The sequence below is a fragment of the Microbacterium sp. LEMMJ01 genome, assembly GCF_002114135.1.
GTDB lineage: Bacteria > Actinomycetota > Actinomycetes > Actinomycetales > Microbacteriaceae > Microbacterium.
In genome coordinates this window covers 54,184-94,955 of sequence record NZ_NCTV01000025.1, presented here as the reverse complement: position 1 = coordinate 94,955, position 40,772 = coordinate 54,184, and the positions used below count along the sequence as shown (strand labels likewise).

At 71.3% G+C, this 40,772-nt stretch carries 46 protein-coding genes and 1 tRNA gene (1 of these 47 running past the window's edge); 25 read left to right on the top strand and 22 right to left on the bottom strand.

Translation table 11 applies throughout. From position 1 onward, the window contains the following. On the bottom strand, nucleotides 1-431 hold a 431-nt coding region (locus tag B7W94_RS08075), incomplete at its 3' end, for a DUF6766 family protein (RefSeq protein ID WP_367379563.1). Nucleotides 432-697: 266 nt separating this feature from the next. Between B7W94_RS08075 and B7W94_RS08070 the strand changes: the two genes are divergently transcribed. Beyond that, nucleotides 698-1,207 (top strand): CinA family protein, encoded by a 510-nt coding sequence (locus B7W94_RS08070; protein WP_062633002.1) that lies wholly within the window; start codon nucleotides 698-700, stop codon nucleotides 1,205-1,207. A gap of 4 nt (nucleotides 1,208-1,211) precedes the next feature. Here B7W94_RS08070 and B7W94_RS08065 read toward each other — a convergent pair whose 3' ends face one another. The 6 genes from B7W94_RS08065 to B7W94_RS08040 are packed head-to-tail and all read right to left on the bottom strand — an operon-like array spanning nucleotide 1,212 to nucleotide 7,722. Next, complete coding sequence (locus B7W94_RS08065; protein WP_085605823.1) at nucleotides 1,212-2,300, bottom strand: alcohol dehydrogenase catalytic domain-containing protein; 1,089 nt, start codon at nucleotides 2,298-2,300, stop codon at nucleotides 1,212-1,214. Nucleotides 2,301-2,309: 9 nt separating this feature from the next. Continuing rightward, a complete protein-coding gene (locus tag B7W94_RS08060) occupies nucleotides 2,310-3,017 on the bottom strand; it encodes an HAD family hydrolase (RefSeq protein WP_085605821.1) in 708 nt (235 codons plus the stop codon). Next, a complete protein-coding gene (locus tag B7W94_RS08055; protein WP_085605819.1) occupies nucleotides 3,014-4,153 on the bottom strand; it encodes a TIGR03364 family FAD-dependent oxidoreductase in 1,140 nt (379 codons plus the stop codon). The genes B7W94_RS08060 and B7W94_RS08055 overlap by 4 nt, the downstream gene beginning before the upstream one ends. Further along, entirely contained in the window at nucleotides 4,150-5,946 is a 1,797-nt protein-coding gene (phnE, locus tag B7W94_RS08050) for a phosphonate ABC transporter, permease protein PhnE (RefSeq protein WP_085605817.1), read from the bottom strand. The genes B7W94_RS08055 and phnE overlap by 4 nt, the downstream gene beginning before the upstream one ends. Then, entirely contained in the window at nucleotides 5,943-6,770 is an 828-nt protein-coding gene (gene phnC / locus B7W94_RS08045; RefSeq protein WP_085605815.1) for a phosphonate ABC transporter ATP-binding protein, read from the bottom strand. Before phnC ends, phnE begins: the two co-directional genes overlap by 4 nt. A 28-nt stretch (nucleotides 6,771-6,798) precedes the next feature. Continuing rightward, nucleotides 6,799-7,722 (bottom strand): phosphate/phosphite/phosphonate ABC transporter substrate-binding protein, encoded by a 924-nt coding sequence (locus B7W94_RS08040; RefSeq protein ID WP_085605813.1) that lies wholly within the window; start codon nucleotides 7,720-7,722, stop codon nucleotides 6,799-6,801. A gap of 169 nt (nucleotides 7,723-7,891) precedes the next feature. Between B7W94_RS08040 and B7W94_RS08035 the strand changes: the two genes are divergently transcribed. Further along, nucleotides 7,892-8,635: a GntR family transcriptional regulator gene (locus B7W94_RS08035; RefSeq protein ID WP_085605811.1), complete on the top strand. Its 744-nt coding sequence runs from the start codon at nucleotides 7,892-7,894 to the stop codon at nucleotides 8,633-8,635. 215 nt (nucleotides 8,636-8,850) lie between these two features. Here the strand turns inward: B7W94_RS08035 and B7W94_RS08030 are convergent, their stop codons facing one another. After that, the gene (locus tag B7W94_RS08030; RefSeq protein WP_253247408.1) at nucleotides 8,851-9,921 is read right to left on the bottom strand and encodes a sensor histidine kinase; all 1,071 of its coding nucleotides are present in this window, start codon (nucleotides 9,919-9,921) and stop codon (nucleotides 8,851-8,853) included. Nucleotides 9,922-10,219: 298 nt separating this feature from the next. Here B7W94_RS08030 and B7W94_RS08025 point away from each other — a divergent pair, with 298 nt between their 5' ends. Next, nucleotides 10,220-10,873 (top strand): response regulator, encoded by a 654-nt coding sequence (locus B7W94_RS08025; protein ID WP_231729504.1) that lies wholly within the window; start codon nucleotides 10,220-10,222, stop codon nucleotides 10,871-10,873. 9 nt (nucleotides 10,874-10,882) lie between these two features. On the opposite strand, the gene B7W94_RS08020 is transcribed toward B7W94_RS08025, so the two are convergent. After that, complete coding sequence (locus B7W94_RS08020) at nucleotides 10,883-11,746, bottom strand: EamA family transporter (protein WP_062765461.1); 864 nt, start codon at nucleotides 11,744-11,746, stop codon at nucleotides 10,883-10,885. Nucleotides 11,747-11,973: 227 nt separating this feature from the next. On the opposite strand from B7W94_RS08020, the gene B7W94_RS08015 reads away from it, so the two are divergent. From B7W94_RS08015 to B7W94_RS08005, 3 genes are all read left to right on the top strand, one after another. Next, the gene (locus B7W94_RS08015; RefSeq protein ID WP_062765465.1) at nucleotides 11,974-13,257 is read left to right on the top strand and encodes a M18 family aminopeptidase; all 1,284 of its coding nucleotides are present in this window, start codon (nucleotides 11,974-11,976) and stop codon (nucleotides 13,255-13,257) included. A gap of 44 nt (nucleotides 13,258-13,301) precedes the next feature. After that, on the top strand, nucleotides 13,302-14,741 hold the full coding sequence (locus B7W94_RS08010; protein ID WP_062765468.1) for a purine-cytosine permease family protein: 1,440 nt from the start codon (nucleotides 13,302-13,304) through the stop codon (nucleotides 14,739-14,741). A gap of 107 nt (nucleotides 14,742-14,848) precedes the next feature. Continuing rightward, nucleotides 14,849-15,376: a cysteine hydrolase family protein gene (locus tag B7W94_RS08005; protein WP_085605807.1), complete on the top strand. Its 528-nt coding sequence runs from the start codon at nucleotides 14,849-14,851 to the stop codon at nucleotides 15,374-15,376. 312 nt (nucleotides 15,377-15,688) lie between these two features. On the opposite strand, the gene B7W94_RS08000 is transcribed toward B7W94_RS08005, so the two are convergent. Further along, nucleotides 15,689-16,399: an MBL fold metallo-hydrolase gene (locus tag B7W94_RS08000; protein WP_085605805.1), complete on the bottom strand. Its 711-nt coding sequence runs from the start codon at nucleotides 16,397-16,399 to the stop codon at nucleotides 15,689-15,691. Between the two features lie 78 nt (nucleotides 16,400-16,477). Here B7W94_RS08000 and B7W94_RS07995 point away from each other — a divergent pair, with 78 nt between their 5' ends. From B7W94_RS07995 to B7W94_RS07970, 6 genes are all read left to right on the top strand, one after another. Continuing rightward, the gene (locus tag B7W94_RS07995; RefSeq protein ID WP_085605804.1) at nucleotides 16,478-17,002 is read left to right on the top strand and encodes a TetR/AcrR family transcriptional regulator; all 525 of its coding nucleotides are present in this window, start codon (nucleotides 16,478-16,480) and stop codon (nucleotides 17,000-17,002) included. 51 nt (nucleotides 17,003-17,053) lie between these two features. Continuing rightward, a complete protein-coding gene (locus tag B7W94_RS07990) occupies nucleotides 17,054-18,106 on the top strand; it encodes an alpha/beta hydrolase (protein WP_253247407.1) in 1,053 nt (350 codons plus the stop codon). A gap of 275 nt (nucleotides 18,107-18,381) precedes the next feature. Then, nucleotides 18,382-19,233: a tryptophan 2,3-dioxygenase gene (locus B7W94_RS07985; RefSeq protein ID WP_025102508.1), complete on the top strand. Its 852-nt coding sequence runs from the start codon at nucleotides 18,382-18,384 to the stop codon at nucleotides 19,231-19,233. Then, complete coding sequence (locus B7W94_RS07980) at nucleotides 19,233-20,252, top strand: hypothetical protein (RefSeq protein ID WP_085605802.1); 1,020 nt, start codon at nucleotides 19,233-19,235, stop codon at nucleotides 20,250-20,252. Before B7W94_RS07985 ends, B7W94_RS07980 begins: the two co-directional genes overlap by 1 nt. 1 nt (nucleotide 20,253) lies before the next feature. Then, the gene (locus B7W94_RS07975; protein ID WP_085605800.1) at nucleotides 20,254-21,567 is read left to right on the top strand and encodes a kynureninase; all 1,314 of its coding nucleotides are present in this window, start codon (nucleotides 20,254-20,256) and stop codon (nucleotides 21,565-21,567) included. Further along, nucleotides 21,557-22,378, top strand: coding sequence for a PaaX family transcriptional regulator (locus B7W94_RS07970; RefSeq protein WP_085605798.1), 822 nt, complete (start codon nucleotides 21,557-21,559; stop codon nucleotides 22,376-22,378). The genes B7W94_RS07975 and B7W94_RS07970 overlap by 11 nt, the downstream gene beginning before the upstream one ends. On the opposite strand, the gene B7W94_RS07965 is transcribed toward B7W94_RS07970, so the two are convergent. Then, complete coding sequence (locus B7W94_RS07965) at nucleotides 22,375-22,866, bottom strand: FBP domain-containing protein (protein ID WP_025102512.1); 492 nt, start codon at nucleotides 22,864-22,866, stop codon at nucleotides 22,375-22,377. The two genes, B7W94_RS07970 and B7W94_RS07965, sit on opposite strands and share 4 nt — an antisense overlap. Before the next feature lie 292 nt (nucleotides 22,867-23,158). Here B7W94_RS07965 and B7W94_RS07960 point away from each other — a divergent pair, with 292 nt between their 5' ends. Next, nucleotides 23,159-23,506: a hypothetical protein gene (locus B7W94_RS07960; protein WP_062636841.1), complete on the top strand. Its 348-nt coding sequence runs from the start codon at nucleotides 23,159-23,161 to the stop codon at nucleotides 23,504-23,506. 21 nt (nucleotides 23,507-23,527) lie between these two features. On the opposite strand, the gene B7W94_RS07955 is transcribed toward B7W94_RS07960, so the two are convergent. Further along, nucleotides 23,528-23,929, bottom strand: a complete 402-nt coding sequence (locus tag B7W94_RS07955) for a hypothetical protein (protein ID WP_085605796.1) — start codon at nucleotides 23,927-23,929, stop codon at nucleotides 23,528-23,530. A 209-nt stretch (nucleotides 23,930-24,138) separates the two neighbouring features. Between B7W94_RS07955 and B7W94_RS07950 the strand changes: the two genes are divergently transcribed. Beyond that, entirely contained in the window at nucleotides 24,139-24,327 is a 189-nt protein-coding gene (locus tag B7W94_RS07950; protein ID WP_370670658.1) for a CsbD family protein, read from the top strand. Between the two features lie 69 nt (nucleotides 24,328-24,396). Here B7W94_RS07950 and B7W94_RS18110 read toward each other — a convergent pair whose 3' ends face one another. Next, nucleotides 24,397-24,561, bottom strand: coding sequence for a hypothetical protein (locus tag B7W94_RS18110; protein WP_172400100.1), 165 nt, complete (start codon nucleotides 24,559-24,561; stop codon nucleotides 24,397-24,399). Between the two features lie 121 nt (nucleotides 24,562-24,682). Here B7W94_RS18110 and B7W94_RS07945 point away from each other — a divergent pair, with 121 nt between their 5' ends. The 6 genes from B7W94_RS07945 (at nucleotide 24,683) to B7W94_RS07920 (ending at nucleotide 29,696) form a co-directional block, all read left to right on the top strand. After that, nucleotides 24,683-24,949, top strand: a complete 267-nt coding sequence (locus B7W94_RS07945) for a DUF7218 family protein (RefSeq protein ID WP_025102516.1) — start codon at nucleotides 24,683-24,685, stop codon at nucleotides 24,947-24,949. Nucleotides 24,950-24,954: 5 nt separating this feature from the next. After that, nucleotides 24,955-26,031, top strand: a complete 1,077-nt coding sequence (locus B7W94_RS07940; protein ID WP_085605794.1) for a carboxylate-amine ligase — start codon at nucleotides 24,955-24,957, stop codon at nucleotides 26,029-26,031. Between the two features lie 38 nt (nucleotides 26,032-26,069). After that, nucleotides 26,070-27,476, top strand: a complete 1,407-nt coding sequence (locus B7W94_RS07935; RefSeq protein WP_025102518.1) for an MFS transporter — start codon at nucleotides 26,070-26,072, stop codon at nucleotides 27,474-27,476. Beyond that, a complete protein-coding gene (locus B7W94_RS07930; protein ID WP_051582153.1) occupies nucleotides 27,473-28,342 on the top strand; it encodes an endo alpha-1,4 polygalactosaminidase in 870 nt (289 codons plus the stop codon). Before B7W94_RS07935 ends, B7W94_RS07930 begins: the two co-directional genes overlap by 4 nt. A 104-nt stretch (nucleotides 28,343-28,446) precedes the next feature. Further along, nucleotides 28,447-29,493, top strand: a complete 1,047-nt coding sequence (locus B7W94_RS07925) for an iron-containing redox enzyme family protein (RefSeq protein ID WP_025102520.1) — start codon at nucleotides 28,447-28,449, stop codon at nucleotides 29,491-29,493. Then, on the top strand, nucleotides 29,490-29,696 hold the full coding sequence (locus tag B7W94_RS07920) for a CDGSH iron-sulfur domain-containing protein (RefSeq protein ID WP_025102521.1): 207 nt from the start codon (nucleotides 29,490-29,492) through the stop codon (nucleotides 29,694-29,696). The genes B7W94_RS07925 and B7W94_RS07920 overlap by 4 nt, the downstream gene beginning before the upstream one ends. 6 nt (nucleotides 29,697-29,702) lie before the next feature. On the opposite strand, the gene B7W94_RS07915 is transcribed toward B7W94_RS07920, so the two are convergent. Then, nucleotides 29,703-30,482 carry a YggS family pyridoxal phosphate-dependent enzyme gene (locus B7W94_RS07915; protein WP_085605792.1) on the bottom strand — a complete coding sequence of 260 codons (780 nt, stop codon included), beginning with the start codon at nucleotides 30,480-30,482 and terminating at the stop codon, nucleotides 29,703-29,705. 73 nt (nucleotides 30,483-30,555) lie between these two features. On the opposite strand from B7W94_RS07915, the gene gabT reads away from it, so the two are divergent. Next, the gene (gene gabT / locus B7W94_RS07910) at nucleotides 30,556-31,899 is read left to right on the top strand and encodes a 4-aminobutyrate--2-oxoglutarate transaminase (RefSeq protein ID WP_085605790.1); all 1,344 of its coding nucleotides are present in this window, start codon (nucleotides 30,556-30,558) and stop codon (nucleotides 31,897-31,899) included. Here gabT and B7W94_RS07905 read toward each other — a convergent pair. Beyond that, nucleotides 31,883-32,563, bottom strand: a complete 681-nt coding sequence (locus B7W94_RS07905) for an HAD-IA family hydrolase (RefSeq protein ID WP_085605788.1) — start codon at nucleotides 32,561-32,563, stop codon at nucleotides 31,883-31,885. The genes gabT and B7W94_RS07905 overlap by 17 nt on opposite strands. Nucleotides 32,564-32,589: 26 nt before the next feature. Here B7W94_RS07905 and B7W94_RS07900 point away from each other — a divergent pair, with 26 nt between their 5' ends. After that, entirely contained in the window at nucleotides 32,590-33,303 is a 714-nt protein-coding gene (locus B7W94_RS07900) for a glutamine amidotransferase (protein ID WP_085605787.1), read from the top strand. Nucleotides 33,304-33,368: 65 nt separating this feature from the next. On the opposite strand, the gene B7W94_RS07895 is transcribed toward B7W94_RS07900, so the two are convergent. Continuing rightward, a complete protein-coding gene (locus B7W94_RS07895) occupies nucleotides 33,369-33,914 on the bottom strand; it encodes a carboxymuconolactone decarboxylase family protein (protein WP_085605785.1) in 546 nt (181 codons plus the stop codon). Between the two features lie 122 nt (nucleotides 33,915-34,036). On the opposite strand from B7W94_RS07895, the gene B7W94_RS07890 reads away from it, so the two are divergent. After that, complete coding sequence (locus B7W94_RS07890; RefSeq protein ID WP_085605783.1) at nucleotides 34,037-34,888, top strand: AraC family transcriptional regulator; 852 nt, start codon at nucleotides 34,037-34,039, stop codon at nucleotides 34,886-34,888. A gap of 31 nt (nucleotides 34,889-34,919) precedes the next feature. Here the strand turns inward: B7W94_RS07890 and B7W94_RS07885 are convergent. The 4 genes from B7W94_RS07885 to B7W94_RS18105 form a co-directional block, all read right to left on the bottom strand. Further along, nucleotides 34,920-34,990 (bottom strand) — tRNA-Cys (locus B7W94_RS07885). Between the two features lie 13 nt (nucleotides 34,991-35,003). Then, nucleotides 35,004-36,251 (bottom strand): aminotransferase class I/II-fold pyridoxal phosphate-dependent enzyme, encoded by a 1,248-nt coding sequence (locus B7W94_RS07880; protein WP_085605781.1) that lies wholly within the window; start codon nucleotides 36,249-36,251, stop codon nucleotides 35,004-35,006. Continuing rightward, entirely contained in the window at nucleotides 36,248-37,603 is a 1,356-nt protein-coding gene (locus B7W94_RS07875) for an aminotransferase class I/II-fold pyridoxal phosphate-dependent enzyme (protein WP_085605779.1), read from the bottom strand. Before B7W94_RS07875 ends, B7W94_RS07880 begins: the two co-directional genes overlap by 4 nt. 50 nt (nucleotides 37,604-37,653) lie before the next feature. Beyond that, nucleotides 37,654-37,803, bottom strand: coding sequence for a hypothetical protein (locus tag B7W94_RS18105; protein ID WP_172400099.1), 150 nt, complete (start codon nucleotides 37,801-37,803; stop codon nucleotides 37,654-37,656). Between the two features lie 195 nt (nucleotides 37,804-37,998). On the opposite strand from B7W94_RS18105, the gene B7W94_RS07870 reads away from it, so the two are divergent. Then, nucleotides 37,999-38,688, top strand: coding sequence for a DedA family protein (locus B7W94_RS07870; RefSeq protein WP_085605777.1), 690 nt, complete (start codon nucleotides 37,999-38,001; stop codon nucleotides 38,686-38,688). A 43-nt stretch (nucleotides 38,689-38,731) separates the two neighbouring features. Then, entirely contained in the window at nucleotides 38,732-39,517 is a 786-nt protein-coding gene (locus tag B7W94_RS07865; protein ID WP_085605775.1) for a DNA/RNA non-specific endonuclease, read from the top strand. Nucleotides 39,518-39,533: 16 nt separating this feature from the next. Here B7W94_RS07865 and B7W94_RS07860 read toward each other — a convergent pair whose 3' ends face one another. Then, entirely contained in the window at nucleotides 39,534-40,622 is a 1,089-nt protein-coding gene (locus B7W94_RS07860) for an alkene reductase (RefSeq protein ID WP_085605773.1), read from the bottom strand. Nucleotides 40,623-40,684: 62 nt separating this feature from the next. After that, nucleotides 40,685-40,772 carry the 3' portion of a MarR family winged helix-turn-helix transcriptional regulator gene (locus B7W94_RS07855; RefSeq protein ID WP_025102533.1) on the bottom strand. It continues 380 nt past the right edge of the window, so the window shows 88 of its 468 coding nt (coding positions 381-468); its start codon lies beyond the right edge, outside the window; it ends in the stop codon at nucleotides 40,685-40,687.

Sequence of the window (40,772 nt, the reverse complement as noted above, 5' to 3'; positions counted from 1 at the left end):
AGCCAGGACAGAACTAAAACTGCCCCCATCACGATCATCAGCGAGTTGCCGAACACCGCCGCTCGCCACCCGCCCGCCCGGGCCCACCGCGGAGAGTCCGGGCGGGCGTGCGCGCCGACGAGCTGATCGGCATCGCTGCCCGGCCCCTCGTCGCCGGGCTTCTTCGACTCCGGGGAGCCCTTCTGCACGAACCAGATCGTCGCGGCGATGAAGAGGAAGAACTGCAGGAACTCCGACTGCCAGTTCTCGGCGACGTCGACCGCGAAGTCGGACGACCAGAGGAAGTCTCCGAAGCCGATCGTCGGCTGCCCGTGGTCGAGGAGCTCGTCGTTGTTCCGGAGGTAGCCGGCGACGGCCTGTCCGGCCAGAGCCAGCACGAAGAGGGCGAGGAAGAAGAGGCTGAGGGCGTGGTCCTTGATCCGCGAGCGCATGTCATCGCCCTCCCAGCGGCAGGCCGATCATCACGGCGAGCCCGACGCCGATGATCCCCGCCCAGATCCAGAAGACCGCCCGCATCCCTGCGGTGTCCCGCGCATCCTTCGCCATGTCCGCCTCCTTCGTCGGTGTGACGTTCCTCGACGATGGCGCGCCGGGCGACGGCCCTCCAGGGGCTTGACGCGGGCGTCGTTGTCAATCCCCTGCGTCAGGGCGCCACGGGGTCCGTAGCGTAGGGGGAACCGACGAGAGGAGCGCCCCGATGACCGCACCGAACGAGACCCCCGACCTCGAGCACCTCGGCGAGCTCGCCCGCAGCCGAGGTCTGCGCGTGAGCGTGGCGGAGTCGCTCACCTCCGGACGCCTCGCGAACACGATCGGTGCGGGCGAAGGGGCGTCGGGGTGGTTCGCCGGCGGCATCGTCGCGTACTTCACGGAGGTCAAGGAGAGGGTGCTGGGGCTGACCCCGGGGACCGACCCGACGTCCGCCGCCTGCGCCGAGCAGCTCGCCCGGGGCGCACGGGAGCTCTTCGACGCCGACATCTGCGTCTCGACGACCGGGGTGGGCGGGCCCGGTCCGGAGGGCGGTCATCCCGCCGGCACGGTGTACCTCGGCTGGGCGACCGCCGACGACGCCGGGCACCGGAGGCTGGCCCTGACCGGTGACCCGGACGAGATCCTGTCGGCGAGCGTCGACGCCGCGGTGCGGCTGCTCGCCTTCCACGCCGAGGGGCTGCATCCCGCAGGGCCCCGGCGCACCGGCTCCGACTGAGGGCTCAGCGGCCCGGCATCAGACCTACCCGCAGCGGGGCGCCCGGCACCGCGGCCTCCGTGAGAGCGGCGTCGATGTCGAGCAGCGGTCGCACGGCGCCCACGGCCTCGGCGAACGGATAGGCGCGCCCGCGCCCCGCGAGGAACGACACCGCTGCCGCGAGGTCGTCGGCGCCGTAGTTGTGCACGGCGGTCACCGTGACGAGACGGCGGACGAGATCCTCCGCCTCCAGGGGGATGGGCGCCGCCGGGAACACGCTCCCGACCAGGACGACCGTGCCGCCGACGGCGACGCCGGCGAGCGCCTCCCCGACGGCGTGCCCGGAGGCTTCGATGACCACGTCCGGGTCACGGTCGAGCGCGGTGGCTCCGAAGCGGGCGGCGAAGCCACGGCGATCGTCGTCTGGATCGCGCACCTCGACCACGGCCCCGTGCTCGGCCGCGATCGCCGCGGCGCTGATCCCCACCAGTCCTGCACCGTGGATGCGCACCGCGGCACCGTCGAGATCGATGTCGCGGGTGGCCCTCGCCACGGCGGCCCATGCCGTCGCCGTCGCGCAGCCGGCTGGAGCCAGCACCGCGGCCGGCAGCGCCTCCGGTACGCGCGCGATCGCGGTGCCGGCCCGCAGCTGCACATGACTGGCGAAGGCTCCGGTCAGGTCGCCGTGCGCCCCGACGCGGTCATGACCGTACTTGCCGAGGTCCCGGCACTTCTGCGTGAGGCCGCGCCGGCAGCGATCGCAGGTGCCGCACGACACCGTGACAGACCACACCACGCGGTCGCCGATCCGCAGCGGGGTACCGTCCACCGCCTCCGCACCGTCGTCGCCCAGCGCGATGACCCGACCGACGCTCTCGTGCCCGAGGACGAGGGGCGCGGGCGCGGACCGGCGGCCCTGCACGGTGTGCACGTCCGATCCGCAGATCGTCGACATCTCCACGGCGACGAGCACGTCCCGGTCACCGAGCGCGACCCCGGGGACGGCGATGGTCTCGTGCGGGTGGCCTTCGCCGATCCAGACCATCGCGGTGGCGGCGGGGCGCAGCGCGACGTCCCTCCGGTGGCCGGGTGGGCGGATCAGCACCGTTCCCATGACACGACCTCAGACGGAGGCGACGGCAGGAAGGAACTCGCGCTGCGCCAGCGCTGTCCGCAGCGCCGTGACGTCGGACAGCACGGCATCAGCCCCCGCTCCGCTCAGCGCCGCGCGATCGTGGGCCCCGGTGAGGACCCCCGCGACGAAGCCCGCCCCCGCACGACGGCCGGACTCGACGTCGCTCACGGTGTCGCCGGCGACGGCCACCGCCTGCACCGCTGACGCGCCCGTCCGCAGGACGGCGGTGAGGACGAGGTCGGGCGCGGGGCGTCCGCGGCCGGCATCGACCGGAGACAGGGCGAGGTCGATGAGTCCTCCCCACCCGAGCCCATCGATGAGCGCCTGTCGCGTGACCGGAGCGAATCCGGTGGTCAGGACGACGGTGAGCCCCGCGTCTTTCAGCCCCTGGATCGCATCCGCCGCTCCAGGGATCTCCGCGACGCCGCTCTCGGCGACGATCTCGGCGTACGCGGTCTCGAACGCCGCCGTGGCCTGCCGCGCCGCCACCGCGTCACCGCCGGCGAGATGGAGGAAGACGTCGAACTTGGACTGCCCCATCGTCTCCCGGACGTAGTCGAGGGCGTCCTCCCAGGGCAGTCGCGCGGCGACGCCGGTGCGCTCGGCGGCGCGCTGAAACGCGTGCTCCACCACGCCGTCGTCCACGACGGTGGTGCCGGCCATATCGAGGACGACGAGTTCGATCGGAGTGGTCATGGTGTTCCTTCCAGAGCAGGGGTGCCGCCGAGGGCGGCGGTGAGGTGCAGGTCGGCGAGCCCGAGGCCGCAGGTCATGCCGATGCCGGTGGTCGCGGCGAGCACGAGGGCGCCGTCGTCTCCGCGGTCGACGAGGAACTCGCCGGGAGCTTTCGCGTACACGCCCTGCCACCGCTCGATGACCCGCGGCGCCGCCCCGTCGAACAGGGCCTCGGCCTCGTCGAGGAACGCGGTGAACGCGGCCTCCGGCTGGAACGGCGACGGGGCGGCGTCGGTGGCGTGGGAGTCTCCGAGGATGAGCGTGCCGTCCGGCAGCTGCGTGTACATCTGATTGAGATCGAGGGCCGCGAGGTCGGGGCGCTCGGCGTGCAGGCGCTCACGGAGGACCCGGGCCTGCGGTCCCTCGGCGAACCTCCCGTATCGGATGAGGGACCAGCCGGTCAGCAGAGGCGCGGTCAGCGGACGAGGGAAGGAGACGGCCGCGCGCATCATGTCCAGCGCACACCGCACGACCCCGTGCCGTTCCGCGACCTCGGGCAGGAGCTGGTCGATGTCGTGGTTGACGGCCACGACGACCGCCCCGGTGTCGATCGCCCCGCGCGTGGTCTCCACCCGTCCCGCGCCGAGGGCCGTCACCGCGGTGCGGAAGCGGAACTCGACGCCCTGTGCCGTCAGGTGGCGCACGATCGCGGTCGCCGCCGTGCGCGGGTCCGTCTGCAGGTCGGCTTCGATGAGGGCACCGCCGACGAGCCCGTCCCGGCGCAGCGGCGCACGGCCCAGGAGCTCGGCGGCCTCCAGCATCCGGATGCCGCCGTCCCGCGCCGCCGCGGAGAGCACGGCGAACTCGTCCTCGTGGCGGGCGGCCACGAGCGTGCCCGACTCGCGGAGCCAGAACCCCGCGTCCCGGGCGAGCTGCAGCCAGAGCTCTCGGGAGGCATCCGCGTATCGCCGTGCCTCTCCGCCCTGCGCGCCGATGCAGAGATGGCCGAAGTTGCGGATCGTGGCGCCGGTCGGGGCGGCGCTGCGCTCGACGACGACGACCCGGAGCCCGCGGCGCACGGCGGCGAAGGCGGCCCCGAGACCGACGATGCCGGCCCCCACCACGACGAGGTCCGGATTCTGCTTCGCCCCGGTCATCGGAACACCTTCCTCATCCACATCGCGAGCCCCTCGACGGCGAGCACGGTGACGAGGATCATCAGCACGATCGCGGTGACGGTCTCGTAGCGCGAGCCCTGGCTGGCGTTCAGCAGGTAGTAGCCGACCCCGCCGCCGCCGACGATGCCGAGGATCGTGGCCGCGCGGATGTTGGTGTCGAGCATGTAGAAGCTGTGCCCGATGAGGGCTCGGGTGCCCTGGGTCAGCGTGGCCGACGTGTACGTCTGCATCCGTGTGGCGCCCACCGCCCGCAGCGCGCGCTCGGGGCCGCGGTCGACCTCCTCGAAGGAGTCGGCGATGAGCTTGCCGAGCAGACCGATGCCGCCGATCGCGAGCGCGATGACGCCGGCCTGCGCGCCGAGACCCGTGATGACGACGAGGACGATGGCGAGGATCAGCTCGGGGATGCCGCGGATGCCGACGAGCAGCAGACGGGCGGTGCCGCGCGCTGCCGCGTGCGGGGCGACGTTGCGCGCGGCGAACGAGCCGAGCAGCAGCGAGGGCAGGAGCGTGAGGACGGTGGCGGCGAGCGCGATGGCGACGGTCTCCCGCATGGCCTCCAGCATCGCGACCGTGTCGTAGCTGCCGAACGACGGGGGCCAGAAGCGGGCGGCGACGTCGGGCAGCTTCGCCCAGAAGGTGAACAGGTCGGACCAGGTGATCTGGCTCACGACGACGCTGCCGACCACGACGAGGAGCGCGACGACACCGGCCGCGGTGTGGTGCACGCGTTGCGCGGTCCACGGACGACGCACCGCGGTCTCCGGGCTCGCCGCCCACGCCGGGCGGCCCTCGGCGGGCGCGTGCGACCGCCGACGCAGGCGCGGGTGCACGATCCGGTCCATCCAGGAACGGGTCTGCTTCTGCTCACCGAGCATCGCGCCCCGCACCGTGCTCGAGATGATCTCCATCACGATGCACAGCACGAAGATCACGAGCGCGATCCCGAGACCCTTGCCGTAGTTCAGCGCCTTGAACGCGTAGGACATCTCGAGACCGAGGCCGGCGACGCCCACGTAGCCGAGCACGACGCTCCCGCGCAGGTTGATGTCGTTGCGGTGCAGCACCGTGGCCACCCAGCTCGGCATCACCTGCGGGAGGATGCCCGCCGTGAACTCCTGGAGCTTCGAGCCGCCGGCGGCGCGGATCGCGAGACGCGGCCCCTCGTCGATCTGCTCGATGGCGTCCGCGAACATCTTGGAGATCATGCCGATCGAGTGGATGCCGATCGCGAGGATGCCGGGCAGCGTGCCGAGCGAGAACATCAGCACGAAGGCCATGGCCAGCACGACGTCCGGCAGGGCACGGGTGAGGACGCCGAGGAAGCGGGCCGCCGCGCGCCAGCCGGCGCCCGGGGTGGTGTTCGCAGCGGCGAGGTAGGCGATCGGCACGGAGAGCACGGCCGCCAGCAGCGTGCCGACGAGCACGAGGCCGACGGTCAGGGCGATGAGCCCGGCGAGGTCGGCCGGCGCGGGGAAGGAGAGTCCGCCGACCCGGGCGAGGAAGTTCTCGGCGTTGCCCCAACTCTGCACCATCGCGGGGATCGAGATGCCCACGTCGCGCACCGCGACGATGCCGAGCACGACGAGGACGACGAGGGTGAGCCCCGCCGCGATGCGCTCCGCCGAGAGCGGCCGCTTCGGCGCCCGCTCCGCGACGCTCCCCCTTCGCTGGTTCGCTGAGCCTGTCGAAGCGCCCTGGGTCGCTGAGCCGCTTCTCTTGGTCGCTGAGCCTGTCGAAGCGCCCCGTGTCGAGGCCTCCACCGCCGTCATGACGCCGCCACCGTGGTCACGGCGTCGACGAGTTCCACCTGCACGGCGCGGATCTCCGCCGTGGTCGTCGCGACGCGGCCGTAGATCTCCATCACCTCGCCCTTGGTGAGTCCGTCCGTCGGGGTGTCCAGGACGACCTCGCCGTGCCGGAGCCCGACGATCCGGTCGGCCCAGCTGATCGCGAGGTCGACCTGGTGCAGGCTGCACACGACGGTGAGGCCTTCGTCGGCGGCGATCTCGCGGATGAGGGTCATCACCTGCTCGCTCGACTCCGGGTCGAGGGAGGCGACGGGCTCGTCGGCCAGGAGGATCGCCGGCTTCTGCATGAGGGCCCTGGCGATGGCCACGCGCTGCTGCTGGCCGCCGGACAGGGTGTCGCTGCGCTGGTAGGCGCGGTCGAGGAGGCCGACGCGGTCGAGGTGCTCCAGTGCGGTCAGCTTCGCGGCACGGGGGTAGCTCCACAGCCCGAGCCGCGGGCCGCGCATCCGCGAGAGCGACCCGGTCAGCACGTTCTCCAGCACGGTCAGCGAAGGCACGAGCTCGAACTGCTGGAAGATGAAGCCCACGCTGCTGCGAAGCTGTCGCAGCGCCCGCCCCTTCATCGAGGGCACGGACGCGCCGAGCACCTCGACGGACCCGGAGCTGGGCAGCTCCAGGCCGTCGAGATGCCGCAGCAGCGTGGACTTGCCGGAACCGGAGAGCCCGAGCAGCACGACGATCTCTCCCCGCGCCACCTCGAGCGTGACGTCCTTGAGGGCGGTGGTGCTGCCGAAGGTCTTCGTGACGCCGGCGAGGCGGATGAGCGTGTCGGGTGCCGCGGTCATGGCTTCTCCTGTCGTCAGGCGCGGGGCGTCAGCCCTGGCACTGCTCGGCTTCGGTCTCGGCGCAGATGTCGCGGATGAGGTCGTAGTACGCGTCGTCCACCGGCTTGGTGGCGAAGAACACGCTGCGGAACGCGTCGGAGTCCGCGCTGTCGATGCCCGCCGCGATGATGTCGTCGATGGTGACCTCGCCGAGGGCGTCGACGAGCTGCGTCGCCACGTCGTCCGGCAGCGACGACGAGTAGACGAGCGGAGCACCCGGGACCATGGTCTCGGCGATGACCTTCACCTTGTCCGACTTCTCGACCTCGGAGTCCTCGGCGAAGCCGGCCTCGCACTCGACGCCCTCGCCGACCTTCTGCACGCTGACATCGTGCTTGCCCGCGAACACGGGCGTGATGTCGGTCTTCGGGTCGACGCCCGCCTCGATGAGGTTGTACGACGGGAAGAGGTAGCCGGAGGTGGAGGAGGGATCCACGAAGCACACCTTCTTGCCCGCGAAGTCCTCGAGGCTGGAGATGTCGCTGTCTGCCGGCACGATCGCCTGCGAGTAGTAGCCGGGCTCCTGGCCCTCCTCGGTCACGATGGAGGAGATCGGGGTGAGCTTCGCGCCGTTGTTCGTCGCGGTGACGTAGGTGAACCCCGAGAACGAGGCGACGTCGACCTTGCCGGCGACGGCGGCCTCGATGAGCGCGGCGTAGTCGGTGGACTCGTGGTACTCGACGGTCTTGCCGGTGACCTCGGCGATGTAGTCCATGAGCGGCTGGTAGTTCGTCTCGGTGTCCACCGAGTCGGGGACGACCCCGAAGACGAGCGTGTTCTCGTCGACGGCGAATCCGCCGACCGACTGAGCGTCGGCGGAGGCGTCGGTGGCGTCGGCCGATCCGGAACAGCCGGCGAGGCCGAGCGCGAGGATCGCAGCGCCGGCGAGGGCAGGGAGAGCGCGGAGCTTCATGAGGACCTTTCAGGGTGGGAGGAGTGATCCAGGGACGACTCTCCCAGCCGTCGGGCCGACATGTATACCTATCTCGGAAGAGTTCAGGCGGCGTTCACCCGCGATTCTTCTGGATGAACGGCCCCACAACACACAGGCCCGGACACGACAGACGAAGTAATGTACCTATGTGGCCGAACCTGTATACACCCAGATCGCCGACGACCTCCGCGCGCGGATCGTCGACGGCACGCTCCGGCTCGGGGACGATGTCCCCACGGAGGCGGAGCTCGCGGAGCGGTGGCACACGTCGCGCGGACCGATCCGCAACGCCCTGGCGGCCCTCCGCGCCGAGGGGCTGATCGAGACCGGCCGGGGGCGCCCCGCCCGCGTGGTGGCGCGCAAGGCGAATCAGGCGGTCGACGTCTCGGTCCCCTTCACCCGCTGGGCGCGGGATCTCGGCGTCACGCCGGGCGCGCAGACGCAGGAGCTGAGTCTGCGACGCGCGGGCGATCTCGGCCCGGCACTGGGCGTCGGACCCGACGACACGATCGTGAGCGTGGTACGACTGCGGCTGCTGGACGGACGGCCGACCATGCTGGAGCGACTGGCCTACACGGAGGACGTCGGCCGTCGGCTGTTCGACGTCGACCTCGACGCGGTCTCGATCACCGAGCACCTCGCGTCGGTCGGGCATCCGATCGTCACCCTGCAGCACGTGATCGATGCCGTGGCGGCCGACGATCAGGACTCGGCGCTCCTGCGCGTGCCCCGCGGGACGCCCATCCTGCGGTTGACCCGGACGTCCAGGGACGCGGAGGGGCGCATCTTCGAAGCATCGGAAGACCGCTACCTCAGCGAGGTGGTGCGCTTCACGGTGGCGGCATCCGGGATCTCGACGGACGGGCACTTCATGAGAGCGGTGGGCGGCTGAGGCCCGGAGACAGATTCGCGACCGCGGGCGCGGGAGTTTAAGAAGCCAGAAAGATCGCGCCCGCGATCGCAGCGCTGGGGACGCTTTATCTGGGGAGCCTTCAGGATATGTCGGCGCCGCGAGTCCGCTGAAGTGCCGAATGTCGAGACACTCGTAGACTTTCGTCTACGGTCTCAGGCCCGGAATCACGGGCGTCGTCTCAGACTACGCGGGGCTCACACCACCGGCAACACGGCGGAGACGAGCCAATGCCCGTCCACCTCCCCGGCGCTGAACTCGCCGCTGGCGCCCATCACGCGTTCGGCCATCCGTCCGAGTCCGGTCCGGCTGGAGGAGAGCTCGCGACGCGGCGTCGTGGGCAGCGGACTCCGCAGCGACAGGTGGGCCTTGTCGTCGTCCACGGCGAGACGGATCTCGACGGTGCCGGGGCCCGCGTACTTCAGGACGTTCGTTGCCGACTCGCGCACGATGCGCGCGAGCACGATCTCCACGGCCCGGGGGATGCGCTCGTCGCCGGGGTCGCCGTCGAGGATTACGGCGTGCCCGGCCGCTTCGAACTCGGTCTGCGCCTCCTCGACCGCCGCGACGAGGTCGCCCGTCGGCATACCCGCGGCACGGGGGCCGTCGTCGGCGAGGTCGATCACGAAACGGAGGTCGGTCATGGCCTTGCGGGCGGCGACACGGATCGCCTCCCGGGAGCCATCGCTGGCGTCGGGGTCTTCGAGCATCTGCACGTGCAGCGACACCACGGTGAGGTGATGCGCGATGCTGTCGTGCAGCTCGCCGGCGATCCATCGTCGCTCGGCGAGGACGGCTTCCCGTTCCTGCTCCGCCGCAGCCTCCAGCTCGTGCTCGAGGCGACGTCCCCGGTCGAAGGCCAGCCGGAGTCCGAGGCCGATGGCCCCGGCGACCGTGGCCGCAATCAGGTAGATGCCGACGTTGACGGGGACGTCGGAGTCTCCGTACGCCATGACCGACGCAGCGACGAGGAAGACTCCGGTGTAGGAGAGGACAAGAGGGGTCCACCCCAGGCGCATGACCAGCGCAGACGCCAGGGCGGCGGTGATGAGGACCTGCGATTCGGTCCCCGTGAAGAAGGAGGCCACCAGGACGACACCGATCGCACACGTGGCGATCAGAGGCGACCAGAGAAACAGAGCGGTAGCCAGAGTGGAGGCGATGCTCACCGCGGAGGCGAGGGGATTCACGGTGGGATCCGTGAAAAGAGTGAAGACGTCGATCGCGACCATCACGCCGATGATCGCGAGGATGACGATGCTCTCCACGCGTGTGAGGCGTTCGCCGCGTGCGAGTCGGAAAATGTCAGGCACCGCCCGTTTTGACTGGTCTAAGGCCATGGTGCACTGTCTCCTATTCGCCAGCTATCCTAGCGAGTGAAACCGAAAAGCTTGCCAACCTGCTGCCAGAAAGTCATTACATTCACCTCCGTTCTAGTGCCGTTTGTCGATGTCTGTATTCATCTTCTCGGCGGCGCGCGGAGCGCACATCTGGCGTTCGTCCAGACCTCGATAGCCAAAGGTCTACATCCTCAGAGCGCCCGCTCCACGCCGTTAGGCTTCCTCCATGCAGGAAATCCGCGTGGTGATCGTCGATGACGATCCTCTGGTCCGCTCCGCGCTGTCGCACTTCGTGTCGCGCGCGCCCGAGATCACGGTCGTGGCGCAGGCGGAGGACGGTGTGGAGGCCCTCACGACGGTGGAGCGCGAGAAGCCCGACGTCGTGATGATGGACGTCCAGATGCCCGAGATGAACGGCATCGAGGCGACTGCGGCGATCGCCGAACGGTGGCCCGACGTGCGCATCCTCGCCGTCACCACACTCGACGGCAGCGACACGGTGCTGCCCATGCTGAGCGCAGGCGCCTCCGGCTACCTGCTCAAGGACTCCAGCGCGGAGGAGATCGTCACGGGCGTGCGCGAGGTGTTCGCGGGAGCGAGCTCGCTGTCGCCCCGCATCGCGTCGATGCTCATCCGCCATGTGCGCGACTCCACTCCCACCGCGGCGGCGGAGACCCTCGAACCGCTGACCGAGCGCGAGGAGGAGGTGCTGCAGTGCCTCGCGAAGGGCATGTCCAATGCCGAGATCGCGAAGGCGCTCATCGTCTCGGAGGGAACCGTGAAGGCCCACCTCGGTCGCATGATGTCGAAGTGGCACCTGCGCGACCGCGTGCAGATCCTCGTGACGGCCGCCCACGCCGGCCTCGTCACCTTCCGGTGAGCCGCGGCCTCAGAGCGCGAGCAGCACGATCCCGGTGAGGACGACCAGCGAGGCGCCGATCCGCCAGCCGGGCCGGGACTCGCGCAGGACGAAGGCGCCGAACAGGCTCACGAGCACGACGCTGACCTCCCGCAGCGGCGCCACGAGCGCCACCGGAGCGATCTGGATGGCGGTCAGCACGAGGATGTAGGACAGCGGCGACAGGATGCCGAAGGCCAGGATGCGCCGCCACTGCGTGCGCCCCAGCGCCACGACCGCACCCCATCGTCCGCGCACCGCCACGGAATAGAACGGCACCTGCAGCAGCGTCGTCCCGACCATGAACGCCACGGGTGACAGCTCCCACTCCCGCACCGCGTGGGCGTCCCAGATCGTGTAGACCGCGATGGCCACGCCGGTGAGAGCACCGAACAGGAGGCCGGGGTCGATGCGGCGCCCGCTGCCCGCCGGACGGCGGTCGACGAACCCGATCGCGACCACACCGGCGATCACCGCGGCGACGCCGACGAGCGCCAGGGCCGAGGGGCGTTCGCCGAGCAGGAGCACGGCGACGATCACGGAGAGGAAGGGGCCGGTGCCGCGTGCGGTCGCATAGACGGTCGACAGGCTGCCCTCCCGGTAGCCGCGCTGCAGCACGGCCATGTAGGCGACGTGCAGGACCGCGGAGACCGAGACCCCGAGCGCGAACGAGCCGAGGTCGACCGCACCGAGTCCGCCCGTGAACGGCACGGCCCCGATCCAGACGGCGGTGCTGGCGACCGCACCCCACCACAGGAACGGCGAGCCGGCGCGGCTGATGCCGTGCGCGATGACGTTCCAGGACGCGTGGGCGATCGCGGCGGCGAGGACGAGGACGAGAGCGACAGCGGACACGGCAGACCCTTCCCTCCGCCGCGGGCGCGACGAATCGGGTCCTCCGGGCTTTTGTCCTGTCAGATGACGGCCCTCCTGCGGAGGAGGACCGTGGCGCCGCTCGGACCAGACGGGTGCAGACCCCGGAACCCTAGGCGCTATCGCCACCACCCTATCTCCGACCGGGAGGGGCGCGGTGACCAGGCGCGACTACGCTTGAAGGACACCCTGCGCAGGAAGGTCATGCCATGCCCGTCACCCCGGACGCCCTCGCCCACGCCGAAGACCTCGCCGACTTCGTCGCCGCCTCCCCGTCGAGCTATCACGCCGCCGCCGAGACCGCCCGCCGTCTGGAGGAGACCGGGTTCACACGGCTGCAGGAGGCGGACGCCTGGCCTGCGCAGCCCGGAGGCCGGTACCTCGTGGTCCGCGACGGCGCGACGATCGCGTGGGTGGTGCCGGAGGATGCGTCTTCCACGACGCCCGTGCACGTGTTCGGAGCGCACACCGACTCCCCCGGCTTCAAGCTCAAGCCGCAGCCCACCACCGGAGCCCGCGGCTGGCTGCAGGCCGCCGTCGAGGTGTACGGCGGTCCGCTGCTGAACTCCTGGCTCGACCGGGAGCTGCGCCTCGCCGGCCGGCTCGCCCTCGCCGACGGCCGGGTCGTCCTCGCCGACACCGGAGCCCTGCTGCGCCTCCCCCAGCTCGCCATCCACCTCGATCGCGGGGTCAACAACGGCCTCGCGCTCGACAAGCAGACCGAGACGCAGCCGGTGTGGGGTCTGGGCGATCCGACCGAGGCCGATCTGCTGGCCGAGCTCGCCGACTCCGCCGGCGTGGACGCCGCAGAGATCCGCGGCTACGACGTCGTGGTCGCCGACGCCGCGCGGGGTGCCGTGTTCGGCAAGGACGACGCGTTCTTCGCCTCCGGCCGGCTCGACGACCTCGCCTCGGTGCACGCGGGCGTCGTGGCCCTCGCGGCACACGCCCCCGTGGCGGGCGCGCCGATCGCGATCCTCGCCGCGTTCGACCACGAAGAGCTCGGTTCCGAGTCGCGCTCCGGCGCCGCAGGCCCCTTCCTCGAAGACGTTCTGGAACGGCTGTACGCGGGGCTCGGCGCCGACGGCTCCGCCCGCCGCCAGGCGTACGCGTCGTCGTGGTGCCTGTCCAGCGACGTGGGGCACTCCGTGCACCCGAACTACATCGGCCGGCACGACCCCGTCGTGCAGCCCGTGCTCGGCTCCGGACCCATCCTCAAGCTCAACGCCAACCAGCGCTATGCGACCGATGCGGTCGGCGCCGCCTCGTGGCGGAACTGGTGCGATCGGGCCGAGGTGGTGACGCAGGAGTTCGTCTCGAACAACAGCGTGCCGTGCGGCTCGACGATCGGCCCGATCACCGCGACCCGGCTCGGCATCCGGACGGTCGACGTGGGCATCCCGATCCTCTCGATGCACTCCGCCCGCGAGCTCGCCGGCGTCTCGGACCTGCACGACCTGACCCGCGTGGCCGGGGCCTTCTTCGCCGGCTGAATCGGGCCGCGCGGAGTGTGCCCCCGGAGTGCCAGGATGTGAGGATGACCGACATCAGGCCGGCTCTCATCGAGCGTGCAGGCATCGAGATCATCCCCGAGTCCGAGCGGACCGCCCAGCCCCGCGACCTGTTCTGGCCGTGGTTCGCGGCGAACGTGTCGGTGTTCGGGATGTCGTACGGCTCGTTCGTGCTCGGCTTCGGCATCTCCTTCTGGCAGGCGACGGTCGTCTCGGTCATCGGCATCGTCGTGTCGTTCCTGCTGTGCGGACTCATCGCGATCGCGGGCAAGCGCGGGTCGGCGCCGACGATGGTGCTCTCCCGGGCCGCGTTCGGCGTGCAGGGGCAGAAGGTGCCAGGGATCGTGTCCTGGCTCACGTCGATCGGGTGGGAGACGTTCCTCGCGATCATGGCCGTGCTCGCGACGGCGACCGTCATCACGCAGCTCGGCGGCGACGGCGACAGTCTGTGGCTGAAGATCCTCGCGACCGTGATCGTCGCCGCGCTGATCGTCGCCGCCTCCGTGCTCGGGTACCACACGATCATGCGGCTGCAGTCGGTGCTGACGTGGATCACCGGCGTCGTGACGATCGTCTACATCATCCTCGCCGCGCCGACCATCGACCTCGCCGCGGTGCTGGCCCGTCCTGACGGGGGCATCGGCCAGGTCGTCGGCGCGCTCGTGATGGTGATGACCGGATTCGGGCTGGGGTGGATCAACATCGCCGCGGACTGGTCGCGCTACCAGAAGCGCACCGCGTCCGACGGGGCGATCGTCGCCTGGAACACCATCGGCGGCTCGGTGGCACCGGTCATCCTCGTCGTCTTCGGTCTGCTGCTCGCGGGATCGGACGAGGAGCTCATGGTCGCGATCGCCGCCGATCCGATCGGCGCGCTGGCGAGCATCCTGCCCGTGTGGGTGCTCGTGCCGTTCCTGTTCACGGCCGTGCTCGCGCTCGTCTCCGGCGCAGTGCTCGGCATCTACTCCTCGGGCCTGACCCTGCTCAGCCTCGGCATCCGCATCCCGCGGCCGTCGGCGGCGGCGATCGACGGCGCGATCCTCACCGCGGGCACCATCTTCGTGGTCTTCTTCGCGACCGACTTCCTCGGCCCGTTCCAGAGCTTCCTCATCACCCTCGGCGTGCCGCTGGCCTCCTGGGCCGGCATCCTCATCGCCGACATCCTGCGTCGCCGGAAGGACTACGACGAGGCGGCCCTGTTCGACAGCCGCGGCCGCTACGGCGCCTGGGACTGGACCTCGATCGGCACCATGGTCGTCGCGAGCGTGATCGGGTGGGGCCTCGTCCTCAACGGCTTCGCGGACTCGGCGCCGTGGAACAACTGGCAGGGATACCTCCTGTTCCTCGTCGGCGGGACGGACGGGGACTGGGCGTACGCGAACCTCGGGGTGTTCGTGGCGCTCGTGCTCTCGTTCCTCGTGACCTGGTTCGCGCGGGCCGGGAAGATCCGGCGGCAGGAGTCGTGAGCCCTTCGACAGGCTCAGGGACCCAGGGGGCGGCAGGCTCAGGGACCCAGGGGGCGGCAGGCCGCGGGGCCGAGGAGGCGGCCGGTTCCGCAGACGAGAGCTGGCTCGTGGTGGTCGATCCGCAGGTGATCTTCGCGTCGCCCGACTCGGCCTGGGGCTCGCCGTTCTTCGCCTCCGCGATGACGAACATCCGGCGCCTCGCGGACGCCTTCGGCGAGCGCGTACTCGTGACCCGGTGGCTGCCGACGGCCGACCGCTCGACCTCCTGGGGCGAGTACTTCGCCGCGTGGCCGTTCGCCGACCGCCCCGCTGACGACGCGTTGTACGCGCTCGTCCCCGAGGCGGAAGGGCTGTCTCCACATCCCACCGTCGACCTCCCGACGTTCGGCAAATGGGGTCCGGAGCTGGAGGCGATCGTGGGGCGCGGTGGTCGGATCGTGCTCGCAGGGGTGTCCACGGACTGCTGCGTCGTGTCCACCGCTCTCGCCGCCGCGGACGCCGGGGCACGTGTGACGCTCGCCGCCGACGCCTGTGCCGGCTCCACGGCCGAGAACCACGCCGCCGCCGTGCAGGTCATGTCCCTGTATCCCCCGCAGATCACCGTGACCGACACCGCCGCCCTCCTCTCCCCCTGACCCCCTCCCCCGGGCCCGCACCCCGCGCCCGTGCCGGACGGAAATCGCACCTCCGCACACCGTTTCGCGCCCGTTTTCGATCCCGCACGCCGGCGAGCCCTGCCAGCGGGACGGATTCCGCACCTCGCGAGGGCCCACCGGGCACGTTTTCGATCCCGCACGGAGTCCCCGTCGCGGGACGCGAAATGCACCTCCGCCGCGCGACGGCGGTGCGTTATCGATCCGGCACCGTGGTGCGGCGTTCGGGCGGGACGGAAAGTGCACCTCGGCAGAGGCGGGGAGGGGCGTTGGTGAACCCGACAGGGGCGAGCGTCAGGCGTGGGCGCGGACCGCGGCGGCGATGTCGGCGGGAGTTCCGCGCCACGGAGCACCATGGCCGGGAAGGACCCACTCGGCGTCGAGCGCCGCGAGGCGGTCGAGCGAGGCCAGGGCTTCCGCGGGCTCGTCAGTGAACGGGGCGGGTTGCGCGCCCTCCTCCCCCGTGAGCACATGCCGCGTGGTCAGGGCGTCGCCGACGAACACCGCGCCGACCGCCGGGACGTGCACCGCGATGCTCCCCGGCGAGTGCCCCGGAAGACCCACGACGACCGGGGCCCCGGGGAGGTCGAGCACGTCGCCGTCCGCGACCTCGGAAACCTCGGTGACGTGGCGCGTGCGGAGCGCACTCTTGCGGAGGCCGTAGGCGAGGAACCCGAGCATGGGACCGATCCGGGAAGGACCCATCGGGGTCTTCGGCTTCTCCCCGGTACGCACGCGGTGTGCATCGGCGCCGTGGATGTACACCGGAACGCCGGACTCGCGACGCAGTCGTTCCGCGAATCCGATGTGGTCGCTGTCGCCGTGGGTCAGCACGAGTCCGCGGATGTCGGACAGCGGACGGCCGATCACGGCGAGCTCCCGTTGAAGGTCATGCCAGTGCCCGGGCAACCCGGCGTCGACGAGGGTGATGCCCTCGGGCAGGTCGATGAGGTACGAGGCGACGATGTCGTTGCCGAGGCGGTGGAGGTGAGGGGCGAGCTTCATGATGATCCTCTCGGGCGATTGCGATGGCTACGTTACGTAGCTATCATGGCTACTGTCAATAGCCATCGAGGAGGATCCATGCCCACCCCCGAACGCACGTCGATCGATGCCATCGTCGCGGCCGGCCAGGACATCATCGAGGCCGACGGTCCTGCGGGACTCACGATGCAGGCGGTCGCGGAGCGTGTGGGCGTGCGGGCCCCCTCCCTCTACAAGCGCGTGCGCGATCGTGAGGCCTTGCGAGTCGCGGTCGCCACGGCATCCGTCGATGCCCTCGCGACCCAGCTCGAGGCGGCCGGCGACGACCTCTCCACGCTCGCCCGCACCTATCGCTCCTTCGCTCATGCGCACCCGGAGGGGTTCCGCCTCATGTTCAACGCCGCGGTCTCCCGCGAGGCCCTGGAACGCTCCGCCGCCCCCGTCATCCGCGCCTGCGCCACCGCGGTCGGCGAGACGGACGCTCTCGACACCGCGCGTCTCTTCACCGCCTGGGCCACCGGATTCCTGCAGATGGAACTGTCCGGGGCGTTCCGACTCGGGGGTGACGTCGACCGCGCCTTCGAGTACGGCCTCCGGCGTCTCCTCGCGAGCCTCGCCGGGTGAGGACGCCCGTCATTCCCGGTCCACGACGGCGGATGCTGGCACACTGAGGCCGTGGAAGACTCCCGCAGCACGGCCGGAACCGTGGCCGCGAAGACCGGTCGGACGCCCTGGCGTCGCACGAAGATCGTCGCGGGCACCCTTGCCGCGGTCGCCGCCGTCGTCGCGATCGTCGGCGCGCTCACCCCGTGGCCGTCCGCGATGATCATCCGCTCCGTGTTCACGAAGGGCGGCGACGAGACCGCCGCCGAGATGACGAAGCATGTCCCGGACACCGCCCTCGACGAGCGGAAAGATGTCGCCTACGGTGACGCCGGCCCGGACACGACGATGGACGTCTTCCGCCCCGCCTCCGCCGACGGCGCACTGCCGACCGTGGTGTGGATCCACGGAGGCGCCTGGATCTCGGGCTCGAAGGAGGACGTCGATCCGTACCTCCGCATCCTCGCCGCGGAGGGCTACACGACCATCGGCGTGAACTACACCCGCGGACCCGAGGGCGTGTATCCGCTCGCCGTCCACCAGCTCGACGAGGCCCTCGCCTACATCGACGCGCACGCGGCGGAACTGGGCGTCGATCCGCGCCGCATCGTGCTGGCGGGAGACTCCGCCGGGGCCCAGCTCGCCAGCCAGATGGCGACACTCATCACGAATCCGGACTACGCGGAGATCCTCGGCATCCGCCCGTCGATCCTCGCCGATCAGCTCGTCGCGACCGTGTTGAACTGCGGCGTCTACGACCTCGCCGCACTGGCAGAACTCGACGGGGTCGCGGGATGGGGCTTCAAGTCGGCGATGTGGGCGTACTCCGGCACGAAGACCTGGGCGGAGGACTCGACGGGTGCCACGATGTCGACCGTCGACTGGGTCACGGCCGACTTCCCCGCGACCTACATCTCCGGCGGCAACGGCGACGGGCTCACCTGGCTCCAGTCGATCCCGATGTCGAAGCGGCTGCAGGAGCTCGGGGTCGACGTGACGCCGGTGTTCTGGCCTGCGCCGCACGAGCCGGAGCTCCCGCACGAGTACCAGTTCCACCTCGATCTCCCCGAGGCCCGGAAGGCGCTTGCGGACACCATCGCCTTCCTCGACGCGCACACCCGCTGACCCGGCCCCTTTCGTCCGGCGCAGGCTGCCACCGTTGCACGACCCCGCCACGGATGCACGACCCGAATCCTCCGGATACCCGTGCCACCGTCTCCGAATCGTGCAGGCGGACCCGGGCACGGATGCACGAGCCGGGCACGGGTGCACGACTGCGGCACGGGTGCACGACCGAACCCTCCGGATACCCGTGCCACCGTCGCCGGGTCGTGCTGATGCGTCGGGATTCGGACATAACGTCTCTGTGACGACCGGCACGGAAATGATATGTTCACGAGATGCACACCGAGAACGAACGCGCACTCGAGTCCGGGATCGTCACGGACCTCTCCGGTCGCATGACCTACGGCTCGTACCTCGCGCTCGACCAGCTCCTCACGGCACAGCACCCGGTGAGCGACCCGCAGCACCACGACGAGATGCTGTTCATCATCCAGCATCAGACGACGGAGCTCTGGCTGAAGCAACTGCTGCATGAGCTCAGCTCGGCGCGGGAGCTGCTTGCGGCCGACGACCTGCGCGACGCCCTCAAGCGCATCGCCAGGGTCAAGCGCATCCAGGACGTGATGACGCAGCAGTGGTCGGTGCTCGCGACACTGACCCCGACGGAGTACGCCCAGTTCCGTGGCGCGCTCGGCAACTCGTCCGGCTTCCAGTCGGTGCAGTACCGCGCCGTGGAGTTCGCGCTGGGCAACAAGAACGAGAAGATGCTGAGCGTCTTCCGCGACCACCCCGCGAACCTCGCGCTCCTCACCGCCGAGTGGGAGAAGCCCACGCTGTACGACGAGTTCCTCCGCTACGCCTCGCGCCGCGGCCTCCCCGTCCCGCGCGAGATCCTCGACCGGGACGTGCGGGAGCCGTACCGCGAGACCCCGGCCCTCGTGCCCGCCATCCGCGCGATCTACCAGGACCCGCGCACCCACTGGGACCTCTACGAGGCCTGCGAGGACCTCGTCGACCTCGAGGACAACTTCCAGTTCTGGCGCTTCCGTCACCTCAAGACCGTGTCCCGGACCATCGGGATGAAGGTCGGCACGGGTGGATCGAGCGGCGTCGGCTTCCTGCAGCGCGCCCTCGACCTGACGTTCTTCCCGGAGCTCTACACCGTCCGCACCGAGATCGGCTCCTGATGCTCGCGGCGACGTTCTTCGACGGCGAGCGCTGGCGCGACGGCGTCGTCGGGCTCGGCGCGGACGGGCGCCCCCAGCTCCGCGACGAGGCGCCCTCCCCCGGCACCCCAGCCCTGGTCGGACGCATCGTCGGCGGCTTCACCGACCACCACGTGCATCTGCAACTCGTCGACCACACGCTCCTCGCCTCGTCGTGCCTCGGGCGGGTGGTCGACCTCGGCGGCGACCCGTCGACCGTCGCGTCTATCGCCGTCCACAATGCAGGAGAACTGGCCGACGGAGGCGGCGCCGGCGCGGTTTCGCGCACGGTGGGGCCGGATTCTCCTGAGTTGCGAACCGTCCGGTACGCCGGCGCCTTCCTCACTTCGCCGGGTGGCTACCCCTCGGATCGGGCATGGGCTCCGGCCGGATCGGTGCGGGAGATCGCGGACCCCGCCGGGGCGGCGGCCGCCGTGGCGGAGATGGCGGCGTCGGGCGCGTCCTTCATCAAGGTCGCGAGCAACAGCACCGCCGGCCCGGTCTTCTCCGACGCCCTCTTCCGCGCGATCGTCGAGCTCGCCGTGGCGCACGGCCTCTCCGTCGTCGCCCATGCGGAGGGCACCGGCGAGGCGCAGCGCGTCGTCCGCCTCGGAGCGACGCAGCTCGCGCACGCCCCGTTCACCGAGCGTCTGGATGACGAGGAGATCGCGGAGCAGGCCGTCCGGGCCTCCTGGATCAGCACCCTCGCCATCCACGACCCCGCCGCGAGGGCCATCGCAATCGACAACGTCGCCCGCTTCCATGCCGCCGGCGGCACCGTCCGCTACGGCACCGACATGGGCAACGGCCCGACCCCCGTCGACCTGAACCCCGACGAGGTCCGTGCCCTCCGCACCGCCGGGCTCGACGACGAGCCCCTCCTCCGCGCCCTCGCGCCGGTCGACCCGCTCGATCCCCGCTCTCTCATCCTCCTGCTGCCACCGGGATCCGCCGATCCCCTGGCCGCCCGCCCCCTCACCCCCGCCGACCTGAAGGTGTGACATGACCGACCGCTCCGCCGACACCACCCTCCTCGACGCCGCCCGCGCCCTGGACGCCGCCGACCCGCTCGCCGCGCATCTCGACGCGTTCGTCGAGGCCCCGGGCGTCACCGCCTACCTCGACGGCAACTCGCTCGGGCGTCCGCTGCGCGACGTGCCGGAGAAGCTCGCCGCGTTCGTGCGCGAGGACTGGGGCACCCGCCTCATCCGCTCCTGGGACGAACAGTGGATGGCCCTGCCGATGGAGCTCGGAGACCGCATCGGCGCCATCACCCTCGGCGCGGGCGCGGGGCAGACGGTCGTGTCGGACTCCACGAGCGTCCTGCTGTACAAGCTCATGCGGGGGGCCCTTCGACAGGCTCAGGGACCCAGGGGCAGGACTCAGGGACCCACGGACGCGGCTCAGGGACCCAGGGGCGCGGCTGAGAGACCCGCGGGGCGGACGGAGCTCGTGATCGAGGAGGGGAACTTCCCCACCGACCGGTTCCTCGCCGAGGGCGTCGCGGCGGAGATGGGGGCCACGCTGCGCTGGATCACGCCCGACCCGGTGCACGGCGTCACGGTCGACGACGTCGCCGCCGTGGTCTCCGAACGGACGGCGCTCGTCTCGCTCAGCCACGTCGACTACCGCTCCGGCGCCCTCGCCGACATGCCCGCCATCACCGCCGTCGTCCATGACGCGGGGGCGCTCATGCTGTGGGACCTCTGCCACTCGGCGGGCGTCGTGCCGATGCAGCTCGACGACTGGGGCGTCGACATGGCCGTCGGCTGCACCTACAAGTACCTCAACGGCGGCCCGGGATCGCCCGCGTTCGCCTACCTCCGCCACGACCTGCAGGGCCTGCTGCGGCAGCCGATCCAGGGCTGGTGGAGCGCAGCCGACATCTTCGCCATGGGCCCGGAGTACGTCCCTGCCGACGGCATCCGACAGCTCCTCAGCGGCACGCCGCCGGTGACCTCGATGCTCGCGATGCAGAGCATGATCGACCTCATCGAGCAGTCGGGCATCGACGGCGTGCGCGCGAAGTCGGAGTCGCTCACCGCGCTCGCGGTCCGGGCGTACGACGAGCTGCTCGCGCCCCTGGACGTCCGCCTGCTCAGCCCTCGCGACCCGGCGCGACGCGGCGGACACATCACGATCGGCCACCCCGACTTCCGGGAGGTCACCCGGAGGCTCTGGGCCGACGGCGTCATCCCCGACTTCCGCTTCCCGGATGGGATCCGGCTCGGGCTGTCGCCGCTCAGCACCTCGCACGCCGAGACCGTCGCCGGGGTGCTCGCGGTCAGGGATGCGTTGGAGTCCGGTGTCTCCTGACCCCGCGGCGCCGGTCGTGCTCGATGACATCGACGCCCGCCCCGGCAGCACCGCCTCGCTCCTGCGCACCCTGATCGGCCTGTATCTGCGCCCACTCGGAGGCTGGATCTCGGCCGCCGACCTCGTGGCGCTGGCCGCCGACCTCGGCATCCCCGCCGCTCCCGCCCGGACGGGCATCGCCCGTCTCAAGCAGAAGGGCCTGCTCCTGCCGGAGCGCCGCGACGCCGTCGGCTACCGGCTGAGCCCGGCGGCCGTGCCGATGCTGGAGCGCGGCGACCGCCGGATCTTCCGGATGCAGGAGATGACCGACGACGATCCGTGGTGCCTCGTGTCGTTCTCGATCCCGGAGAGTGCGCGCAGCGTGCGTCATCAACTACGCCGGCGCCTGCAGTGGATCGGCGCCGGCGTCGTCTCCCCTGCTCTGTGGATCTGCCCCGGGCACCTCAGGGCGGAGGCGGAGCAGATCCTCGACGAGCTCGGTGCCCGCCGCTGGGCGACGCTGTTCGACGCGTCGGCCCCCGCCCCGGCCGGCACGCTGGCCGAGGCCGCGGCGGCGTGGTGGGACCTGGACGCGCTGCGCGGCGAGCACGAAGCCTTCCAGGCGTCGCTCGCGGCGCTCCCGGATGCGCCGTTCCCCGCGTACGTGCACCTCATCGACCGCTGGCGGGTGCTGCCCTACACCGATCCGGGACTACCCCCGGCGATGCTGCCGGCCGACTGGCCGGGCGGACGCAGCTTCGAGGCGTTCGCCCGCCTGTCGGCGGCGTGGGCGGCACCCGCCCTCGCGCATGTCCGCGCCGTGACGGCCTAGTCGGTCCGGGCGACCTCGCGCACGAATCCGGTCACGTGCTCCTGCAGCCGCAGGATCCGCATCTCGCGCGCGAGCTCGCGGTCGTACCCCGGATAGGCCAGCGGCGGGAGCTTGCGCACCGCCGCGTTGCAGCCGAACTCCGCGCACGCGAGCACACCGACCGTGTCGCCCTTGCGGCCGGCGGCCCCGGCGCGTCGGGCGACGTACAGCTGCACGTCGTTGCGGAGCGTCACGTCCTCGCACCACGAGCACTGGGCGCGGGCGAGCACGCGCTGCTCGGCGCGCTGCAGCACGACGCCCACGGGCTCGTCGTCGATCCACACGACGACATAGGCGCGCCGGGGCAGCTTCGGGTCGATCCAGCCGAGGTAGTCGAGCCGGTCGAAATCGGTCTCGGCGAAGCCGGGCGGCAGAGTGATGTCGGAGACCTCCTTGCGGGAGGCGTTGCAGAAGGAGGCGCGCAGGGCGCGCTCGTCGATGGGACGCATGAGGGGAAGAGCTTTCGGTGTAATCGCCGGAACGGCGAGACGGATCGGAGGATCACCCGGACGATGCCGGGGTACGACGCAGCACCGGAGACGGGGTTCCGCCTCCGGCCGGTCCTCAGCCTCTGCCTGCGGCGCTGAACGCGCCTGCAGCTCCGCTCCGCGCCCCGAGGGTGCTCATCGACGACAGCACCCGGCGAGCCTACACCCGTTTGTTTCGTCGCGTGTCGGGAGCGCTGCGGGATCCCGACACGATCGACGTACTCTGGCCGGACGCCGATCCGAAGGAGTCCCCGTGTCCACGCCGCTGCACCGCCGTCCGCCCCTCGAGGTGCGTGAGCGTGCGACGTGCATGTGCAGGAACGGCGGCCGCTGCTCCTCGTCGGCCCCCGGCCACGCCCTGCACCTGATCCAGGAGCGCCTCGCGGCGGCGACCCCGGCGCGATGGGCGGATGCGTTCGTGATCGCGGCGGATCCGGTCGCCGGAGACCTCGTCGTCCGCACGCTCGACGGCACCACGCACACGCTGTGGAACGGCTCCGGCGCCGCGCTGGAGGCCGCCATCGGCAGCCCGGTCGCCCTCCACCTCGACTACGCCGTGCTCGCGGTGGGACGCACCCGCTTCAACGTCGCCGTCGTGTGAAGAGGGCCTGATCCCCTCGGGTCAGGCGCTCGCCATCATCATGTCGCGGACCGCCATGCACGCGTTCATGCAGGCCTGGCACGCCTGAGCGCAGAGGCGGCAGACGTCACTGTGATCGGCATGCTGCATGCACTCGTCCATGCACATCTGGCACATCGCGATGCACGCGTCCAGCATCGCCATCATCGTGGCCGGGGTCATCCCCTGCATGCGGAGCATCGATCGCATCATCGTGTGGCACACGTCCGCGCAGTTCATGCACGCGGGGGCGCAGTCCATCTCCTGCGTCGCGCACACCGTGCAGGCCTGCTCGCAGGCGGCACACGCGTCCATACACGCCTGGAGCACCGACATGTCCATCATCGCCATGTCCGGCATCGACTCCATGTTCTTGGACATGGCACCCATCATCATCGCGTCCATCGCACACCGCTCCCTTCGTCCAGGACGACGGGCAGGACACCCGCCTGGCGCCAGGCTAACCCCTGTGCGGGCAGGAGTCGATGGGGGCGGAACGTTGACACGCTCGTCGGTGAATGTCAATCCCGTGGACGGACCGCGACGCCGGTGCGACGCTCGAAGAGCAATCGATCCGTCCAGGAGAGGAGCCTCTTATGAGTGGCGCAGATGACATGAAGAATTCCGCTGAGAAGCTGGGTGGCAAGGTCAAGGAAGGCTTCGGCAAGCTCACCGACAACGAGAAGCTCGAGGCCGAAGGCCAGGCGGATCAGGTGAAGGCCGACGCGAAGCAGGCCGGCGAGAACGTGAAGGACGCCGCGGGCAAGGCCGGCGACAGCGTCAAGGACGCGTTCAACCGCTGATCCCCCACCCGCTGAACCCATGAAGAGGGGGAGGCTCGCCGATGGCGAGCCTCCCCCTCCGCACTCGGGTCAGACCTTGCGGCTGCCGGTGATCGCTCGGATCAGCCAGGCGATCGCGGCGATGGCCAGGAGCACCAGACCGACCCACAGCAGGAACTGGAGCGACTGCACCAGTCCTCCGGTGATCGCGAGGATCACGGCGATGACGATGACGATGATCAGGAGGATGTTCATCGGTCTTTCCCTTCTCTGGGGGCGCGGGCGCCCGACTGCGGTGACCTCACGCTAGACCCGAACCACACCCTCTCTGGAGGGGGTTGACTTGGACCCTCCCGATGCGCGAAGGAGCAGAGCAATGCCAGGACGACGCAACAACTCGCTGAAGGATCCGGAGCTGTACGAAGAGCTCCGCGACGACGGGGCTTCGAAGGAGAAGGCCGCCCGCATCTCGAACGCGGCCGCACGAGACGGCCGCAGCTCGGTCGGCCGCCGCGGCGGGAAGCACGGGGACTACGAGGACTGGACCGTTCCCGAGCTGCGGAAGCGCGCGAAGGAGTTGGGTCTCACCGGCTACAGCGGCAAGCGCAAGGCCGAGCTCATCTCCGAACTGCGAAACCACTGACCCGGATGACGCGCTTCGGGATCGAGGAGGAGTTCCTTCTGCTCGATGAGGATTCGCTCGTCCCCGTCGCCCTCAGCGGTGACATCCTGGAGCGCATCGGCGATGACGTCACCGCCGGACGCGTGACCACCGAGTACCTGGCCTCGCAGGTCGAGGCCCTCACCGATCCGGTACGCACCGGCGCCGAGGCCGTCCAGCAGCTGACGGCGTTGCGCGCGGCCATCGGGAGGCAGGCCCGCGTCCGGCGCGCGATCGCGGCACCGACCGGCGCGCCGTTCACCACTCTCCGCTCGCCGCGCCTCTCGCCGTCGGCGCACTACGACGACGTCGCGCGACGGCTGGCGCACCTCACCCGCGAGCACGAGGTCAACGGCCTGCACGTGCACGTGGAGGTGCCGGACGAGGAGGAGCGGGTCCGTTCCCTGAATCGGCTTCGCGCGTGGCTGCCCCTGCTGCTCGCCCTCAGCACGAACAGCCCGTTCGGCAACGGTCTCGACACGGGTTTCGCGAGCTGGCGGAACATGCTCATCCGCCGACTCCCCTCGTCGTGGTGTCCGCCCCGGTTCGCCGACGTCGACGACTACCGCACGCGCGTGGGCCAGCTCCTCGACCTCGGGACCATCGGCGAGGCGACCTCCCTCTCCTGGGCGGTGCGCCTCTCCGAGCACTACCCGACCGTGGAGGCGCGCGTCGCGGACACGCAGCTCACCGCGGAGGATGCCGTTCTCTCCGCGCTGCTGACCCGCGGGATCGCCCTGTCATCCGGGCAGCGGATCGTCGCCGATGAGACGGAGACGATCGACGCGTCGATCTGGATGGCGTCGCGAGCGGGGATGACGGCCCGCCTCCTGGATCCGCTCACCGGAGAGGTCGCCCCGGCCTGGACTGTGGCGGAGCACCTGCTCGACGACATCGGACCGGTGCTGGACGAGCTCGGCGATGCGGACGCGGTGCGGGCGGGCCTCGCCCGGATACGGGCCGACGGGACCGGCGCGGCACGGCAGCGTGCGGCGCACGCACGGGACGGGCTCCCCGCGCTCCGACGGCTCCTGCAGGAAGGTACCGGAACACCGGCCGCCTGACCGGCCCTCGGGTCCGTCGCCCGGAGTAGGGTCGGCCTGTGTCATCCTTCGCCCCGCTCCAGCGGCTCGTCATCGCGATCGCCGTGCTGGCCTCGTTCGTCACGTTCCTCGACGGGACAGTGGTGAACGTCGCCCTTCCCGCCATCAGCGAGGAGCTCGGCGGCGGGATCACCACGCAGCAGTGGGTCGTCGACGCGTACCTCATCACCCTCAGCGCGCTGATCCTGCTCGCCGGCTCCCTGTCCGACGCCTACGGACGGGTGCTGGTGATGCGGATCGGCCTCATCGCCTTCGGCATCGCGTCCGTCGCGGTCGCCGCCGCGATCGACCCGCTCATGCTCATCGTGGCCCGCGGGGCCCAGGGGGCGGCCGGGGCCCTGCTCGTCCCCAGCTCCCTCGCGCTCATCACCGCGACCATGCGCGGCGACCTGCAGGCGAGGGCCATCGGCGTCTGGACCGCCTTCACCACGGCCGCTCAACTGGTCGGTCCGCTGCTCGGCGGGCTCTTCGTCGACTTCCTGTCCTGGCGCTTCGTCTTCCTCATCAACGTCCTCCCCATCGGGGTGACGCTGGTGCTGCTCGCCCGCCTGCATCTGCCGGAGCACCCGCGGGGCGTCCGCGTGGACTGGTGGAGCGGTGTACTGTGCGCGCTGGGGCTGGGCGCCATCGTCTTCGCCCTCATCGAGCAGCCGAACCTCGGGTGGGCCTCCCCCGCGATCTGGATCCCCGCCGTGGCCGGGGCCGCGCTCTTCGCCGTCTTCCTGTGGCGCCAGGGCCGCTCGGCCACGCCGCTCATGCCGCTCTGGCTGTTCCGGGTGCGCGACTTCGGGTGGGGCAACCTCGCCACGCTGTTCGTGTACGCCGCGCTCTCCCTCAACGGCTTCGTCGTCGGCGTCTACCTCCAGCAGGGGGCGGGACTGAGCGCGACGGCGGCGGGGCTCGCGAGCCTGCCGATGACGATCCTCATGATCCTGCTGAGCTCCCGTGCCGGCGGGTGGGCAGGGCGCTGGGGCCCGCGCATCTTCATGACCGTCGGGCCGCTGATCATGGCCGTCGGAGCGCTGATGCTGCTGACCGTGAACGCCGCCTTCGACTACTGGGCGCAGGTGCTCCCCGCCATGATCGTGATGGGCCTCGGCCTGTCGCTCACCGTCGCCCCGCTGACGGCCGCGATCCTCGGCGCCATCGATGAGAACCACTCCGGCATCGCCTCCGCCGTGAACAACGCCGTCTCCCGCGTCGCCGGTCTGCTCGTGGTCGCGATGCTGTCGACCATCGTCGGCGGCACCCTCGACCTCGGCGGGTTCCACAACGCGGCCTGGGTCACGGCGGCGCTCCTCGTGCTCGGCGGCGTCGTGTCGTGGATCGGGATCCGCCGGAACCCCTCGGAGGCCGCGGCCCCGCCCGCCGACGCCCCCGCGCAGCCGACGCCTCAGCCGCGATGAGCCTCCCCCGTCCCCCGCGCGGTCGAAGCAGCATACGCGTCTCCCTGGCGCCGGCGGCCCTCGTCGCGGTCGGGATCCTCGCCCTCTCCGCCTGCACCGCTCCGTCCGCTCTCCCCGCGGAGGGAACGGCGCCGTCGGCCGCGGTCGCGCTGCCTCCGACCGCCGCCCTCCCGGACTACCAGCTCGGCGGCGCGTACGATCCGGCCGAGGGTGTGGGCATCGTCGGGCGAGACCGCAGCGCGGAGCCGGCTGCCGGCCTCTATTCCGTCTGCTACGTCAACGGCTTCCAGACCCAGCCGGGCGAGCTCGCCGAGTGGCCCGATGGCCTGCTCCTGCACGACGGTGACGAGGTGGTCTTCGATCCCGACTGGCCCGACGAGGCCCTCCTGGACACCACCAGCGCGGCACAGCGGTCCCGCATCGCCGAGATCGTGATCCCGTGGATCGAGGGCTGTGCGGACTCCGGCTTCCAGGCGGTCGAGTTCGACAACCTCGACTCGTTCTCGCGCGCGGACGGCGCCCTGACCCTGGACGACAACCTCGCCCTCGCAGAGCTCTTCGTCGACGCGGCGCACGGCGTCGGGCTCGCCGCCGGGCAGAAGAACGCGGCGGAACATGCGGACGCCCTGAAGGAGCGCGCGGGCTTCGACTTCGCCGTCACGGAGGAGTGCGCCGCCTACGCGGAGTGCGGCGCGTACACCGCGGTCTACGGGCCGCACGTGATCGACATCGAGTACACGGATCAGCTCCCTCGGCCGTTCGCGGAGCTGTGCGCCGACCCGGACACCCCGGCGTCGACAGTGCTCCGCGATCGCGACCTCGTCACTCCGGACGAGGAGGGGTACGTGTTCGCCGGGTGCCCGTGACGGCGGGCGCGCTTGCCTGCCGAGCGCCTCGGCGTCAAGTCCCTGGTGGTCTCCGCTCGCGCGGGTGAGGATGCGGGTGATCGATCCGATGGGAGCCCCTCCTCATGACCGTTTCCACCCTCGACGCCGACACCGCCGTCGCCTTCTCGCCGCGCGGCCCCCTGTCGAGCGCCGCCCTCGGTGTCCTCACGGGTCGCGGTGACGACGCCGCCACCCTCCCCGATCTCGCCGCCACAGCCGTCGCCGCGAGCGACGACGTGGTCAGGGACGACGACATCCAGCTCGCCCTGTTCGTCCTCTACGCGTCCTCCTACGGCTCGCTTCCGCAGCTGGATGCGAGTCTCGAGTGGGACGCCGGGGTGGTCACGGCACGCCGTATCCTCGAGGACGCCTTCGAGGCCGCACTGCGTGACACCATGCCGGTGCCCGAGCTTCCCGAACCCACGGTCGACGCCGTGGGTCGCGCCCTGTTCGCCCTCGCTGCAGCGGACACCGGCCCCAGCCTGTCGCGCCACATCGCCAGGAAGGCCACCCGTGAGCAGGCCGAGGAGTCCCTGATCCTGCGATCGGTGTACACGCTGCGGGAGGCCGATCCGCATTCGTGGGCGATTCCGCGGCTGACCGGGCGCCCCAAGGCCGCGCTCGTGGAGATCCAGTCGGACGAGTACGGCGGCGGCCGCCCGCAGCGGGTGCATGCGGAGCTCTACGCCCGAGCGCTGCGCGCCGCAGGACTCGACGACACGTACGGCGCCTATGTCGACGACGCCCCGGCGATCACACTCGCCTCGCACAACATGATGAGCTTGTTCGGACTCAACCGCCGGCTCGTCGGCGCCATCGTCGGCCACCTCGCCGCCTACGAGATGACCTCGTCGATCCCCTGCCGGTTCTACGCCGACGGCCTGCACCGGCTGGGGTTCGCCGACGAGGTCGCCGCGTACTTCGAGGAGCATGTGGAGGCCGACGCGGTACACGAGCAGATCGCCGCCCGTGACCTCGCGGGCAGCCTCGCCGAGGACCGTCCGGAACTGCTGGCGGACATCCTGTTCGGCGCGGCCGCGTGCCTCACGGTCGACGGCTGGGCCGGAGCCCACACCCTCGACGCCTGGACCGAGGGCCGCTCGGCACTGCGGGAGAGGACGACCGCATGAGCGGCCGGGACGAACCGGTCACGGTCACCGCGTACCCCGACGGCCCGCTGCTCGTGCGCGGTGAGATCGAGCTGCACGCGAGCGACGGCACGGTGATCGACCCGCGCCGACGCACCGTGGCCCTGTGCCGCTGCGGGCTCTCCGCGCTCAAGCCCTTCTGCGACGGCACACACAAGGCGGCCGGCTTCCGCACCGAGGACTGAGCGGGGTCAACCCTCCGGCCAGTAGTGACTGTCGGGGACGGCACGCGCACCGAAGATCGCCTGCCCGACCCGCACGCACGTCGCCCCCTCCTCGACGGCGATCTCATAGTCTCCGGACATGCCCATCGAGAGGGCGCCGTCGCCGATGAGCTCGGGGGTCTCCTCGCGCGCCCTGTCCCGAAGAGTGCGCAGCAGCGCGAAGCACTCCCGCACCCGGGCGTCGTCCGGTGTGAGCAGCGCGAGCGTCATCAGCCCGCGGACACGGAGGGCACCGTAGGACGGCAGGGCCTTCAGGAAGCCCGGAAGCTCGTCGGGCGGCATCCCGAACTTCGAGTCCTCGGCCGAGGTGTTCACCTGCACGTACACGTCGAGGCTGCGCCCTGCGGCCAGCAGGCGCCGGTCCAGGGCTTCGGCGACCCGGAGCCGGTCGAGCGCCTGGAACTCCGCGGCGAACGAGGCGACGTCCCTGGCCTTGTTCGTCTGCAGATGGCCGATGACCACCCAGTCCACGTCGAGATCGGCCGTCTCCCGGTTCTTCCGCACGGCTTCCTGCACCTTGTTCTCCCCGAGGCGACGCAGCCCCGCGCCGATGGCCACCCGCACCCGCTCGGTCGGGACGGTCTTGCTCACCGGGAGCAGGTGCACCGCACCGGGTTCCCGTCCCGCACGCTCGGCGGCGGCGTCGATACGGGCGCGGACGGCGGCGAGGTTGGCACGGAAATCCGCGGCGGTGACGGCCGTCGGGTAGCGCGCGGCGCCGTCTCCGACAGGCTCAGACTTTGACATAGGTCAAAATCTAACATAGCTTCGGGACCACGTCGCGCGCCCGCCGACACCCCCTTCGCGAAGGAGCCCTCTCATGTCCGCACCCGGCCTGTTCTCCGACACCGCACTGACGGCTCCGTGCCTGCGCACCGAGATCCCAGGGCCGCGGAGCCGGGCGCTCCACGAGCGCCGGCGACGGGTCGTCCCCCGCGGCGTCGGCAGCGTGCTCCCCGTCTACATCGAGCACGCCGACGGCCCCTGGGTCACCGACGTCGACGGCAACCGCTTCCTCGACCTCGGCAGCGGCATCGGCGTGACGACGATCGGCCACACCAACCTCGCCGCCGTCACCGCCGCGGCCGAGCAGCTCGATCGGGTCACGCATACGCTCTTCACCGTCACCCCGTACGAGGGCTACGTGCGCCTCGCGGAGCTGCTCGCGGAGAAGGTGCCCGGCACCCACGAGACCCGCACGGCCTTCGCGAACTCCGGCGCCGAAGCCGTCGAGAACGCGGTGAAGATCGCCCGGAGACACACGGGACGGCGCGCTGTCGCCGCCCTCGACCACGCGTTCCACGGGCGCACCAACCTCGCGCTCGCCATGAACCACAAGGCGGCGCCGTACGGAACCGGGTTCGGCCCGTTCGCTCCCGACATCCACCGTGTCCCCAATTCCTATCCCTACCGGGACGGCCTCGACGGGACGGAGGCCGCGGCGCGCACGATCGCCCATCTCGAACAGCGCATCGGCGTCCACGACCTCGCCGCCGTCATCGCCGAGCCCGTCCAGGGCGAGGGCGGCTTCGTCGTCCCTGCCGCGGGCTACCTGCCGACCCTGCAGGAGTGGTGCACGCGGAACGGCGTGGTGTTCATCGCCGACGAGATCCAGACGGGCCTCGGGCGCACCGGGACATGGTTCGCGAGCACGCACTTCGACCTCGTTCCGGACCTCGTGCTCACGGCGAAGGGCATCGCCGGCGGGTTGCCCCTGGCCGGGGTGACCGGTCGCGCCGAGATCATGGACGCACCCGACCCGGGCGGCCTCGGCGGCACGTTCGGCGGAAACCCGGTCTCGATCGCCGCCGCCCTCGCGGTGTTCGACGAGCTGGAGCACGGGACCTTCTTCGCGGACGCCCGGCGGATCGGCGCGCACCTGTCCGCGCGGCTCGAGGGCCTGCGCGCCCGTCACGCCGTCGTCGGCGACGTCCGTGGGATCGGTGCCATGCAGGCCTTCGAGCTGAGCACCCCTGGCACGACGCGACCGCTGGCCGGGGCCGCCTCCATGGTCGCGGAGTTCGCCGCCCAGCGCGGCATCCTGCTGCTCACCGCGGGCAGCGACGGCAACGTGATCCGCTTCCTGCCGACGCTCACGACGACGGACGAGCAGCTCGACGTCGCGGTGGACGTCATCGACGAGGCCCTCAGCGCGCTCCGCTGAGCACTCGCAGGTACAGCGCCTCGCCGCTCCAGCGCACACGGGCGAGGTCGTGCACGATCAGGTCGGGGTGGGCCGCCGCAGAGCCGGCGCCCACTCCGACCACGAGCCCCGCCCCGGCCGCCCGCGCCGCACGGATCCCCGGTGCCGAGTCCTCGAAGACCACGCAGTCCCGCGGGTCCCGCCCGAGCAGACGCGCGGCGCGGAGGTAGGGGTCGGGAGCGGGCTTGCCGCGGTCCACGTCTTCGGCGGCCACGAGCAGGGCGGGTGCCGGGATGCCCGCACCCCGCATCCGCGCGGTCGCGACCGCCCTGTTGCTGCTCGTCGCAACCGCCCAGAGCTCGGACGGCAGCGCAGCGAGCAGGGCAGCGGCCCCCGGGATCCCGGTGGTCGCCGGGGCGACGGCGAGCTCTCGCGCGAGGAGATCGACGGTCGCCTCGGCGGCCCGCTCCGGCCCGACGATCGCCGCGACCACCTCACTCGGTCGCATGCCGTGCGGGGCGTCTCGGAGGAAGTCGAATCCCGGGGCGTACCGGCGGGCCCAGGCATCCCACGCGATCGCCGCCGAGGGGACCGAATCCACCAGCACGCCATCGCAGTCGAACAGGACCCCCGCGGCGTGCACGATCACTTCGGAGCCCTGAACCTCCTGTGCTATTTTTGGCATAGGTCAAATCTATCCGAGGAGAGTGCATGTCCGCGTCCCGCACGCCCCGCACGGCCGTCGCCGTTCGCCACGTCCCCTTCGAAGACCTCGGGATCCTCGCTCCTCTGCTGGCGGAGCGCGGTTACGAGACCACCCTCCTCGATGCCGGCATCGACGAACTCGACGCAGACGCCGTCGCCGGAGCCGACCTGCTCATCGTCCTCGGCGGTCCGATCGGGGTGTACGACGACGATCGCTACCCGTTCCTGCGCTCCTCGAAGGCCGCCGTCGCGGCGCGACTCGACAGCGGCGGCGCCACGCTCGGCGTCTGCCTCGGCGCGCAGCTCCTCGCCGAATCCCTGGGCGCAGCGGTCCGGCCGACCGGCGCGGTCGAGATCGGCTTCGGTCCGCTCACGCTGACGCCCGAGGGCCGGGAGTCGGTCCTGGCCCCGCTCGACGGCGAGCCCGTGCTGCACTGGCACGGGGACGAGTTCGCGATCCCCGCCGGGGCGCAGTCCCTGGCGCACACCCCGGGCTTCCCGCATCAGGCCTTCGCGGTGGGGCGCACTCTCGGCCTCCAGTTCCACCTGGAAGCCGACCACCGCGTCATCGAGCGCTGGCTCATCGGCCACGCCCATGAACTGCATCACCACGGCATCGATCCGCGGGTGATCCGGGAGCAGGCACGCACCCTCGGCCCCCGGCTCGAGACGCTCGCCACCCGCGTCCTCACCGACTGGCTGGATGCGGTCGAGGCCTAGCGAGCCGGCCGGGGCAGCGGAAGAGGCCGGACCCCCAGCGAATCCGGCCCCTGCTCCCCTCGACCTCAGGCGGCGCGACGCAGCGGCACCGTCGGGAAGTCGATCGGCACGTCGAGCGCGATGTTCACGTAGTTCGTGAAGAGGTTCAGCGCGACCTGGCCGATGGTCTCGACGATCTGCTCGTCGTTCCAGCCGTGCGCGCGGAGGGCGTCGACATCGGCCGAGGTCACCTGGCCGCGCTCGTCGACGAGCTTGAGAGCGAAGGCCAGCAGCGCCGCGGTGCGGGGATCCTCGGAGGTGCCATCCTGGGCGGCGGCGAGCACCTCGGTCGAGAGGCCGGCCTTCTTGCCGAGCGCGGTGTGCGCGGCGAGGCAGTACCCGCACGAGTTCCGGTTCGCGACGGCGACGGCGATCTGCTCACCCAGGGCCGCACCGAGCGTGCCCCCACCGTAGGCGCCGAACGCGCTCCACATGCTGGTCAGGGCCGCAGGCGAGTTCGCGACCGCGCGGAACATGGCGGGGACGGCGCCGAAGGCGGAGCCGATCTGCTCGAGCTGGTCCTTGACGGGGCCGGTAGCGGTCTCACGGTCGACGAGAGGGACGTTGGGCATGGGATGCTCCTTTGTTTCGAGACGAGCCGGGTTCGGCTTCCCCTTCAGTCTTCCGCGGCAGTGAGTACGATACGTATCATTTGATCTTGCATTCATGACACATCGTCCAGAAGAATGGAGGAATGCCGCCGCTCGACCGCCTCACCCCGTTGCTCGACCGCTTCCGAGTGCGCAGTCGCCTGTTCCACACCGGACCGCTCTGCGGCACCACGGTCTTCGCGGCGAGCGCCGGCCACGGCTTCCTCCACGTGCTGCGGCGCGGCGAGATGGAGGTGACGCATCAGCGCCCGGACGGACGCATCGAGCGCGAGACCATCACCCGCCCGAGCCTGTTGTTCTTCCCCCGCCCGATCGATCACACCTTCCTCAACGCCCCGACCGAGGAGTCCGACTTCGCCTGCGCCACGATCGATTTCGACGGCGGGGCCACCCACCCGCTCGTGCGCACCCTCCCCTCCGTGATCGTCCTGCCGCTCGACGAGGTGTCCACCCTCGCGCCTGCGCTCGACCTCCTCTTCGCCGAGGTCGACAACGTGCGCTGCGGTCGCCCCCTGCTCGCCGACCGGATGTTCGAGGTCGTGCTCATCCAGCTCTTCCGCTGGATGCTCGACCACTCCGGCGAGCTGGCGCTTCCCCCGGGACTGCTGCCCGGACTCTCGGACGAGCGTCTGGCACCCGCGCTCGTGGCGATGCACGAAGCACCCGGCGAGCCCTGGAACCTCGACACGCTCGCGCGCACCGCGGCCATGTCGCGCAGTGCCTTCGCCGCCCGCTTCAAAGAGGTCGTCGGCCGCGCGCCGGGCGACTACCTGACGGAGTGGCGGCTCACGATCGCCCAGGAGCAGCTGCGTGCCGGCATGTCGGTGAGCGCGGTCGCCGCCGATCTGGGCTACGCCAGCGCGTCGGCGTTCTCCCGCGCGTTCGCCCAGCGGCTCGGCCGTTCGCCGCGCGCCTGGCTCGGCCTCGCGGCCTGAACTCACCCGCCGGCCGCGGGTGTCCTCTCAGAGGTGGAGGCAGGAATCGAACCTGCGTACACGGTCTTGCGGACCGCGACCTGGCCACTCGGTCACTCCACCGGGTCAGGTGTCCTCACGCGCCCGGCGGCGAGTACCCCTGCAGGAACCTGCCGAAGCGCTGCACGGCGTCGACGAGGACCTCGGTCTCGGGCAGGAAGGCGACGCGCACGTGGTCGGAATCCGCGCCGTTGAAGGCCCGCCCGTGCACCAGGAGGATGCGCTCCGCATCGAGGAGGTCGAGCACCAGGCGCTCGTCGTCCTGGATGCCGTAGACCTCCGGATCGAGCCGCGGGAAGAGGTAGAGCCCACCACCGGCCTCCTGCACCTCGACACCGGGGATCTCCCGCAGCGCCGCCGTCGCCGCGTCGCGCTGCACCGTCAGACGCCCCTCCTCCGCGACGAGGGCGTCGAGCGACGTGTCGTGCTCCAGCGCCGCCGTGATCGCATGCTGCGCCGGTACGGACGCGCACATCCGCATCGAGGCGAGCAGCCGCACTCCGGAGAGGAAGGCGTCATCTGCGGCGAACCCTGTCGTGAGCGCCCAGGCCGCCCGATATCCGGCGACGCGGTGCGTCTTCGACAGTCCGGCGAAGGTCACACACGGCACGTCGGGCGCGACCTGCGCCGTGGAGAGGTGCGTGAAGCCCGGGTACACGACGCGGTCGTAGATCTCGTCCGAGAGCAGGAGCAGTCCGTGACGACGGGCGAGGTCGGCGATGCCCTCCAGCGTCGCGCGGTCGTACACCGCCCCGGTCGGGTTGTTCGGGTTGATGATGACGATGGCCACCGTGCGCGGTCCGATCGCCGCAGCCATGGCCTCGAGGTCGGGACGCCAGCCGGCTTCCTCGACGCAGGGGTAGTGGACCGGCTCTCCTCCGGCGAGGACGGTCGAAGCCGTCCACAGCGGATAGTCGGGGCTCGGGACGAGCACCTCGTCCCCCGGTTCCAGGAGCGCCTGCAGGGTGAGGCCCACGAGCTCGGACACCCCGTTGCCGACGGTCACCGCATCGATCCCCAGGGCCGGGAATCCGGGTCGGCGCGCATAGTGCGCGCGAATCGCCTCGCGCGTCTCCGGCAGACCAGGGGACTCGGAGTAGCCGTGGGCACGTGGAAGCGCCGCTCGCAGCGCCTCCACGATGACCGGCGGCGCCTCGAAGCCGAACGGGGCGGGATTGCCGATGTTCAGGCGGAGGATCTGCTCGCCGCGGGCCTCCAGCTCTGCGGCCCGTTCCGCCACCGGACCGCGCAGGTCGTAGAGCACGCCGTCCAGTCGCGACGACCGCCCGACCCGGAAGACACCCGCCGTCTCGCCCTGCGTCACGCGCCCTCCTCGGTCGAGGCCGGTCCGGCGGCTGCGGCGACATCGTCGGCGAGGCGGCGCAGCTCCGCGTCGTCGAGATCGTGCACGGTCACCCGCACGTGGCGCCCCCCGGCGGATTCGTCCTCCAGGGTGAACTCGGAACCCGGACGGACGAGCCAGCCACGGCGCGCCAGCCGATCCGCGACCACGCCGGCGTCGTCGCGGACGTCGACCCACACGTTCAGGCCGCTCTCCCCGGAGGCTTCCACCCCGCGGGCGGCGAGGAGCGCCACGAAGGACCGGTTGCGGGCCACGTAGCGGGCGCCCGCCGTCGCGATGAGCCGATGGACCTCCTCGTCACGGAGCATGGCCGCGGCGAGCTGCTGCATGACATGGCTCACCCACATCGTCCCGGGGCTGAGCCGGAGGGCGAGCCGCTCCGCCGTGACCGGGTCCGAGGCCGTCACCGCCAGGCGCATGTCCGGCCCGAGGAACTTCGACACCGACCGCACGAGGGCCCAGCGTTCGTGCGCCGGGCCGATGATGCTCGCGTAGGGCGTGGGGGCGAGCAGGGAGAAGTGGTCGTCCTCAATCACGAGGACATGCGGATGGGGCGCGAGCACCTCCTGCAGTTCCGCAGCGCGGGCGGCGCTGGTGCTGACCCCGGTGGGGTTGTGCGCACGGGGCGTGCAGACGATCGCGCGCACGCCGGCCTCCAGGGCCTCGCGCACTCCCTCCACGGTCAGCCCCTCCTCGTCGACCGGGATGGCGACGGGCGTGTACCCGGCCAGCCGCGCGGTCTGGATGCTGGAGAGGAAGCAGGGGTCTTCGAGGCCCACCCGGTCGCCGTGCACGAGCGTCTGGGCGAGCAGCCGCTCCACCGCGTCGACGGCGCCCGCGGTGACCGAGAGCCGGAAGGGGCGCGGCTGGTCCTCTGCGATCCAGCGCGTCGCCCACTCGGCGAGTTCGGCGTCGATCACCGACTCGCCGTAGAGGACGGATCGGGGATGCACCGTCGCGAGGGCCGCGGCGAGATCGGGCAGCAGGGCCGCCTGGGGGTTCCCACTGGCGATGTCACGCAGGGCCGTTCCGGGCGTGAAGCCCTCATCCGGCGTGGCAGCCGGTCCGAGCACCGTCGTGCCGGTGCGCCCGCCGGTGGTCGCAATGCGCGCCGTCACGAGGGAGCGATAGGCCGCGAGCACGGTGTTGCGATTGACGCCGAGGCGCTGTGCGAGGGTGCGGACAGGCGGGAGGCGGTCGCCGGCGACGAGGGCTCCCCGTTCGACGAGGTCGCGCACGCTCTCGGAGATCTCGGCGGCGGTGACACCGCTGATCGCATCGGTCTCGCCGTCTCTGCTCTCCGCCGTACCCATGACTCGACGGTAGGGGAGATTTTGACCTATGTCAAAACTACCCCCACCGATCAGGGACGATCGCCGACCTCCACGCCGTCCTCGATCTCCTCCGGCTCCAGATCGGTCACGTCGACCTCCGGGGCGTCGCCTTCTCCGTTGTTGGCGGTCGGGGGCTCCCCCTGGAACCCGGTCGTCTCGTCCTGGCGCGGATCGGTCATGCTGCCTCCTCGGTCGATGGGGTTCCATGATCTCCGTACCGTCGGACGGCGGCGAGCGCCTTGACAACGCCGGCTCCTCCCGCTCCCTGCGCACGCAGGCGGGGTCCAGGGAAGGGCGATACCGTGCAGAGGCGATGTCCGCTCCGACGGACCCGCTCTCCGCACGATCACCGCGATCCCCCGACAGAGGACACGATGACCCCCGGCACTCTGCCCCTCGCCGCTTCCGCCCCCGGCTACGACGGATTCATCGGCTGGGTGCTCAGCCTGATAGAGACCCTCGGCGAGGTCGGCGTCGGCCTCGCGGTACTCATCGAGACATTCGTCCCCCCGATCCCATCCGAGGCGATCCTGCCCGCGGCAGGCTTCCTCGCCTACGACGGCCGGATGAACGCCTGGGGCGCCTGGGCCGCGGCCACCCTCGGAGGGCTCGTCGGCGCGTGGATCTGGTACGGACTCGGCGCGGCGGTCGGCCGGGACCGCACCCGACGCATCGTCGGACGCATCCCCCTCCTCGACCACGACGACTTCGACAAGGCGGAGGCGTTCTTCGCCCGCTGGGGCGGCGGCGCGGTGCTGTTCGGCCGCTGCGTGCCTCTCGTGCGCTCCTTCATCTCGATCCCCGCCGGCATCGAGCGCATGGCGCTGTGGAAGTTCACGCTGTACACCCTGGTCGGATCGGCCGTCTGGAACGGCATCTGGATCGGCCTCGGGTTCGCCTTCGGCCCCGCCATCCGGCCGATCCTCGAGCAGTGGAGCGGCGTGATCTCCGACGTGGTCGTCGGCCTGCTCATCCTGCTGCTCCTGGTGTTCATCGCGCTGCGCGTCCGCCGCCGCATGCGGGAGGCCGCGGCACGGCGCGCGGAGGACAACGGCCCGGCCTGAGCGGCGGCCACCCGATGTCGGCGGGCCGGGGCACGATGGAGGCATGACGGACGGCTACGACCCCGGGTTCCTCGGCATCCCGCTTCCGCTGCCCGTGCCTCCGATGGCGGTGCGCACCCTCCCCGCTCCCCGGTTCACGGTGCTGCTGGACCCGGAGCGGCGGCTCGCCGCGGTGACGGCCGTCACCATCGACGGCGCCCGCCTGCGAGATCTCCCCCGGACGGGTGAGTGGCGTCTTGACCCGCGAGTGCCCGCAGAGGAGCAGGCGGGTCCGGCGGTCTATGCGGGGAACGACCTCGACCGCGGGCATCTCGTGCGCCGCCGCGATCCGGGCTGGGGCGAGCGCTCCGACGCCCGCGCGGCCATGGAAGCCACCTTCACCTACCCCAACGCGGCTCCGCAGGCGGCCGTCTTCAACCAGTCGAAAGACCTCTGGCTCGGGCTGGAGGACCACGTGCTCGCGTATGCCGAGACGACCGCACAGCGCCTGTCCGTCTTCACCGCCCCGGTGCTCGCCGACACCGACCCGCCGTACCGCGGCATCCGCATCCCCCTCCGGTTCTGGAAGATCGCGGCCTGGAGCTCCGAGGGCCGACTCGCCGCCGCCGCGTTCCTCCTCGACCAGACAGAGCTCGTCGACACCAGGGAGGGTGTCCTCGCCGTCGCGTCGCTCGGAGCCTTCCGCACCTTCCAGGTGCCCGTCGCCGAGGTCACCACCCTCACCGGAGTCGACCTCGGCCCGCTGCCCGACGCCGACGTCCTCCCCCGACGCGGGATCCGCGAGACCGGATGGCGCCCGCTGCACACGGCCGACGACATCGTCGTGTGACAGCGGGCGCTCCGTATCACTCGCCGGCGCGCGCGACCTCCAGGGACGGGTAGTCGATGTACCCCTCGGCGGTCGAACCGTAGAACAGCTCGGGGCGCGGTTCGTTCAGCTCGGCCCCGGTCCGCCAGCGCTCCACGAGGTCGGGGTTGGCGATGACGGGACGCCCGGCCGCGACCGCGTCCGCCCAGTCCTCGGCCACCAGCTCCTCTGCCGCGGCACGGGTGGTCTCGACGCCGAAGCCGGTGTTGACGATCAGCGGTGCGCCCGCCGCCCGGCGGATGGCCTGGACGAGCTCTCCGGCGGGCTCGGCGTGCAGCACATCGACGAAGGCCAGCCCCAGAGGCGCGAGCCCTTCGGCGAGCGCGGTGTAGGTCGCGAGGACGTCGGCCCCGTCGTCCTCGATGACGCCCTGGATGCCGTGGGCCGGAGAGAGCCGGATGCCGGTCCGGTCGGCACCCACCGCGGCGGCGACCGCCGTGGTCACCTCGATCGCGAAGCGCGCGCGGTTCTCCGGCGCGCCGCCGTACCGGTCGTCGCGGACGTTGGACACGGGAGACAGGAACTCGTGGACGAGGTAGCCGTTGGCGCCGTGCACCTCGACGCCGTCGAAGCCGGCCGCGATCGCGTTCCGCGCGGCCTGGACGAACTGCTCGACGACCACCGGGATCTCGTCGAGGGTGAGGGCGTGCGCGACCGGCAGGTCGGCCTTGCCCTGGGGCGTCCGCGTCTGGCCGGGGGCGGCCAGGGCGCTCGGGGCGACGACGCGGGGCTCACCGGAGATCTCCGGGTGGCCCACCCGGCCGCCGTGCATGAGCTGCATGACGATGGTGCCGCCCTCGGCGTGCACGGCGTCGGCCACGCGTCGCCATCCGTCGATCTGGGCGGGGGTCACGATTCCCGGCTGCCCGGGGTACGACTTGCCCTCGAGGACGGGCCAGACGCCCTCGGAGATGATCAGCCCCTGCCCCGCGCGCTGACGGTAGTACTCCTCGATGATCGCGGTCGGCACGCCGTCGGCGTCCGCACGCGTGCGGGTGAGCGGCGCCATGACGACGCGGTTGGACAGGTGCAGCGAGCCGAAGTCGGCGGAGTCGTAGAGAGTCACAGAGGGACCAAGGACACGGCCGGCCGCTGTATTCCCGTGAATCGACCAGGTGTTCCGGTGTATCAACCGCCCAGATCGGCGACGAGGTTCGCGAAGTGGTCGAGGTCGGCGGCCGTCCAGCCGCGCAGTCGCTCGCCGATGCGCCCCTCA

What these genes read in the sequence shown, in the direction of transcription:
- B7W94_RS07940 (WP_085605794.1), top strand. Translation starts at nt 24,955, where the DNA reads ATGACGCGCTTCGGGATCGAGGAGGAGTTCCTTCTGCTCGATGAGGAT.
- phnC (WP_085605815.1), bottom strand. Translation starts at nt 6,770, where the DNA reads ATGACCGCGGCACCCGACACGCTCATCCGCCTCGCCGGCGTCACGAAG.
- B7W94_RS07920 (WP_025102521.1), top strand. Translation starts at nt 29,490, where the DNA reads ATGAGCGGCCGGGACGAACCGGTCACGGTCACCGCGTACCCCGACGGC.
- B7W94_RS07985 (WP_025102508.1), top strand. Translation starts at nt 18,382, where the DNA reads ATGCACACCGAGAACGAACGCGCACTCGAGTCCGGGATCGTCACGGAC.
- B7W94_RS07925 (WP_025102520.1), top strand. Translation starts at nt 28,447, where the DNA reads ATGACCGTTTCCACCCTCGACGCCGACACCGCCGTCGCCTTCTCGCCG.
- B7W94_RS08065 (WP_085605823.1), bottom strand. Translation starts at nt 2,300, where the DNA reads ATGGGAACGGTGCTGATCCGCCCACCCGGCCACCGGAGGGACGTCGCG.
- B7W94_RS07945 (WP_025102516.1), top strand. Translation starts at nt 24,683, where the DNA reads ATGCCAGGACGACGCAACAACTCGCTGAAGGATCCGGAGCTGTACGAA.
- B7W94_RS08000 (WP_085605805.1), bottom strand. Translation starts at nt 16,399, where the DNA reads ATGAAGCTCGCCCCTCACCTCCACCGCCTCGGCAACGACATCGTCGCC.
- B7W94_RS07965 (WP_025102512.1), bottom strand. Translation starts at nt 22,866, where the DNA reads ATGCGTCCCATCGACGAGCGCGCCCTGCGCGCCTCCTTCTGCAACGCC.
- B7W94_RS07865 (WP_085605775.1), top strand. Translation starts at nt 38,732, where the DNA reads ATGACGGACGGCTACGACCCCGGGTTCCTCGGCATCCCGCTTCCGCTG.
- B7W94_RS07875 (WP_085605779.1), bottom strand. Translation starts at nt 37,603, where the DNA reads ATGGGTACGGCGGAGAGCAGAGACGGCGAGACCGATGCGATCAGCGGT.
- B7W94_RS07895 (WP_085605785.1), bottom strand. Translation starts at nt 33,914, where the DNA reads ATGCCCAACGTCCCTCTCGTCGACCGTGAGACCGCTACCGGCCCCGTC.
- B7W94_RS07905 (WP_085605788.1), bottom strand. Translation starts at nt 32,563, where the DNA reads ATGCCAAAAATAGCACAGGAGGTTCAGGGCTCCGAAGTGATCGTGCAC.
- B7W94_RS07930 (WP_051582153.1), top strand. Translation starts at nt 27,473, where the DNA reads ATGAGCCTCCCCCGTCCCCCGCGCGGTCGAAGCAGCATACGCGTCTCC.
- B7W94_RS08060 (WP_085605821.1), bottom strand. Translation starts at nt 3,017, where the DNA reads ATGACCACTCCGATCGAACTCGTCGTCCTCGATATGGCCGGCACCACC.
- B7W94_RS07900 (WP_085605787.1), top strand. Translation starts at nt 32,590, where the DNA reads ATGTCCGCGTCCCGCACGCCCCGCACGGCCGTCGCCGTTCGCCACGTC.
- B7W94_RS07995 (WP_085605804.1), top strand. Translation starts at nt 16,478, where the DNA reads ATGCCCACCCCCGAACGCACGTCGATCGATGCCATCGTCGCGGCCGGC.
- B7W94_RS07975 (WP_085605800.1), top strand. Translation starts at nt 20,254, where the DNA reads ATGACCGACCGCTCCGCCGACACCACCCTCCTCGACGCCGCCCGCGCC.
- B7W94_RS08010 (WP_062765468.1), top strand. Translation starts at nt 13,302, where the DNA reads ATGACCGACATCAGGCCGGCTCTCATCGAGCGTGCAGGCATCGAGATC.
- B7W94_RS07955 (WP_085605796.1), bottom strand. Translation starts at nt 23,929, where the DNA reads ATGGACGCGATGATGATGGGTGCCATGTCCAAGAACATGGAGTCGATG.
- B7W94_RS18105 (WP_172400099.1), bottom strand. Translation starts at nt 37,803, where the DNA reads ATGACCGATCCGCGCCAGGACGAGACGACCGGGTTCCAGGGGGAGCCC.
- gabT (WP_085605790.1), top strand. Translation starts at nt 30,556, where the DNA reads ATGTCCGCACCCGGCCTGTTCTCCGACACCGCACTGACGGCTCCGTGC.
- phnE (WP_085605817.1), bottom strand. Translation starts at nt 5,946, where the DNA reads ATGACGGCGGTGGAGGCCTCGACACGGGGCGCTTCGACAGGCTCAGCG.
- B7W94_RS07980 (WP_085605802.1), top strand. Translation starts at nt 19,233, where the DNA reads ATGCTCGCGGCGACGTTCTTCGACGGCGAGCGCTGGCGCGACGGCGTC.
- B7W94_RS18110 (WP_172400100.1), bottom strand. Translation starts at nt 24,561, where the DNA reads ATGAACATCCTCCTGATCATCGTCATCGTCATCGCCGTGATCCTCGCG.
- B7W94_RS07950 (WP_370670658.1), top strand. Translation starts at nt 24,139, where the DNA reads ATGAAGAATTCCGCTGAGAAGCTGGGTGGCAAGGTCAAGGAAGGCTTC.
- B7W94_RS07870 (WP_085605777.1), top strand. Translation starts at nt 37,999, where the DNA reads ATGACCCCCGGCACTCTGCCCCTCGCCGCTTCCGCCCCCGGCTACGAC.
- B7W94_RS07890 (WP_085605783.1), top strand. Translation starts at nt 34,037, where the DNA reads ATGCCGCCGCTCGACCGCCTCACCCCGTTGCTCGACCGCTTCCGAGTG.
- B7W94_RS08025 (WP_231729504.1), top strand. Translation starts at nt 10,220, where the DNA reads ATGCAGGAAATCCGCGTGGTGATCGTCGATGACGATCCTCTGGTCCGC.
- B7W94_RS08040 (WP_085605813.1), bottom strand. Translation starts at nt 7,722, where the DNA reads ATGAAGCTCCGCGCTCTCCCTGCCCTCGCCGGCGCTGCGATCCTCGCG.
- B7W94_RS07915 (WP_085605792.1), bottom strand. Translation starts at nt 30,482, where the DNA reads ATGTCAAAGTCTGAGCCTGTCGGAGACGGCGCCGCGCGCTACCCGACG.
- B7W94_RS08015 (WP_062765465.1), top strand. Translation starts at nt 11,974, where the DNA reads ATGCCCGTCACCCCGGACGCCCTCGCCCACGCCGAAGACCTCGCCGAC.
- B7W94_RS08070 (WP_062633002.1), top strand. Translation starts at nt 698, where the DNA reads ATGACCGCACCGAACGAGACCCCCGACCTCGAGCACCTCGGCGAGCTC.
- B7W94_RS08055 (WP_085605819.1), bottom strand. Translation starts at nt 4,153, where the DNA reads ATGACCGGGGCGAAGCAGAATCCGGACCTCGTCGTGGTGGGGGCCGGC.